Consider the following 57,671-nt stretch of genomic DNA (forward strand, 5'->3'; position numbering starts at 1 on the left):
AAGCGTCAAAATCAGCCCGATTTACAAAAATTTATGACAACTGCTATAATTTAAGCTCATAAAGAGAAATTATTAACCTAACCCACTGTTAAAATTAGAGTTTGTCGACAGGCGTCAAAATTTAGGTCCTAAAAATTTTCCAAGGGTGTAATTACATGGGGAAAACGTATGATGGTTTACACCGCATCAGTTTCCTCATTAATGAGCAAGGTGTTATCGAACACGTGTTCAATAAATTCAAAACCAAAGATCATCACGACGTCGTGCTGAACTACTTTAAGCAGCAAGCTTAGACTTTCCAAGCATCAGCATCACAAGTGTCGTACTTTGAAAAAACGACGCGATAAAAGGTAGCGAATGCTATTTCTTTGTATTTAATGCTCACTGAATACAGAAAATATAAATATAAGCCCCTCAATAACAAATTATTGAGGGGCTTATATTTTAAACGACCAATTAACTATTTAAACGACGAACTTGTTTAGAACCTCATTTTGTTCACTTACATGCCCTTTTTGTACATCGAGAGCTTCTTGTGAGCGAATAGATGTACTCGCCACATCAGTCGATAAATCTTTGATTTTCAGTGTATTCGCATTAATCTCTTCCGCAACTAAGCTTTGCTCTTCAGCGGCTGAAGCGATTTGAATATTCATATCTGTAATACGTTGGATCATCTCTCTTATCACCTGCAAAGAGACTTCCGCTTCATGAGCTTTCTCTACAGCGATGATCGCGGTACTTTTACTTTCACTCATCGCAGCAGAAACGGAGCTAGCTCCGGATTGTAGCTGCTCAATCATAGCTCTAATTTGCGTAGTCGATTCCTGAGTTCTTTGTGCTAGCGTTCGAACTTCGTCAGCCACAACCGCAAAACCTCGGCCAGATTCCCCAGCTCGAGCCGCCTCTATCGCTGCATTCAATGCCAGAAGATTCGTTTGATCGGCAATGCCATTAATGACTTCTAGAATCGTTTCAATATTGCCAGCCGATGTCTCTAGTCCTTTCACCTCATCAACGGCTTGGTCAATACGAGTAGAAAGTTGACCAATTGAATCAGCAGTATCGCCCACAACTTTAGAACCAGACAGAGAGGCTTGTTCTGCTTGTTCTACTGCGGATGATGCACTATGAGCATGGTTGGCAACTTCTGTCGCCGTCACCGACATTTCATGCATTGCGGTCGCAAGTTGCTCGAGTTCTTCAAGCTGAGTTTGTACCGCATCAGAGCAGGCTTGCGCACCAGCGACCGTCACCTCAGTACCCTCTAAGATTTTTGCACTCAGCACTTTTGACTGAATTAATTGGTCTTGCAACGTCTGTGTAAACTGATTAAAGCCTTTAGCCAGTTCGGCAAACTCAGGATCAGTATTGGTATCAAGACGTTTGGTTAAATCCCCATTTCCTGAAGCCACATCTTGAATTGCTGTATTTAATTCTGATAAAGGAAGCATCAATTTACGAAGTAATAGCAGTAGTACGATGATACTGAGTACAACACCAATCAAGGCATACATGATGGCATTACTGCGCATCTCATCAATGGCTGCATATACTATCGATTCATCGACAATGGCGCCAACATACCAATTTTCAGATGGAATTTTAGAAAAACGAACTAAGAAATCATGGCCATCTTGTGTAAAACGTTGGTTCTTACTACCCAGTTCAACATTTGGCAAATAGCTTGAGAAAGGCTGACCATTATATTTTGAGTCATGATGAGCGATAATAGTGCCGTCAGCGGAAACCAAGAACAAATAACCAGCATCGAACAAGTTAACCGAGTTCACCAAGTCCGCAAGCCCCGTCAGTTCCATATCAAATACTGAAGCACCAACAAACAAATTATTGACCTTCATCGGTACGGCAATAGAGACAATCATTGCTTTGGTCGCTGAATCTACATATGGCGTCGTTACCAATAGCTTTTGCTTTTGTTTCGATTCGATATACCAAGGACGAGTTCTCGGATCAAAATCATCACCTTGCTCCCAACCATCATTGTTCTCAATAAGCTTACCGTCACTTTCGTAACCTAATGCTGCACTGATAAAAGTGTTCTTAATTATTGGGGTTTCGATGATTTGTCCGATATAGTCGCGATCATAGTGGTCAAGCTGAAATATTTGAGTCGTAGACGCTGCTAATGATTTTTTGCTTTCCATTTCGGAAACAACTGTATACTGCACTCCCTCAACCATTTCGGTTAAGCTCGTTTCGATAAGCGCTTCCACTTCATGTTTGGTGGATGATAACTGCTGGATAGAAAGCAACGATACCGTCACCAACAATAATAGTGATGATGCCACTACAATCTTTTGACTAAACTTCATAAGTCCTCACACTGTACTGAGATAACTTCACAATGCTCATTGAACCTGAATATATTTGTGTAGAAACATAGCTACATAAAAAGAAGAACATAGTGAGGTGATAATTTGCCATATACGATACTTCATACCGATAATGGGTGCACTAGTTTTCATAAGTATGCTTGTTTCAAATTCGACCTATTACGCAATTCTTTCATTAACTTGATTCTTACAATTGACTCCCAATTCAACATAGTCTCAACAATATATGTGTATGGCTTCACGAAAAATAAGCAAAAAAAACCACTTGCTCAAAGCAAGTGGCTTAAATTCAACTCTCACCCATTATTCTTAGTGACAGCTAACTTTCGGTCATAGCACTACACAATAAACTTATTAAGAATATCATTCTGTTCTTGAACATGATCTTTTTGAATATTCAAGGTCTCTTGCGAGCTTAGTGCTGCATGAGCAACTTCACTAGATAAATCCTTTATTCTTAGTGTGTTACAGTTAATCTCTTCAGCAACTAAGCTTTGTTCTTCTGCTGCCGATGCAATTTGAATATTCATATCCGTAATGCATTGAATAGCTTCGCGAATCGCTTGCAATGATTGCTCTGCATCTTGTGCTCTATCAACCGCAATAGCCGCGGTATTCTTACTTTCACTCATCGCTGTAGAAACCGAGCTTGCGCCAGCTTGAAGTTGCTCGATCATCGTACGAATTTGTGTCGTCGATTCTTGAGTACGTTTCGCCAATGTGCGAACTTCATCGGCTACCACAGCAAAACCACGACCAGATTCTCCGGCGCGAGCTGCTTCAATCGCCGCATTCAAAGCGAGAAGGTTAGTTTGATCAGCAATACCATTGATCACTTCGAGAATCGTCTCAATGTTACCTGCTGATGTCTCTAGACCTTTTACTTCTTCAACTGCTTGGTCAATACGTAGAGAAAGATGACTTATAGAATCAGCCGTATCGCCTACCACTTTTGATCCATCTAATGAAGACTGTTCAGCCTCTTTAACGGCAGAAGAAGCACTGTGTGCATGGTTAGCGACTTCTGTTGCTGTCACCGACATTTCATGCATTGCTGTTGCCAATTGTTCAAGCTCTTCTAACTGAGTTTGTACTGCTTCAGAACAAGATTGGGCACCTGCAACGGTGACTTCTGTTCCTTCCAAGATATTAACACTCAATGCTTTTGACTGAATAAGCTGCGCTTGTAACGTCTCGGTAAACTGGTTGAACCCTTTTGCAAGTTCAGCAAACTCCGGATCCGTATTGGTATCTAGACGCTTAGTTAAATCACCGTTACCTGAAGCAACACCCTGAATAGCGACATTTAATTCAGCTAGTGGACGCATCAGTTTTTGAATCAGTAATAGTAATACGATGATGCTTAGTACAACACCGGCCAATGCATAAACAATTGCGTTGGTACGCATCTCGCCAATAGTCGCGTATGCTATAGACTCATCAACAATGGCACCAACGTACCAATTTTCAGATGGGATCTTAGAGAATCGTACGGAGAAATCATGGCCATCTTTAGTAAAGCGTTGATTACCAACTTCAAGGTCGATACCTGGTAGATAACTCGCGAAAGATTGACCATTCAATTTAGAATCATGATGAGCAATAATGGTTCCTTCAGACGATACGAGGAATAAATAACCTGCATCAAACAAGTTAACCGAGTTAACCAACTCAGCAAGACCTGAAAGATCCATATCAAACGTCGAAGCACCAATGAACTGACCTTGGTCAATCACAGGAACACCAATCGAAACAATGATCGAGCGTGTTGCAGGATCTAAATACGGTGACGTCACCAAAAGGCTTCTTGTTTGTTTCGCGTCGATATACCAAGGACGAGTGCGAGGATCAAAATCGGCACCCGGTTCCCAGCCATCGGTATTCTCAACAAATTTACCATCACTCTCATAACCAAGTGCAGCACCAACAAAAGTATTCTTTAAAATTGGGGTTTCTACAACTCGAGCGACATACTCACGATTGCCATGGTTTAATTGGAATATCTCAGCCGTTGATGCGGCGAGTGATTTCTTGCTTTCCATTTCAGAAACAACCGTGTTTCTTACTCCATCGATCATTTCCGTCAAACTAGTTTCGATCAGTGCTTCCACTTCATGTTTGGCTGACGACAATTGTTGAATAGAAAGTAATGACACCGTGACTAATAATAGAGTCGACGACGCCGCTACAATCTTTTGACTAAACTTCATAAATCCTCACACTAAATATTGTGACCTACCCACTAGATTTATCGACTATCAACACTGTGAATTTCGAAATAAAATCAATTAAATAAGGTAAATATTAATCCCATACAATATTACATACCAAAAAAAACCACACGCCTTTTAGACGTGAGGTTTTTTGCAAATTCGCATTATTTTTATTCAGGAATGATTTATCACATCATCATCTTGACTCGGTAGGGCATTCCAAACCGCTTTCACTAAGGTTGCTAGAGGGATAGCGAAAAACACACCCCAGAAGCCCCAAAGGCCACCAAACACAAGAACCGCAACAATAATAGCCACTGGATGTAAGTTCACCGCCTCAGAGAAAAGAACCGGTACTAAAACGTTACCATCAAGGGCTTGAATTATGCCATAAGCGATTAAAAGCCAATAAAATTGAGGTTCTAAACCCCATTGGAAAAGACCAACTATTGCAACGGGTACTGTTACGGCTGCCGCGCCAATATAAGGGATTAGCACCGAAAAGCCTACTGCAACAGCAAGTAATACCGAATAACGCAAGTCAAGTATGGCAAATGTCACATAACTCACACCACCAACGATGAGGATTTCCATCACCTTGCCACGAATATAATTTGAGATTTGCTCGTTCATTTCATCCCAAACCTTAGTCGCAAGCTTTCTATTGCGAGGTAATACCCCACTAGCAAGACGAATCATTTCCTTTTTGTCTTTTAGTAAAAAGAAAATCAACAATGGAACTAAGATCAAATACACCGCCAATGTCGCAAGGCTAACTAATGAAGCCAAGGAACCTTTAACAACTGTTTCACCCACACTAATAACTTGGTTTTTAATGTTAGTGACCACCGACTCTACAATCTGAAAATCAGCGAGTTCTGGGTGCTTTTTCGGTAGATCAGCAATAAAGTGCTGTAAACCGGTATACATACTTGGGATGTCATTAATTAAATTGCCTACTTGCGCCCAAATAGTCGGGACTAATCCGAGCAAAGCGACCAGCATGACACTAAAGAATGTCAAAATAACCAAGATGACCGAAAGCGTTCTAGGCACGCCTAATTTAGACAATTGAGCAACAGGCCACTCGAGTAAATAAGCCAATACAATCGCCACCAGCAGCGGCGCAATCAAATTGCCAAAAAAGTAAATTGTAATAAAGCCGACTAATAATATAGCCACCAAACTCACAGCATGGGGATCAGAGAAGCGTCTCTGATACCAGCGGGTCACCATTTCAAACATTCAATAACGGTCCTTTGGTCACTTGCAAACAGTAGTATCTACCTTTCTCCTGACGCCGAACATCAAATGCTTGCCGGTGAAGAAAACTTTCAATATCTGATAGTGAACTTAAATCTGAGATAAGAATTTGACTTTGTTGTTCTGGCAACAATGTCATTACGTGACGCTTAGCGAGTAATAACGCCATCGGACAACGCTCAGTGCGCAAGTCTAAAACGGTCACTTCCATCTTCAAGTACAGTTCCTATCAAAAGATAAGGTATTGTATAGTGTTTTTTACACATCGTCAGGGGAAATGAAAAAAAGCCGGAGAGTATCTCTTTTCAAAAATGTTATTCATTGCATAGCTCGAAATTACGATAATAAAAATGAGGGCACACTATTTACTGACCGCACAAAGCCTAGATACATTTTTATTATTTCTTTCATAAGGATGAACAAGAAGCTTACTGGGTGATATGATGATTAAGTGAAACCATCTTCGCGAAAACGTGTCAAATGGGTATAGAAAAATGGAGTTCTACATAAATAATGTTTAAACGTACGCGCTCACTTGTTTGCCTTAGTCTTGCCGCCACTTTTGCTTTTCCGGCGCCAATTTACGCGAACAACATTGAATTACCTGATATAGGCACTGCTGCAAGCGGTACACTCACCATTGCACAAGAGATGCAGTATGGGGATGCTTACATGCGTATGCTTCGCAATAACCAACCCATTGTCAGTGATCCGGTGCTAAATGAATATATCGATACGTTAGGCCATCGCTTAGTCGCTCATGCTAATGATGTAAAAACTCCGTTCACTTTCTTTATGATCCGTGACCGTAACATTAACGCTTTCGCCTTTTTTGGTGGTTATGTTGCTCTTCATTCTGGTCTATTTCTTCATGCCCAATCGGAAAGTGAATTGGCCTCTGTGGTAGCACACGAAATCGCTCACGTAACACAACGTCACTTAGCGCGAAGCATGGAAGACCAAGCTCGTCGTTCGCCAGCGACTATCGCGGCATTAGCAGGGTCATTATTACTTGCCATCGCGGCTCCAGAAGCGGGGTTAGCCGCTATTACCGCAACTACGGCTGGTAATGCACAGAGTCAAATAAACTATACTCGTAGCAATGAAAAAGAAGCTGACCGCTTTGGTATCACCACCTTGGCAAAATCAGGCTTTGATGTTCAAGCGATGCCACGCTTTTTTGGTCGTCTTGCCGATGAATATCGTTACGCAAGTAAGCCACCACCAATGCTATTGACTCACCCACTTCCTGAAGACCGAATTACCGATAGCCGTGCCCGAGCTCAAGGATATCCACCACATAGAGTTCAACCCTCTCTTGACTATCATTTAGCCCGTTCACGTATCGTTGCACGATATGCAGGCATCGATTCGAAAGCAGCAAAAGATTGGTTTGACCGCACCGAAAAGCGTGCTGCCCCATCTATTCATCCCGCTTTCGATTACGGGCGAGCACTGGTGTTACTTGATAACAATCAGCTTGAACAAGCCAACGCCATATTGCAGCCGTTACTGGCCAATGATCCCAACAACAAGTTTTATATCGATGCATTAACCGATCTGTATATAGCGCAGAATAAAGCCGATACCGCGTTAAGCATGCTGACAAAAGCGATGAAAACCAATCCAAACAATGCGGTATTAGAAATAAACTACGCGAACACGCTCATTAAGCTAGAAAAATATCAAGAAGCTATTCGAGCTTTGCAACGTTATACCCACGATCACCCAAATGATGTCAATGGATGGCACTTATTATCCGAAGCCAGTATTCGTATTGGAGATAGCGATGAAGATCTTGCTGCCCGAGCCGAAATTTTGGCGCTTAAAGCAAATTGGAACAAGGCGATACAGTATTATACTGAAGCTAGCCAATTAGCTGAGTTAGGCAGTTTAAAACAAGCCAGATACGATGCGAGAATTGATCAGTTAATGGTTCAACGTGACAGATTCCTCGCATTACAATAATTAAAAACGTTAAAACAATTAAAATGGAGAAAAACGTATGTCAGTCGTGATTTATCACAATGCTCGCTGCTCAAAAAGCCGTCAAACCTTAGCGCTACTAGAAGAAAAAAACATAACACCTGAGATCGTGCTTTACCTAGATACTCCCCCAAGTGTGGAAACGTTAAAAACACTTTTTACACAATTAGAACTGAGCAATGTTCGCGACATGATGCGCACTAAAGAAGCCATTTATAAAGAGCTTGAATTGGGTGAAGCAACTGATGAGCAACTGTTCAGCGCCATGGCTGAAAACCCAAAGCTTATTGAACGTCCTATCGTCGTTACCAATGGCAAGGCTCGTCTCGGTCGCCCACCAGAGCAAGTACTAGAGATTCTATGAGTTGCCAACTCATTGTTCTGTATTACAGTCGGCACGGAAATACCCGTGCCCTCGCAAGACAAATTGCTCGCGGTATTGAAACGGTACCCAATTGCGAGGCGTTATTACGCACCGTTGAAGAATTCAATGCAGAAGATACCGCGCAAGACCCTATTATAACGCTGAATGAACTCGCTCAATGCGATGGACTGGCATTAGGTAGCCCGGTTTGGTTTGGTAATATGGCTGCACCACTCAAGCACCTTTGGGATCAAACCACCGGTTTATGGATATCCGGTTCATTGATCGATAAGCCAGCTTGTGTGTTTAGCTCTTCATCTTCAATGCATGGTGGACAAGAAACCACATTACAAAGTATGCACCTACCACTACTGCACCACGGGATGATGATACTCGGAATTCCTTACTCTGAACCTGAATTACATACCACACGCAGTGGAGGGACTCCCTATGGTGCGACTTCTGTTAATTCGACATCACAGAGACTAACTCCTGAGGAGAGCAAGCTCGCGCAACGTTTAGGCCAACGCCTAGCGCGAACTGCATTGAAATTAAAGGACGATTAAGCATGCAGGAAATGCAACCTAGAACAAAACTCTTTCGCCTCATGGCCATATTCGGCAACTTGGGGTTACTCGCATGGATTGCGCTATGGCAGCTCTCTTTATCCCCTCATCCACATATCACCAACAGCACGACATTAGCGATTGCTTGGTGTATTCCATTATTACTTCCTCTTCCCGGCATTCTTGCAGGTAAACCCTATACCCATGCTTGGGCAAACTTTGTATTAATGCTCTATTTTTTACATGGGTTTACTATCTTATATATCGATGGCGGTGAACGTTGGTTAGCTGTGGTCGAACTCTTACTTGTCACACTGGCATTTATTGGCAATATTCTTTATGCCCGCAGCCGAGGAAAAGAGTTGGGACTCAAACTTACGCGATTATCCGAAGTCGAAAAACAAGAAAAAAAACGTTTCGAATCTAAAGAATAATGTTCGCTTAAATAAAAAAGGTCTGACAATGTCAGACCTTTTTTATTTCCATATGAGAACGTTAGTGAATTACAACGTCATGCTATCTTGAATACCATCCACAGGTTCCGCTTCCTGTTCAGTCACTTCCGTAAGCACAGGAACTGTAGCCGGCGCGCCATTCCACTCATAAAGTAAAATAGTTTCTCCAACGGGCACGACAGCGGGTTTAGCCTCAACGGAAGCCGCTTCAGAATTAGCACTATTCGCTACAGGCTGAGTTGCTTCAATTACTGGCTCAATTTTTTGAGGTTCAATCGCCGGAACTTCAATGACAGGATCTAAACGCGTCACATCTAACATTCGGCTTAACTGTTGCTCGAATTCACTAGAAGAAGTCAGTAGGTGAACCTTAAAGGTCACTTGTTGGCCTTGAATCGTCAAAATATCTAATGACGCAACAGAACTCAATTTCTTCAACTGTTCTTCCAACAAGAAGAAGTCAACCGCGTTACCAAGATCAACAAACCGAATCTTCACCGCTTCTGATGATTCATCTGCCAATACAACCGCATTATTTTTTGCATAATATTGGCTGATCTGATCAATCATCTGATTCGCAGAATCGACACCTTGAGCCGAGCCTGACATTGGTGCTTGGCGTGTTACGCCAATTGTATTAGGCTTTTGGTCGTAAAGAGTCCAGCGTAATGTATCTCCTTGCGCACGAACGACCATCACTGCATCGACAGGATAACGTTGACTTGCAGCGCCAACTGGTTGAGCAAAGCCCCCCCATAAATCAGAGACATTAATCCCAGTCGCATCATCAAAATCACCCACAGGCAATGTCAAAGGCAGCCCGCGGTCTTCTGCTTGTTGTTTAATGTGCTGCAAAGTGCTGGATGACGAATCTTCCCATGCAATAGAACGATCATTTTGAGTTTCTTCAACCAACCAAACCAAAATATTGGCACGCTCTGCAGGCCAAATAGGCAACTTTGCCTGACCTAATAAGGTCTGAATTTGTGGCTTACTAAAGACCAATTGCATGGTTTTTTGGTTATTAATCTGTCCATAGCTCATTTGGGAAAGGTATTGTGAATTTTGGCTTAGCGCTTTTTTCACGACATCATTATCCAAAGCGCTTCGATCACCAGATGCTCGAACAATGATTTCTTTCATTCCGTCGACGCGAGCTTGTGCATCGGCGTTCTTTACATTTTGCTCAAGAACGACTTCTGTACGATATAAGTCAACATTAGTCATCGCCATCGCTGGCAAGCTAACTAATGTGAACAACGCTAAATAACGCATACTTTTCCTAGTGTCTGTTTCATAGTTGCGACGGTGATGATAAGCAACTATTCCAACAGGAGCAACAACAGGCGTCAGAATTTGCTTTTTGATTGTCCAATCTATCAATAAATAAAATATTCATAAAATTTTGATTTTTTTGATCTAGTTCAGAATGTAATCGTTTGCCATGATGATAGAATCCCGCGATTTTATTTATGAAGACCGGTTTGCTCTTCTGTTTGCCACCCAAAGGAATAACAATATGAAAACTGCCATTCAAGGTGCACAAATGCTGTTCGTCGCATTTGGTTCACTGGTTTTGGTTCCACTTCTTACAGGACTTGATCCTAGCGTAGCTTTATTTGGTGCTGGTATTGGTACTCTTATTTTCCAGTTTATTACCCGCCGATCAGTTCCAATTTTCCTAGCTTCTTCTTTCGCATTTATTGCACCAATTATGTATGGCGTACAAACATGGGGCATTCCATCTACCATGGGCGGCTTAATGGCTGCGGGTGTTGTCTATGTTGGTCTAGGAGCTTTGATTAAGGTTCGTGGCGTAGAAATTATTCACAGAATCTTGCCTCCTGTTGTCGTTGGTCCTGTCATCATGGTTATTGGTTTAGGTCTTGCTGAAACAGCTGTTCATATGGCACAAGGTAAAACGGGTGACGGTGCTGTACAGCTAATTGATGCCGGCATTGCTATGTGGATTGCAGCAATATCTCTAACTACGACAGTGGTCATTAGCATTTTTGCTAAAGGCTTCCTGAAACTGGTTCCTATCTTTGGCGGTATTGTTGCTGGTTATGTAGCTAGCTTTTTCTTCGGCGTGTTGGACTTTACACCAATCCAACAAGCAGCATGGCTTGCGCTACCGAACTTCACTTATCCTGAATTCAATATCAATGCGATTTTATTCATGATCCCTGTTGCTATCGCTCCTGCGGTTGAGCACGTTGGCGATATGTTAGCTATCTCTAACGTTACAGGTAAAAACTACCTGAAGAAGCCAGGTCTACATCGCACTATCGCAGGTGACGGATTCGCAACAATCGCAGCATCTATGTTCGGCGCTCCGCCAAATACCACTTACTCAGAAGTAACGGGTGCTGTAATGCTAACTAAAGCATTTAACCCAGTCATCATGACATGGGCTGCTATTACCGGTATCGTTCTTGCGCTAGTTGGAAAACTAGGTGCGATTCTTCAAACAATTCCAGTGCCTGTAATGGGCGGTATCATGATTCTTCTGTTTGGTACTATCGCTGCCGTTGGTCTAAATACTTTAATCCATAATAAAGTTGACCTACATAAGTCTCGTAACCTTGTGATTGTTGCTATCACACTGGTATTCGGTATCGGTGGTATGTCTTTTGGTATCGGTGAGTTCAGCCTACAAGGCATCAGCTTATGCGGTATCGTTGCGATTTTCCTAAACCTAGTTCTTCCACACGACTTAGGTGAAAACCACGTGGTGGACAACGCTCAAATGGAAGAAGGCACAAAGTAATCTAGCCCCATTCTCATTAGCTCAATTACAACTGCTCATAGCTGTAGTTTAGAAAAGCTGTGGTTTAGAATTAACAACCAAAACGCCCGTCTAGCGGGCGTTTTTTATAGTTCAGATCATATTGTTCATTGAGTCTCACTGACACAGTGAAGCAAAACTTCCTCGCGTTAACGTAGCTAAATCTTGAGGAGCAAGTTCGATTTCTAATCCTCGCTTACCAGCACTGACGCAAATCGTTTCTTGAGATACAGCGGTTTCATGAATAAATGTTGGTAATAGTTTCTTTTGTCCTAAAGGACTAATACCTCCAACGACATAACCCGTAACTTTCTGGGCAATGTCCGAGTCTGCCATTTCAGCTTTTTTAGCTTTAGCTGCTTTCGCCGCCAATTTTAAATTCAATTTCAACTCAACCGGGATGACAGCTACTGCTAGTTTTTTCGGATCGTCATTCAAACAAAACAACAAAGTTTTGAACACTTTCTTAGGGTCTTGTCCTAGCAACTCTGCCGCTTCTAAGCCATAACTAGCAGCACGCGGATCATGTTCATATTGATGAATAGTATGAATAATTTTATTTTTCTTAGCGAGTTTGATCGCTGGAGTCATAAGCTCCTCCAGAATTTACAAAGACAAAAAAAGACGCTGTATCAATACAGCGCCTTTAGTTAATGCGAACTTTCTGTTCTAGTCAAACCCTTGTGTATAGGTTTACACAACCTTGACCTAATTACGTATACGTAATCCTTTAAGCCGCATTAGTTGCAACTACAGCGACTTATTTATAAACAATCTCACCCGATGGAGCGAACTTGTTTACATCAACAGGGCTGTTTGCTTCTAGGAAATCTTTTAGCACTTCAGCATCAACAAAGCCCGTATTTACATAGCCAGGGTGATCAGAAATTTTTGGATAGCCATCACCACCAGCTGCGTTGTAGCTTGGTACAGTGAAACGATACATTTGGTCTAAACGCAATTGTTTTCCACCAATATACACATTCGATACTTTACCGTTTTCAACCGTCATAGAAAGGCCAGCAAACTGAGCATACGCACCTGAATCAGCAGGCTTAGTTCCCACTACATTTAGGTAATCTAAAACTTCTTGGCCATTCATATCAGTATAAGTAAGAATGTTTGCAAAAGGTTGAACCGTCAATACGTCTTTGTATGTGACATCACCCGCTTCAATAGAGTCACGAACGCCACCAGAGTTCATCACAGCAAAGTCTGCTTTCGCACGTTGCATGTGTGAAGCTGCAATCAGACGACCTAAATTCGTTTGTTCAAAGCGAACGATATTGCGGTCACCCACTAACAAACCGTTAGTTTCCGCAATCTTAACGTTTAATTGGTCTTGCCCTTTCTCTTGGTAAGGACGAAGAAATTCTAGTAATTCAGCATCTTGAGCAATTTCATCAGCAACCAATACGCGTTTCTTCTCACCGTTAACTTTCACTTTTTTCTTCAAGTTAACCGGGATCAAATCGTAGCTGACCATCTCCAATTCGCCATTGCGGAACTCATAATCTGCACGGCCAACATACTTACCCCACTCGTGAGCTTGAACGATGTATGTGCCGTTTTGAATATCTGGTTTACACTCATCGCCTGGTTGGAAGTCCATATTAACTACGTTAGGGCTTTCCATACATACAGGTTCTTGAGAGTGACCGCCAACGATCATATCTAAATCGCCTTCATTCAGATAACGCGCTAACGTAACATCACCAGGTGCATTAATACCACGGTTACCATCTTCGTAATGGCCCATGTGCGTCACAGCAAAAATCAGATCCGGTTTTTCCGTTTCTTTAATTTCAGCAATAAGCTTCTTCGCTTCAACTTTTGGATCTCTAAACTCGACGCCACCAATGTATTCTGGGTTACCAATTTTCGCGGTATCTTCCGTGGTTAAACCGATAACAGCAATTTTGATCCCTTGCTTATTAAACATTTGGTACGCTTGGAATAAACGCTCACCAGTTTTTTTATCATAGATATTAGCAGAAAGCATTGGGAAGTTAGCCCACTCTTCCTGTTGGAATAATACTTCTAGCGGGTTATCAAATTCATGGTTACCCAGCGCCATCGCGTCGTAACCAATTTTGCTCATTCCCTTAAAGTCTGGTTCTGCATCTTGCAAATCTGACTCAGGAACACCGGTATTAATATCACCACCGGACAATAGCAAAACACTGCCGCCGTCCGCTTGGATGTCTGCGCGTAATTCATCGATTAATGTTTTACGAGCGGCCATGCCATACTCACCGTATTTGTTTTCCCAAAAACGGCCATGGTTATCATTGGTGTGAAGCACCGTCAGTTTATACGTTTTATCGGCTTCCCACTCTTGAGTTGAAGAAGTCGCGCAACCCGCTAACGTTGCCAAAATTGCTGCACTAAGTGCGGTTTTTACGATAAGGCCTTGCTTCATTGTCATACCTTTTGAGCTAATATCTGTGAGACCACTACTATTCGGCTCGCTCAGTCTTTAGATGGTTATACCAACCCCATATATGACTGACGAACTTAAACATACTCAACTCGGAAATATTCCGGTAAAACATAGTGTTGTACACTATTCACTCAGTTGAGGATTAAAACTTGATACAGTTTAAATTAAGGTAAAACATCAAACATCTCGATTTCATAATAATGTAGAGCAGATCACTTGAAATCGAACAGAAAAGTGCAACGAAAGAGAAAACTTACCGTTGTTTTTACAAAAGATCACAAGCAAACGATTACTTGTTTCAATGATCATAATTACGCAATCTTTTGCCCTATTTAAGCTTTTTCTCAAAACAAAACATCACCACCATATATCGCCAAGAAAAAACAAAAAGTGACAGACAAACAAAAAGGCTGCCTAGGCAGCCTTTGTTATCAAAAATCAGTGTGATTATTTGATGTCGATGTTTTGGAAGCTCTTCACCAAGTCATCAAGTGCTTTCATTTGAGCCAAGAAAGGTTCTAGCTTATCAAGTGGCAATGCTGATGGACCATCACAACGCGCTTGATCAGGGTTTGGATGCGCTTCAATGAATAGACCCGCAATACCCGTTGCCAAACCAGCTTTCGCTAATTCAACGGTCTGCTCACGACGGCCACCAGATGCCGCACCTGATGGATCACGCATTTGTAATGAGTGCGTCACGTCAAAGATAATTGGGCTACCGTTTGATGCTTTCTTCATGACGCCAAAACCAAGCATATCAACAACAAGGTTATCGTAACCCATACATGAACCACGCTCACACAAGATGATCTTGTCGTTACCGCATTCTGCAAATTTATCAACGATATTACCCACTTGATTTGGGCTCATAAATTGAGGTTTTTTCACGTTGATCACTGCGCCTGTTTTCGCCATTGCTTCTACTAGGTCAGTTTGACGAGCAAGGAAAGCAGGTAGCTGAATAACGTCAACAACATCGGCAACAGGCTGAGCTTGTGCTTCTGTATGAACGTCAGTAATGATTTTTACACCAAAAGTATCTTTCAACTCTTGGAAAATCTTCATACCCTCTTCCAAACCAGGACCACGGTAAGAGTGTACTGAGCTACGGTTTGCTTTATCAAACGATGCTTTAAATACGTATGGAATGCCTAATTTGTCCGTTACTTTTACATAGTGCTCACAGATCTGCATAGCAAGATCGCGTGACTCAAGAACGTTCATACCAGCAAACAGGGTAAACGGCTTATCGTTAGCTACTGGAATATCACCAACGTGAACGATTTTTTGTTCCATTTTAAACTCTCTATTTCAACGTTTGGCCCGTTGATGATCAACGAGGCAGAATACCAACTCTAGTTATATTAGAAGATCTAATCACGAATATTGGTATTAATGTAAGGTCACCTGACTCGCGTTCATTGCATTGACTTGCGTCTTAAGCAATTCAGACGCAGGGTCATCAGGGCATTGGTCAATAAAATATTGGAAGTCAGACTGCGCCATTTTATGGCAATCAAGCTGCTGATAAATAAAGCCTCGATCACGAATTTCATACGGATCATTCGGCTCAAAAGTTAACGCCAAATCTGAGCAAGTTAGTGCTAACGTGTAACACTCTTCTCGTAACAGTGCGCTCTTAATCAAAGCAAGCCAGCGGCCTATCACTGTTGGGTTATCCACTTCTTTTAAATGGGACTCTTTTAACTGAGTAAACGGACCACGGTGGCCAACAAGCCAAGCACTCAAAATGTGCTTAGAGACATATTCGCCATTAAAAGGGTTGATGTAGAGAGCATCTTCATCATGCCACTGCACTTTAACCAAAAATTGAGTCGGGAAAGTGATTGCGGTCAGTGGAAAGCCCAGCTTTCTACCAAAGTAGAGCAGTAAAGCGCCTAAGCTTACTGGGATGCCTTTTCGTCGCTCTAGCACTTTATCTATAAATGCATTGGCGGAATCAAAATAGGCGTCACGATCACCTTCAAAACCCCAATCATGATAGAAAAGACGTAGAAAAGACTCAAACCGCTGCTTCTCATCAGTTTCCTGAAACAATGCAAGCTCTGCCTCTTTCAACAATCGAGACATTTCTTGTTCAGCCCAATGAACTTGAGTTTCAGGGTCAATCGCTTGGTTTAAAACCAACGCCCCTTCAGCCAGTTCTATTGCATCAAAGTCTTCATCAAACAACTTAGGCATATCTATAACCTTCAGTGATCAACTAAAAAATAGTGGCGTTTTCGTCATAGCCACTTTTCCCGCCATAGCTAACCAGCCTAGAGCGCCAAAAAAGGCAAAAGTTCTCAGCAATTTATTACGAGCAAGCTTAAGCGTAAAGAAGCCTAGCGCAATATAAGCCAATACACAGGTTAATTTCTCAGTCAACCACGGTGCTGCTGGCGTAAAAGGGATAAACCCTGTCATTAAAATTAAGCCAACCCCAGATAACAATAAGAAAGTATCATTAACGTGTGGAAATACTTTTAAGAATTTCTTATTCAATAATGGCGAGTCGAGCATCATCAATACATAACGCACTGATAACAACAAAGCACTTAGCGCAATGGTAAGTAGATGAAAATGCTTTAAACCTTCGTACATAAAATGTCTCTCTTATTATTTACTGACAAAGCGGCCGAATGTGACTCGATCGTTATTGCCATAGTCCTTTAACGTTTCTACTTGGTCATAGCCTTGCGACAAGAAAATAGCGCGTACAGCATCGCCTTGTTGATAACCATGTTCAAACATCAACCATCCCTGATCGAGAAGAAATTGTTTTGCGTGTTCAGTAATGTGCTTAATATCCGCTAAGCCATTGTCTGGTGCGACTAATGCACTTAATGGTTCAAAACGTACATCACCTTGGGATAAGTGCGGGTCATTCTCATCAATATAAGGTGGGTTTGACACAATTAAGCCAAATTTTGCTTCGGCTTCAACAGGGCTAAACCAACTTCCTGATAAAAATCGTGCATTAGAAATGCCCAAACGTTGCGCATTTTCTGTTGCGAGAGCTTGAGCTTCAGGCATTAGGTCAATGCCAATCACCTGACGTTGGGGTAACTCAGACGCAAGAGCCAAAGCAATCGCTCCAGTTCCTGTTCCTAAGTCTAAAATAGGTCCGTCGATCAAAACCGATTTATCCAGCGCAATTTCAACCAGTCGTTCTGTATCTGGGCGAGGAATTAACGTCGTTGGAGAAACCTTAAGTGGCATCGACCAAAATTCACGTTCACCAATGATGTAAGCCACTGGCTCACCTTGGAGGCGTCGTATTAATCGTTGTTCAAATTGAGTAATTTGCTCGGAATCCAGAATTTTATCTGGCCACGTAAAGAGGAAAGAGCGAGGTTTGTTAAGTGCGTGACACAACAAGACTGCAGCATCAAGAGATGGGGATTCACTCCCCGCCTCCTGAAGCTTAAATGCCGCTTGCTTTAGTGTGTTTTCAACACTGAATTCAGCGGTCATCGTTTTAGTAGCCCTCAGCCAATGCGGCAAGCTGATCGGCTTGGTATTCTTGAACAACTGGATCAATTAGACTGCTAATATCACCTTCCATAACTTCACTCAAGCGGTAAATAGTCAAGTTAATACGGTGATCCGATACACGACCTTGAGGGTAGTTGTAAGTACGAATACGGTCACTACGGTCACCTGAACCCAATAGGTTACGACGAGTATCTGATACTTCAGCAGCGCGTTTTGCTTCTTCTGCTTGTGTAATACGAGCCGCTAGAACCGCCATTGCTTTTGCTTTGTTCTTATGTTGAGAACGTTCGTCTTGACACTCAACAACAGTACCTGTTGGTAAGTGAGTAATACGAATAGCAGAATCCGTGGTGTTAACGTGCTGACCACCCGCGCCCGATGAACGGAACGTATCAATTTTCAGATCACTAGCTTTAATTTCTGGAATTTCTGCTTCTGGTACTTCTGCCATAATTGCAACCGTACAAGCCGAAGTGTGTACACGACCCTGAGATTCCGTTGCAGGTACACGTTGAACACGGTGGCCGCCTGATTCAAATTTCAAAGAACCATAAACGCCATCGCCGCTCACTTTTGCGATCATTTCTTTATAACCGCCGTGTTCAGCCACATTTGAAGACATTACTTCAATGCGCCAACCTTTTTTCTCAGCAAATTTGCTGTACATACGGAACAAGTCGCCGGCAAAGATACCCGCTTCATCACCACCAGCACCGGCACGAATTTCTAAGAAACAGTTACGTTCATCGTTAGGATCTTTTGGCAACAGTAAGATTTGTAGTTCATCAGTCAGACGTTCAATCGCCGCTTTTGACTCTTTGATCTCATCCTGAGCCATTTCACGCATCTCTTCGTCATCTTCGTTCGCCATTTCTTCCGCAGCGACTAAATCTTCTTTCGCTTGTTGGTAGGCTTGGAAGCACTGAGTCACTTCTTCTAGCTGTGAGTACTCTTTAGACAGTGCACGGAATTTGTTTTGGTCACCGATTACACCTGGGTCTCCCAGCAAATGTTGAACTTCTTCATAGCGTTCAACGAGTGTTTCTAGCTTAGTTAGAATTGAGGCTTTCATAGTTTATTTAACTCAGGATTGAATATTAGGAGTCTTCTAGACCCAAACTTTGTCTAATGACAGCGAGTTTCGCTGGTTCACCTTGTTCTGCAGCCACTTGCAACGCGCGGGTTGGCACGTGAATGAGACGATTGGTTAACTTATTACTTAACTCAATCAATAATTTCTCAGGATCGGCTCCAGACGCTAAGGCTTGAATACTTTTACTTAATAGTTCTTCGCGGACATCATTCGCGCTTTGTCGATATTCACGAATGCTGTCAACACCTTGTAACGAACGCATCCACGACATAAATGCCGCACTTTCTTCACTTACAATTGCTTCAGCTTGAATCGCTTCGACTTTGCGCTGCTCGATGTTGTTTTCCACAATCGACTGTAAATCATCAACCGTATACAAATACGCATCATTGAGTTCCCCCACTTGAGATTCAATATCTCGAGGCACTGCGATATCAACCAACAAAATAGGCTGACGTCGACGCGCTTTCAGCGCACTCTCCACCATTCCTTTGCCAATAATCGGTAGAGGACTTGCCGTAGAGCTAATGACGATATCTGCTCGGGGTAAGTGTTCAGGAATTTCAGACAAACTGATTACCTGCGCATCAAATTGCTCTGCCAAAATTTGCGCCCGTTCTCTAGTTCGGTTCGCAACAATCATTTTGGTGCAGCCATTAGCCGATAAATGTTTCGCTACCAACTCAATGGTTTCACCAGCACCAACGAGTAGTACTGTTGAATCAGCGAGAGATTCAAAAATGTGTTTTGCTAATGTACATGCCGCATAAGCAACAGATACGGCATTACCACCGATATCTGTTTCAGTTCGAACTCGTTTTGCGACAGAAAATGTTTTCTGGAACAATTTCTCCATTGAAGTATCAACGGCTGAATGAGTACGAGAATCTGTATAGGCTTGTTTTACCTGCCCTAGAATTTGTGGTTCGCCCAATACCAGCGAGTCCAAACCACAAGAAACACGCATTAAATGCCGTATTGCTGCTTGTTCTTCATGGACATATAAACTGGGTTTTAGTTTTTCAGGACTGACCTGATGAAACTGTGACAACCAATCGATGACTTTACTTTTACCCGATGGTTTAACATCGCAGTAAATTTCTGTTCGGTTACAGGTAGAGATAATGACACTACCGTTGACGTTCGGATTTTCAGCCAACTGCTGCAATGCTTGAGGTAACTTATCCGGACCAAAAGCGACTTTCTCACGCAGTTCGACCGAAGCTGTATTGTGGTTTATACCTATAGCAAGCAAAGACATGTATCTTGGATTCTCTGAGTCAGGTAGCGAAGAAATAAGGACGGAATTTTACTTGATGCCCCAAAGTAATAAAAGGGTATACCAAAAATAAATACACAAGGTGTGAGACCCACAAAGAAAACAACCTTTAACGCATTAAAAAATATAGCATTCTTTAACCCGCTGACAGTTTATCAAAACGAAAACACTTGCTGATACGAATCCTTTTCTTCCTCGTTCACATCAATGTTATAGTGATCACAACAACCTCACCCTCACCGGAATATCACAATAATATGCTGAAATACTGCCGTTTACGCCCTCTGTGGATTGTGGGGCTACTGACCTTATTATCGGGTTGTGCCAACTTAAATAACAGCACGACGAACGTGGAATGGGAAGCGCATCAAACACGATTAGCCACCATCACTCAATATCAATCAGTGGGGAAGTTAGGCTACATTTCTCCACAAGAACGTCAATCGCTCAATTTTCAATGGCAATACTCACCGACCTCAAGCCAACTAAGAATGACGACTTTTCTTGGTCAAACGGTTTTCAATGTAGTCATTACACCTGAACGTGCCATAGCCAAGACTTACGATGATCAAGTCGTGATCGACAAAAGTGCTGACGATCTTATTTATCGCCTAACTGGCCTCAGCATTCCGATAGAACAACTGAACGACTGGCTACTTGGCCTACCCACCGACGCCGATAGCTATCAACTTAACCCAACCCACACTCTGGCGACGTTAAGCAAAAAAATTAACGGCAAAACATGGCAACTAAACTATCTTAGCTATCAAGATGTCATCGTAAATGGTGTCGCTTTGCCAGTACCGCGAAAGATGAAACTCATTCAAGACCAAATATCTATCAACCTTGTTATTACCAAGTGGACCCTCAACCCATGATCACCGAAACCACTCGTTGGCCTTCTCCGGCAAAACTCAACCTTTTCCTCTATATAACAGGAAGACGAGATAACGGATATCACGAACTTCAGACTCTATTTCAATTTCTTGATTATGGTGATGAGTTAACGATTACTGCCAATCTAAGTGGCAATATCACGTTAACTCCTGCCATCCCAGGTGTACCGTTAGAAGAGAATCTCATTTGGAAAGCAGCTCAAGCACTTAAACAATACAGTGGTTGTTCGCTTGGCGCAGATATTGAGTTAAACAAAATTCTACCTATGGGTGGCGGAATTGGGGGAGGCTCATCCAATGCGGCCACTGTTTTAGTTGCGCTCAACTATTTGTGGCAACTTAATTTAACTCCAGACGAACTCGCCAGCATCGGATTAGCACTTGGTGCCGATGTTCCCGTCTTTACTCGTGGCTTTTCCGCCTTTGCCGAAGGGGTTGGTGAGCAGTTGACTCCCTGCGCACCCGACGAAAAATGGTACCTTGTTGTTAGGCCGAATGTCAGTATTGCGACTGTCGATATTTTTACTCATCCTCAGCTAACGCGAAACACGCCAAAACGCGACTTGACGGCAATAATTAACGATAATTACGGAAACGATTGCGAAAAAATTGTCCGAATGCTCTACCCAGAGGTTGATAAGCAACTTTCTTGGCTGCTACAATACGCGCCGTCGAGACTGACTGGTACCGGATCGTGCGTTTTTGCTGAATTTTCGAGCAAAGAAGCCGCTAATAAGGTTTTCGAATCATTATCTGACACTGTCTCCGCTTTTGTAGCACAAGGCAAAAACGTTTCGCCTTTACATGAGACACTAGCTAAGTACCACTTAGCCCACAATTAACCACTTAAAACTGGACGCAACCCTGAGGTTTCCACCGTGCCTGATATGAAGCTATTTGCTGGTAACGCTACACCTGAACTAGCCCAACGTATTGCTGATCGTCTATACATCTCCCTTGGTGATGCAACTGTTTCTCGTTTTTCTGATGGCGAAGTCGCTGTTCAAATCAACGAAAACGTTCGTGGTAGTGATGTTTTCATCATTCAATCGACTTGCGCACCAACCAATGACAACCTAATGGAACTAGTGGTGATGATTGATGCAATGCGCCGCGCTTCAGCGGGCCGTATTACAGCAGTTATTCCATACTTTGGTTATGCTCGCCAAGACCGTCGTGTACGTTCTTCTCGTGTGCCTATTACAGCTAAAGTTGTTGCTGACTTCCTTTCTAACGTTGGCGTTGACCGCGTTCTAACTATTGACCTGCACGCAGAGCAAATCCAAGGCTTCTTCGATGTACCAGTTGACAATATCTTCGGTACTCCAGTTCTTCTTGAAGATATGCAAACTCGCGGTCTAGAAAACCCAGTTGTAGTTTCACCTGACCTTGGCGGTGTTGTTCGTGCTCGTGCAACAGCTAAAGCGCTTGGTGATATCGACATCGCTATCGTTGATAAGCGTCGTCCACGTGCAAACGTTTCTGAAGTAATGAACCTAATCGGTGATGTTGAAGGTCGCGACTGTGTGATCGTTGACGACATGATCGATACTGGCGGTACTCTTTGTAAAGCAGCAGAAGCTCTTAAAGAGCGTGGCGCGAAGCGTGTATTCGCTTATGCAACTCACGCTGTATTCTCTGGTAACGCTGCTGATAACATCCGTAACTCAGTGCTAGACCAAGTGATCGTAACTGACTCTGTAACGCTTTCTAAAGAAATGGAAGCAACTGGCAAAGTAACAACACTTAGCTTGTCTCGCATGCTTGCTGAAGCAATTCGTCGCATTAGCAACGAAGAATCAATTTCAGCGATGTTCAACTAATCAGACAGTTAATGTCGGTTTAACGAACATTGATAAAACCACCTCTCGAGGTGGTTTTTTATTGCCATCGCATCCAATTAAAAAAGTGTGCTATTATACTGCGCTTTTGAGATTCCAAAGAGATCCCAACCTTGACTCAACAGATCAAACTTCTTGTCGGACTGGCTAACCCTGGCCCTGAATACGCAAAAACTCGCCACAATGCTGGTGCTTGGGTGGTAGAGGAGTTAGCTCGCGTTCACAACATCACATTGAAGAATGAACCAAAATTCTTCGGTTTGACGGGACGCATAACTATGAATGGCCAAGATCTTAGACTTTTGATCCCGGCAACATTCATGAATCTATCCGGTAAATCAGTTGCGGCACTCGCTAAGTTTTATCAGATAAACCCTGAAGAGATCATGGTCGCTCATGACGAACTCGACCTCCCTCCCGGCGTTGCTAAATTTAAAAAAGGCGGCGGGCATGGTGGTCACAATGGTTTACGAGACACCATCAGTAAACTAGGCAACAATAAAGATTTCTATCGTCTTCGGATTGGCATTGGTCACCCGGGGCACAAAGATAAAGTGGCGGGCTTTGTTCTTGGTAAAGCGCCAGCAAAAGAGCAAGAGCTCCTTGACGCAGCAGCGGACGAATCAGTTCGATGCTTAGACATCTTGATTAAAGATGGCTTGCCAAAAGCACAAAACCGCCTCCACACGTTCAAAGCTGAATAAGGTTACAATCATGGGTTTTAAATGTGGCATCGTTGGTCTTCCAAACGTTGGTAAATCAACTCTGTTCAATGCACTAACAAAAGCGGGTATCGAAGCAGCAAACTTCCCGTTCTGTACAATCGAGCCAAACACAGGTGTGGTACCAGTACCAGATCTACGTCTTGATGCGTTGTCTAAAATTGTGAACCCACAGCGCGTACTGCCGACGACAATGGAATTCGTAGACATCGCAGGTCTTGTTGCGGGTGCATCAAAAGGTGAAGGTCTAGGTAACAAATTCCTAGCTAACATCCGTGAAACTGATGCGATTGGCCACGTAGTTCGTTGTTTTGAAAATGAAAACATCATCCACGTAGCTGGTAAAGTATCACCGATCGAAGATATCGAAGTGATCAACCTAGAGCTAGCTCTAGCGGATCTAGATTCTTGTGAACGCGCGATTCAGCGTAACGCAAAGAAAGCAAAAGGCGGCGACAAAGACGCTAAATTTGAAATTACTGTACTAGAAAAGCTACTACCAGTATTAACTGAAGGTGGCATGGCTCGTACAGTTGAGCTTTCAAAAGAAGAGTTGTTAGCGGTAGATTACCTAAACTTCTTAACGCTAAAACCAACTATGTACATCGCTAACGTGAATGAAGATGGTTTTGAAAACAACCCTTACCTAGACGCAGTTTGCGAATACGCAGCAAAAGAGAACAACGTTGTTGTTGCTGTTTGTGCGGCGATTGAGTCAGAAATGGCTGAACTAGAAGATGACGAGCGTGAAGAGTTCTTAGCTGACATGGGTATTGAAGAACCAGGTCTAAACCGCGTTATTCGTGCAGGTTACGAACTGCTAGAACTTCACACTTACTTTACTGCAGGCGTTAAAGAAGTACGTGCATGGACAATTCCTGTTGGCGCTACGGCACCAAAAGCAGCAGGTAAGATCCACACTGACTTTGAAAAAGGTTTCATCCGTGCTGAAGTTGTTGGCTACGATGACTTTATTCAATATAGCGGTGAAAGCGGCGCGAAAGACGCGGGTAAATGGCGTCTTGAAGGTAAAGAGTACATCGTAAAAGATGGCGATGTGGTTCACTTCCGCTTTAACGTATAATTATTTGCTCAACAAATAATCAAAGCATAATTAACTAAGCCAGCCTAATCGCTGGCTTTTTTATATCTTGTTGGTCTCAAACAAATTTAGTTTCTAAGCGCTAGTCATTTTATTAGCAGATTTTGACCATTTACAAGCCTCTTTGCTTAAAAAGGAACCGAACGATTTGTTTTTCCATTTTTCTTCAAAAAAACTATTGACGGTTCTCGCTCAGATACGCATAATGCGCCCCGTTCCCAACGAGACAGCAACGAATCGGAAAGGAACGGAAAACATGGTATTGGCTACTTAGCTCAGCTGGTTAGAGCACATCACTCATAATGATGGGGTCACAGGTTCAAATCCCGTAGTAGCCACCATTCCTAATTGTTTTCTGCTTTTAAGTTTAAAGCAATCAGGAATAGATGCGGTCGTGGCGGAATTGGTAGACGCACCAGATTTAGGTTCTGGCGCCGTAAGGTGTGAGAGTTCAAGTCTCTCCGACCGCACCATTGTTTAGATAATTTATTGCCAATAAGTTATCGTTGTAGGTCTATCGCCAAGCGGTAAGGCACCGGCTTTTGATGCCGGCATCCCCTGGTTCGAATCCAGGTAGACCTGCCATAAATTAAAGTGATTATCCTTTTGAATAAAAGGGGTTGTCACTGAGAGTGAGAATGTATATATTATTCCGCTCGCAAGGCTACTTAGCTCAGCTGGTTAGAGCACATCACTCATAATGATGGGGTCACAGGTTCAAATCCCGTAGTAGCCACCATACAACGTTATTAAGACTCACCAATCGTCTTCTTAACTATAAAGATTTGCTGCGGTCGTGGCGGAATTGGTAGACGCACCAGATTTAGGTTCTGGCGCCGTAAGGTGTGAGAGTTCAAGTCTCTCCGACCGCACCATCATTCTAATAACTTATAATTAAGTTATTGCTGTAGGTCTATCGCCAAGCGGTAAGGCACCGGCTTTTGATGCCGGCATTCCCTGGTTCGAATCCAGGTAGACCTGCCACTATTTAAACATGTTGAGTAATCAGCRTGACAACGTTACTAAGATAACCAATGTCTTTTTAACTATAAAAGTTTGCTGCGGTCGTGGCGGAATTGGTAGACGCACCAGATTTAGGTTCTGGCGCCGTAAGGTGTGAGAGTTCAAGTCTCTCCGACCGCACCATCATTAATAGAACCCAGCTTTTGCTGGGTTTTGTTTTATCTGCCCTATCTCATTTTCTATTCGTACATGTTATTTTAATAACGATGTCGGCCCATTTTCTTTTTATAATCTCAAACCGACTTTTTGCACTCGTATAGGGCTCTAATACGGATAATCCAGCACATAGGCTGGATTATCCGACCAAACACCTTAAACGTTATCCCAATAAGCCTAACGCCGCTGTAGGAGCTTGTTTCGCTTGAGCGAGTACTGAACTTGAAGCTTGCGATAATATTTGAGCTTTGGTCAATGCAGTCGTTTCTTTAGCAAAGTCTGTATCTTTGATTCGACTATTAGACGCATTGACATTTTCATTAATATTATCAAGATTATTAATCGCGTGATTAAAACGATTCTGGAATGCCCCTAATTCCGCGCGATGACTATCCACATATTTCAATGCTGCATCCACGATCGCGACCGATTCTTGTGCGCCGCCCACAGTCGTCACATTCATACTGTCTACTGTGACCGACTTAGCCGCCCCCATGTTTAGATCGCTGCCCAATGAGCCGCCAAAAGTAACCGCACCTTCAACCGTATTATTGTCAGTAAAGATCTGCAATTGTCCTTGGTCATTAACCGAAGCGGTAACTTTATCGGTCTGTCCATTGATATAAGTCGCCAGTTCCTCAATATCATCCCCAGCTTTAGCTACAATATTGACGGTTTCCGCCGCTCCAGTCAGTTTATCGGTAACGGTAATATCAAGTGCATTCGTATCGGCTTGAACGGTCCAGTCCGGTTGCTTTGCGTTTGTCGCGAGATAGCTACTCCCGCCCATCAATCGGTTATCACTGCGCATATCATTCAATGTCAGCATCACCGCTTCGCCATTATCAGCACCAATCTGCATCGATTTAGTCGAAAAGGTTCCATTTAATAATTTGTTACCACCAAAAGAGGTGGTTTCTGCGATTCGATTCAATTCATCATTAAGTGATGTAATCTCTTCTTGAATGGCGATTCTTTCTGATTTTGAATTTGAACCATTAGCTGACTGCAAAGACAAGTCCCGCATACGCTGCAAAATATTGGTTGTTTCATTCATCGCACCTTCAGCCGTTTGTGCGATGGAAATACCATCATTGGCGTTACGCACAGCAACGTTCAAACCTCGACTCTGAACTGACAAACGATTAGAAATTTGTAACCCAGCAGCATCGTCTTTTGCGCTATTGATTTTTGATCCTGACGCTAAGCGCTCCATAGAGGTTTGCTGTGATTGCGTCGCACTATTTAGATAACGCTGAGCCGTCATTGCCGATACATTGGTATTTACATTCACTGCCATAATCGTATCTCCTATTGATTTCCATAAAGCGGAAGTTTTAAAAGGTTTCCGACGTCTCGGCAAACCAATAAGTTCTCTCAAAGTATCCCTTTAGCGGCTTAAAACTGGTCAACTTTAGAACAAACGAGACAAAAAGTGACCAATTTGGCATTTTGTACCAATAAGAACGCTAATCGAGAGAGTACTCAAGCAATGAAATGAATAGGTATAAATGGGTATCGGATCGGCTAATGAACAGCCTATTCAATAGAAAGGAATAGCATGAGATCGGAGAAGTAAACAAAAGAGCTTAACGATAACACTCTAAAAAATTGAAAGGGACAAGAAAAGGAAAAGCCCCATCCTTTGAGAGAACTGGGGCTATTGAGGTAGCCAACAAGGAGATCGAGAGAAATGATCACAGCTTGGCTGCCATACACACATGTTATCTCACTAGAGTAATGTGAGAGAACTCAACGTTCGATATCATGTGTGCTTGCCGTAAACGCTCAACAGACCCCACGTCTGGGTTATTTATGTCTGAAAAGCAATTTACTACTACTGCAATAATGACATTGCGGAGTTAGGCAATTGTTTTGCTTGAGCTAGAATGGAAGTACCAGCTTGTTGCAGAATTTGTGCTTTAGTCATCGCTGTCGTTTCTTTCGCGAAATCAGTATCACGAATACGACTATTCGACGCTTCAACGTTTTCTTGGATATTTGCCAAGTTATTGATGCTGTGGCTTAAACGGTTTTGTTTTGCACCTAAATCCGCGCGTTGTGAATCAACGTATTTTAAAGCTGAGTCCACAATACCAACCGCATTTTGCGCGCCACCAACCGATGTCACATCAATGCTTTCAACGGTAGTTTGCATGCCCGGACCAGATTTCAATCCAAGTTCACCCGACAGTGCACCACCAAAAGTAATATTGCCTTGCAAATTTGGCTCTGCGGCAAACATTTGCAATTTACCATCTTCATCGACAGACGCTTTCAATAAATCTGTTTGACCATTAATGTAAGTCGCCAGTTCTTCAATATCATCGCCAACTTTCGCATTGATGTTTAGAGCAACCGCTTCACCACTTTTGGTTGTAAAGTTCAGTGTTAAATCACTTTTATCCGCAGCAACACCCCAATCTTTATCTTTTCCCTCTGCGCTAGTGAACGTTTGTCCACCCATGCGGAAGTCATCGCCACGTACGCTGGTAAGCCCCATAATAATGGCCTCACCTGAGCTAGCACCAATTTGGAAAGAAGCTTCACCAAATGAACCATTAAGTAGCTTACGGCCACCGAATGAAGTCGTTTCTGCAATTCGGTTTAGCTCATCTTGAAGTGCTGATACTTCTTCATTGATCGCTTGACGCTCTGAGTCTGAGTTAGTGCCGTTTGCAGATTGCAGTGCTAAGTCTCGAACACGCTGAAGAATGCTTGTTGATTCATTCATCGCACCTTCCGCCGTTTGAGCAATCGAAATACCATCATTAGCATTACGCATTGCCACATCAAGACCACGACTTTGCGCAGTTAAACGGTTTGAAATTTGCAGACCTGCCGCATCATCTTTCGCGCTATTAATTTTTTGCCCAGAAGATAAACGCTCCATAGAAGTGTTTAAATCCCCTGTCGCTTTCGTTAAATAACGCTGTGCTGTCATAGCAGAGACGTTAGTATTTACTGTAATGGTCATAGTTTGCTCTCCTAGTGAGTTCGCAAGTGCTTGCGAAGCGGCCAGCTTAATCTCATTTGGAAGCACTGACCGTAAATGACTCGCTAAACCGGCATACACCAGTTTAAATTGTTTAATTCAACTCTACGCTAGACAATTCAATTTATGTGCCAACTTTGATACACAACAAATAAAATAATTTAGCTTTATTTATCAATAATTTAAATCAATACTCGTGTTAGGCATATTAATGCAGTACTCAGTATTGATTATGGCAATCAAACGTTTGCCGCTTATTTGCCACTCAGTTGCCATAGCGAGTTACTCGTAATGTTCATAACTTAAGTAGCGGTATTGCGCACTTACGGCATAGCACGTAAGGCATTAAATATAATTAAATAAGGTCAGATCTTTGGTTTTACCAAATGCCTGTTGTGATGCCTGCAATGCCCGTGAATTTTCATTAAATTCAATAACGGCTTGGGCATAATCTAGATCTTCAAAATTACTTTTTGACTTGGCAAGCGTCAGCTTAAAATCTTCGTGTTGTTGTTCTTGAATATCCAATGAACTCAAACGAGCACCGACATCAGTACGCACCTTGTTTAAATGAATAAACGCAGCTTGGAATTCTTCAGTCATCTGATGCAGCTCTGCTGTATTTGATGTGTCTGACACAGAGCCATCTGCGTATTCCATCGCATTTTTAAAGGTATCGAAAATACTGAATGTTTTGCGCGGTTCAAGAGTGATGGAATCCCCTTTCGAAATTTGCCCTTTTACAAAAATCGACACATCACCATACTTTATGCCTTCTGATGGATCGAATGCATCCGCTTTAACCACACTGCCATTTTGCTCAAGTTGGTAGCCATATTTACCATCCGGCATATCAACAAACGTCACAGTATAATTTGCCGTATCTGAGCTATTTAAATTGGTCGCTCGTTCGAGCAACAACTCAGATCCGTTTTGCAATTTATATTCAGGTTCAAAATCGCCGAACGGATTGCTAATTTCCATAAAGACTCGGTTTCCCGGATCATTAATCGGCACATCCAAATTGTTAGCAATTTTCATCAAGCGCTGGTAGTTATCGCCCGAATAAGAAACATCACCATTTTTATCTCTGAAAAATGGTTGGTTCTTCGGCTTAGTACCTGCGAATGTGTAGTTACCAGCCTCATCTTGAACATTTGCCAAGGTCAGTAAGTTATTTGCCAACTCTTGAATCTCACGACGTTTTGCCAAGCGATCTTCTGGTGATAAAGAGCCATTAATCATTTCCATCACAGAACGTTTGGCTTCATCGGCATAACCTTCCGTATTCGCAATCAAAACTTCATGGTGCTCCAAACGGTTTCGCGTTAATACGATTGAATCTATATATTTATCAAGCTGCTGATCTTGCTGATTAATATTTTGAACATAGTGAGTCGCCAATGGATCATCACTGGCTTTAAGCAATTTCTTGCCTGACGCTAACTGCGCTTGGTTGTGATGCACCTGCGTTTCTTGACGACGTAGATCATTTTGTACTGATTGATAATTGTGAAAGCTCGAGATTCGATTCAACATTTATTCACCCTACCTCAACGCCAAGATGGTATTAAACGTGTCGTTTGCCGCTTGCATGATGCGAGACGATGCCATGTAGGCTTGCTGAAATTTCATCATGTTTGCCGCTTCTTCATCTAAATTGACGCCGGCAATTGAAGCCACTCGCTCTTGCGCTGATTCTTTTTCTAAACGCGATATGTCGGTCAGTCGAGAAGCAGTAGCGGTATTCAAACCGACTTCAGTGTTTAAATCGTAATAGATATCCAATACCGTCGACTCGCCATTATTCACTAGCTTATCTATTTGCAGGTTCTGCATCTTAATTAGGTTGCCGTTATCACCTTCAGAGGGGACAAGGTTTGCCGTAAACTTATCGTTTGGCAATGCGCCCTCTGAGAGTTCAAATGTGGTACCGAGAACCGTAACTGGCTCTGATGGTGGGTAAGCTTGCGGTGATAGCAACACTTTCCCCTCAGTATCGGTTACCGCAAACTGCAATCCATCAGGGGAAACCACGACTTCAAATTCTCTTAGTTCACCCGCATCAACAATTTTAAATTCCGCTTTGCCCTGAGCAAACGTGGTAGATGCGTCATAACTTTGAGCGGCAATATGACTTGGGTCATTCGTTTCAAGCTTCATTTGCGCTCCACCCAGACGAGTTGGACGAATTAGCACTCGCTCTCCGTCCGCTAAGTTATTGCGAACTTCAACACGCAAACCATCAAACTCTAGAGCGTCGTCTTTTAAATCAATTTTGCTTTGTTGCCCATTTGGGCTAGTGACTAAGTAATCACTTCCGGTATAAAGGATGGAATACTCAGCACCTTTTAATTGTTTAGTATCATCAATGAATACCGCAAGGTCTGCTGTTGAATTTGATGACGTCACCACGCGGGATTTAGCAACCCAATCAGCATTGATATCGGTATACATCAAACCACCAACGTCACCATTGAGGTCTAAGCCTTGAGCTTGCAATTTATTCACGTGATCGGAAAACACGGTTGCTAACTTACCGAGTTGGTCCATAACATATGGCATCAGCTCATCACGCATATCGAGCATCGCGCCAATTTTGCCATCCATGTCTTTGCTTGTGATCGCTTTTACCGCGTTCCCTTCCACCATAGCTAAGCGATGCTGTTTTACATCTGGAAAGCCATCGACCATTTTTAATTGGCTTGCTTCGGTTCCCGAAACTAAGGTATGCCCATTACCGATATGAACGTTAAAACCTTCTCGGTTTTTACGTGGCGTTACGGTGACCTTAGTGTATTCAGAAAGTTCAGCGACCAATTTTTCATGCTGATCCATTAGGTCGTTATGAGGGCCAGGACTACGCATCATTAAACGGTTTAAATCACGAATTTCTACCGCTAATTGGTTCATTCGCTCGACACCCATCGACAACTTTTGATTCGTAACATCGTATTGGCGACGCATGGTTTCATGAAAACCATTGATGTTCTGCGCTATCAAATTCGCGTTCTCAAGAACGACTTTACGAGCACCAACATCATTCGGAGTATCGGCAAGTGCCGTTACTGCATCAAACCATTTATTAAAGTCTTGGGGGATTTTTTTTGAGGCCGCTGAAGACAGCATGCTTGAGACCATCTCAAGGTTTTCTTCAGTATCGACTTTGTTAGCAAAGTTTGTTGTGGATAGATTAAGCTCATTGGTGGCAAATTGATCCCATGAGCGGCGAACATTATCCACATGCACACCCATGCCATAGCTTTGTCCGGCAAAACTCGTCGGGGCATTAGTTCCCTGAATCACAGACTGCCTACTGTAGCTGTCTGTATTCACATTGGAAATGTTATGACCCGTGGTATTTAGCTGTCGCTGAGCCGTTAGTACACTTTGTGCACCAAGATTCAGTAGATCCGACGCCATATTGCCCCCCAAAAACCTAATAAGAATCAGCCTAAGCTGAATAACTAAAGGTTAGAAAGCAACATTCATGCCAAACTAAATTTCATTTATGACGTGGTAAAAGTAAGAGATTATATTGGCTTTGAATTGCTGAAAAATTATCGGCATATAGGGATAAAAAGATGACAACTAGAATGGTGATGAAAATCGATGCGGTGATTGAACACTATGGAATATAGGCTCGAAAACACTGATAGTCTTCGAACCTACTGATATTACATTTGATCTATTTTTGCTTTTACTTTTAATACTTTGTCGGCGTAGTTAGGATCTGTTGCGTAACCGGCTTGATGGATGCCATGAATAAACTGCTCAGAGTTTCCGCCATGACGTAATGCCGTGCTATAACGAGGATTCTCATTAAGAAAACGAACATAGTCATTAAAGCTAGCTTCAAAATTAGAATATGACCGAAACGCCGCATTTTCTTGAACCGGAATACCTTGATGATATTCCAATGTCTTCGTCGCAACGCGATTCCCGTCCCAACTCTTATCCGCTTTAATATTAAATAAATTATTACTATTACCGCGTGAGTTCGAGACCATCTTCTTGCCCCAGCCAGTTTCTAGCGCCGCTTGAGCAATCAATAATGACGAATCGACCCCTAACGCACGAGCTGCACGTTCAGCATAAGGCTTCATTGAAGAGACAAACGATTCTGGTGAATCAAACGAGGTTGACTTAGCCGTTAAAGTAGATGTGCTATTTGCGACGTCGGCTACTGGTTTCAATTCTGGCGTCAACTCTGGCGTTTGGGACTGAGTCGCTCGCGCCTTATCAACCTTTTCCATTAGTACGGCAAAATCATCTTGATTCGGAGTCGCTTTAGGTTCATCGGCATTTGCTGAGCTCAATTGAGCAACAATCATATCAGCTAAGCCCAACGAACCCGATGAACTCAGCTCACTCGCCATCTGTTCATCCATCATTTGACGATAAAACTGTTGGTTTTGGCTGTCCATCAAACCAGATTCAAACGTTGCATTTGCCTCTCGCATTGATTTAAATAACATCGACGTAAAGATCGCTTCAAATTGCTTTGCTGCCGCTGTTAAAGCACTCTTTTCGTCTTCTTCACCACCTTTAACAGCTTGCTGTCTTAGCTTATCTAAGCCGGAGATATCGTGAATAAAGCCAATATCATTGCCATTATTAATCATACTCTTATTCCCTTAGATAATGATCAGTTGGCCTTCAATGGCCCCTGCTTGCTTCAATGCTTGCAAGATAGCCATCAAATCTGATGGAGCAGCACCAACTTCATTTACTGCGCGAACAAGATCATCCAGAGTCAGCCCTGGTTCGAATTTAAACATCTTACCTTGTGCTTCACTCACTTCTATATCCGAGTCAGGTACCACAACTGTCTTACCACCACCAAACGCGTTTGGCTGGCTCACATTGAGGTTTTCTTTAATCGCCACCGTCATACCGCCATGTGTGACCGCTGCGGGTTTAAGCCTAACGTGCTTACCCACCACAATGGTTCCTGTGCGAGAGTTAACAATGATTTTTGCTGAACCATCAGCAGGATTAAATTCTAGGTTTTCAATCGCTGACAAAAAAGCGACTCGCTGGCTGATATCACGCGGCGCACGAACCTTAACGGAGGTCGCATCAATCGCTGATGCCATTTGAGGGCCAAGGAAGTTATTTACTGCATCAACCATACGTTGCGCGGTAGTGAAATCAGACTCAAGTAGGTTAAAGGTAATATAGTCACCACGACCAAATGGTGTTGGTATTTCGCGCTCGACCATTGCGCCATTTGATATCATACCGGCTGTCGGGTTATTCCCGACAATTTTTGAGCCATCAGCACCGCTTGCACTAAAGCCGCTCACGACTAGATTGCCTTGAGCAACGGCATAAATTTGCCCATCGAGACCTTTTAGCATGGTTTGCATTAGTGTTCCGCCACGCAAACTTTTCGCAGATCCAATCGAAGAGACAGTGACGTCGATAGTTTGTCCTTGCTTGGAAAATGCAGGCAGCTCCGCAGTCACAATAACCGCAGCAACGTTTTTCGTTTTGGGTTTGGTGCCTTGCGGCAACTGAATGCCGAAATTTTGCAGCATTGCGTTAAAGCTTTGATCGGTAAAAGGCGTTGATTCCCCAGTGCCCGGCAAGCCTGTTACTAATCCGTAGCCAACTAATTGGTTACTACGTACCCCAGCAACTTCCGCAACGTCTTTAATTCGTGCAGCGTTAACTTGGGTTGAAACCAGTAGCATGCTGGTTAATAGGAAAATCAATTTATTCATCCGGGGACCTTACTTTACTCAATGTCAAATCTTCGACTTTGATTTGATTAAAGAGAGACATTAAAGAATCGTGCCAAGAATCCAGGTTCTTGCATATCTTGTTGAGTACCGGCACCTGAATATTGAATTCTAGCGTTAGAAACTCGATTTGAAGCAATCGTATTGTCGTAGCTAATATCATCTGGGCGAATAGTGCCACTTAAGCGAATGTACTCATCACCCGTATTCAGTGTTAACCACTTTTCACCACGAATGATCAAATTACCATTGGCTAGCACCTCGATCACTTCAACCGTAATCGAACCCGTAAGGCTATTGCTTTGCTTCGCTGAGGCATCACCTGCAAACGTATTGGTATTATTTAAATCGTATGAGAAATTGTATTTACCCATTTCTAATACTTGACCACCGACAGATAGCGGTTCCATTTTGGCGTCGTTTTTCTTCGACATATCCGCATTGGCACTTTTTGCCGCTTTAGTACTCTCTTCCAAGGTCACGGTAATAATGTCACCGACTCCACGAGGCTTAGAGTCGTTGTATAAACTCATTGCTTGAGAAGCATTAAATAGTGAACCCGTTTCTGCGATATAGTGAGACGGTTCCTGCTTAGGATGTATTGGTGCCCAAGCTGGGTCCCCTGCAACTGGATCAACGCGTTCACGCAAGGTATCAATTAATCCAGTACTTTGTTGCTGAGATTTATCGCCCTCAACGGCATCAACCGTTGTTGTGCCTTGAACGACATCCGGCGTTTCAATTGGCGGCTCGAGCATTGAGCACCCAGATAAGGCAGCGATAGCAAGTACAGTCAATATTCGGATCATGATCATTTCCTCTTAATGATTAACTGCTTAAAGCTGCTGGTTCACAAAGCTCATCATCTTATCAACCGCTGAAATCACTTTAGAGTTCATTTCGTAAACGCGCTGAGCTTCAATCATATTCACAAGCTCTTCGGTTACGTTCACGTTAGACGTTTCCAACATCGATTGACGAACATCACCAAACCCATCAAAGCCCGGGACACCCTCTTGAGGATCACCGCTTGCACCTGTCGGCAAGTAAAGGTTTTGACCAATAGGTTCAAGACCGCCTGGGTTAACAAAATCAACGGTAGTGATTTGCCCAACCACAACGTTATTTTGCTCACCACGCATACGGACAGAGACTTCACCATCCGTACCCACGGTAATGCTGATAGCATCTTGTGGGATCACAATTTCTGGTTCTAATGAATAGCCAGCACCTGAGGTCACAATTGCACCCTCATCATTTACGGTAAACTGACCATTACGGCTATAGCCAATGTTGCCGTCTGGCATCAAAATCTGAAAGAAGCCATCGCCTTCAATCATCATATCTAAACTGTTTGATGTCGTTTGCGCATTACCATGAGTATGCACTTTTTGTGTCGCGACCACTTTCGAACCGGCACCCAACATCAACCCACTTGGTAGTTCAGTGTTCTGTGACGACTGACCGCCTGCTTGGTTGATATTTTGATAGAACAAATCTTCAAATACCGCACGACTTTTCTTGTAACCTATAGTCGAGGCGTTCGCTAAGTTGTTCGAAATCGTTGAAATATTGGTTTGTTGTGCGTCTAAACCTGTCTTACTAACCCATAGTGCCGGATGCATAATATTCTCCTAAGAATTGAATGAACTAATACTGTCTATTAGCTTGAGCGAAGTAGTGAGTCAGAAGCTTTATCCAACTCTTCCGCTGTACTCATCATTTTGACTTGCATCTCGAACTGACGTTGAAGATCAATCAAACTGGTCATTTCACCAATGGCATTAACGTTACTGCCCTCGATAGCACCAGTGAGTAGCTTTACACCGGCATCAGCTTCATAAGCTGTATTTGGGGTTTTAGAACGGAATAAACCGTTTACATCTTTGAATAGTGATTGATTGTCTGGACGTGACAACTTAATTCGGTCAACCACTTCAATGGCATCCGCAGGAGCACCTTGCGGAACAACCGAAATGGTACCATCGCCACCAATTTCAATTTTACTGACAGGAACTGGTAGCGTAATTGGCGCGCCCGTTTCACCAAGTACTAAATGACCTGAGCCACTGGTCAAGAGACCATTTGCATCAACTTTAAGGTTACCGTTACGAGTCAGACCCTCTTTACCCGTTGAGTCCAGAACCGACATCCAACCGTCACCTTGAATCGTAACGTCAAGATCTCGACCCGTTGTAATCACGCTACCTTGTTGAAAATTATGTCCCGGACGTTCAGTCATACTGAAGACACGAGTTGGCAGGCCATCACCATAGGCTTGCATTGAACGAGCTTGCGCTAAATCAGCACGAAAGCCAGTAGTACTCACGTTTGCGAGGTTATTCGCTCTTAACTGTAGCGCTTGCATATTCTGCTTAGCGCCACTCATGGCGAGAAACAAGGCACGGTCCATAATTTGCTCCAAGAATCACTATTCAAACGAAGTTAAGCAATTTTCGAGCCAATTTAAAGGCGTGAGTTAAAGTAATTAAAAACAGAAGCTTAGATAAAATAGATAGATGTAAGGTGGTAGTAGAAGAAAAAGATAACTGGAAATGGCAATGATGACAAACCAGCGATTGCCGCCAGTTTGCCACCTATTTCCGCTATGGTCGATTAAGCAGTGCTTATCGGATTTGCAGAATATTTTGTTGTAGCTGGTTATGTACTTCTAATGAACGCGAGTTCGCTTGGAAGTTACGCTGAGCAGAAATCAAATCCACCAGCTCTTGAGTCATATCGATATTTGATTGCTCTAGTGTACCGTTGTTAATGGTACCAAATGACCCCTTGTTCGACTCACCCCAGATTTTATCACCTGAGTATTGGGTCGAATCCCATTGAGTGCCGCCTTTCTTATCAAGACCTTGTTCGTTTGGTACACGAACCAAAGCAACACGACCTAGTGTAATGTTCTCACCGTTAGAGTAAGTACCCAATACACTGCCGTTTTCATCAAAGTCAATTTTAGTCAAGAAACCAGTAGTAGCGCCGTCTTCATCAAATTTAGTCAATTCAAATGGGGCTGCAAATTGTGTTGCTGAATCAAGACCAAATGATAGTGTCTGATTGATATCAGCACCGTTCATTTCAACAGGTGGAACACCCGCACCTAACGCTGCTGATACAATGTTGTTGCCTGAGTTTAGACTTGCAAGCGTACCATCATTATTAAACTTCATGGTGTGACCCACATGTCCAGTTGGCGTTGTTGCATCACCACCGGTAATGTTCACCGGCTTTTCACCCTCTTTATCCGTTACTGTATAGTAGGTCTGCCAAGTGTTAGGCTGAGTTTGATCTTTTAGGTAATAAGTACTGAGTTTGTACGACTGACCCATCGAGTCATAGATTGTCGATGAAGTTGTACGGTTATACGTTTTAGGATCGGTATGATCAAACAGCGTCGGATCTTTTAGATCGCCATTAGCCGGTAGGTTCACACCGACTTCAATGTTTGCTGTTTGTTTTGGCTTACCAAACTCCGCAGGAATGTTTAAAGGCTGAGGCTCATAGGAAAGTACTTCACCCGAGTTTTGGTCAACTTGATAACCCAGTAAGTACTCCTCATTTGAAGTTACCATGTAGTTATCTTTGTTTAAGTGGAATGCACCGTTACGGGTTAATTCATTTTGCTGAGGTACTAAACGTTCTTTCGCAACAGCAAAGAAACCCGTTCCGCCAATACGTAAATCCATTGGGTTATTGGTGTAAACACTCGAACCCTCGTGGAATTGTTGAGCGACCTTATTCGCTTGCACACCTTGGCCAGCCGTGGTTTTAGAGTTAGTAAACAATGAGCTTGAGTACACATCACCAAATTCTGCGCGTGACTCTTTAAAACCAAACGTATTCGCGTTCGCGATATTGTTACTGGTGGTGTTTAAGTCCAGCTGTGCCGCTGAAAGACCACTTAAAGATACATATGACATTCCAAATCTCCTATCTAGCCTACGTTGTTACGCTTTGCCTACTTCAAGTACTTCAGCAAGTCGAACTGGCGACGTAAAGCCAGCCAGATTGAGCAGTACGTTACCATCACCTTTACCAAGAAGAACGCTGTTCACGTTTGCGTAAGTCGATACGTCAAACTCTTTGTTCTCCCCATCCATCAAACCCGAGGCTTTCACCTTGTATTTTCCAGCCGGCAATGGATTACCGTTTTCATCTTTCCCGTCCCATTCAACACGACTATCACCTGCTGGTTTTGCACCCGCCTCCAGTGTTCGTACTAATTGGCCCGCTTCATTTTCAATACGTACAAAAACGTTTTCTACTGATTGTGGTAGCTTAACCATGGCAGCCATTCCTGCGTCCGCTTGCTTCACGCCAGCAGCACCAGGGACGAGCACATCACGACCGACAAGCGATGAAGCTTGTAAGGCTTGATTAGATGTCATGGAAGCATTCAAGGTATCGAACTGATTATTCATCTTGCCGATACCATCTACCGTAGCGAATGACGCCATTTGAGCGATCATTTGATCGTTGCCAACCGGTTTAAATGGATCCTGTTGAGCTAATTGCTTTGTCAGCAAAGATAAGAAGTCTTCTTGCTTAAGATCTTGCTTACCTGTTGTTTCATCGGGCTTTTTATTACCTTGCAAAGCTTTCAGCTGGTCGACATAAGACAAGCCGCTTTGACCAACGTTGTTAATACCACCGGCCATACGTTACCTCCTTACCCTTATTGACCCATCTGCAAAGTACGTAGCAACATTTGTTTGCTTGCATCTGCAACTTGAACATTAGTTTGATACGAACGAGAAGCAGAAATCATGTTTGCCATTTCTTCCATCACGTTCACGTTCGGCTTATAAATGTAGCCTTCGTTGTTTGCTAGAGGGTGATCTGGGTTGTACTCCGCACTCAGCGGTTTATCACTTTCAACAATGCCTAATACTTTCACTGGTACCGTATCATCGCGGTTGTAAAGCGCTTGGTTCAACTCGGCGCCGAATACCGCGTGACGAGCTTTATAGGTATCTTTTGCTGAACTAGCTACGCTGTCAGCATTCGCTAAGTTACTTGAGGTTGTATTTAGACGAACAGATTCAGCACTCATTGCAGAACCAGTTACATTGAATACATTAAATAGGCTCATCTAATTATTCCCCTTTAATCGCTTTGGTTAAGTTCTTAAATTTACTTCCTAAGAAGTCGAGTGATGCTTGGTGTCGAATTTGGTTTTGCATAAACTGGTTACGCTCCAAATTAACATCAACCGTATTACCATCACCCGTGTCAGGTTGTGTCGGAAGACGGTACTGCACTTCCCCTGTCATTCGTGTAGAGGCAGGAATATGCCGACCATCGGTACGATTAAGACCAATACTTGCCTCCGAACTTGCCGCTTGCAAAGCTCGTTGGAAGTCCATTCCTTTTGATTTGAAACCTGGGGTGTTCGCTTGCGCGATATTGGTAGAAATCACCTCAGCATTGCGCTCTCGGAGGCCAACCGTATGCTGGTGGATACCTAACGCTTTATCAAAAGAAATAGCCATGTTTACCCCTACAAAAGAACTGACCGTTATTACCGTAATACGTTGCAATTAGTGTACCAACTTTTTGAACTTCACTTCGCCAACATAGATTAGACGCAATGTGTGTACAAAATCGTGAGTATTTCACTTAATGACATATTAAGTGGAAGCTTCGTTGTGAATGGCTAACTAATGAATGACTTCTCGAGGTATTACTTATTGAAATAAAGCAATTAATAGGCCAGACATTTAACTAATGCGAACCTAAAACAAGCGAAATGGGAAATTTCACTAAAAAGCAAAAAACCCAGCCAAAGCTGGGTTTTTTATTGGGAGCAGACCAAGATTAAATCGGTCTACTTAAGCTTGTAGATGATCCCTGGGTTACAACGAACCATCTCAAATCGATCGGTTAAACCGGTAAGAGACTCAGAAGCTCCTAATAGTAGATAACCACCGGGATTCAAACTCGCTGCCATTTGATTGAGTACTTTCGCTTTCATTTCTGGCGAGAAGTAAATCAATACATTACGACAAAAAATGATGTCAAACTTACCCAGCAACGCGTAGCTATCCATCAAATTCTGAGGGCGAAAACTGACAAGACGCTTTGCCGTATCTTTGATTTTCATTCGCCCATCGCCAGCATCTTCAAAGAAGGCTCGGCGACGCTCAGGAGACAAACCGCGTCCTAGCGCTAAATTATCATAAACGCCGGTACGACACATATCCAACATGCTTGCTGAAATGTCAGTACCAACAATCGAAACACTTGGCAAAAAACCAGGTCTACGTTGTTGAGTTTCAAGAACCGTCATCGCCATTGAGTACGCTTCTTGACCCGATGAACTTGCTGCTGACCAAATCTTAATTGGTCGCTTATTCGCGGCCATTTCTGGCAATAGCTTTTCTGCCAAAACCGTAAATGGGTAACTATCACGAAACCATAACGTTTCGTTTGTTGTCATTGCATCAATCACAGCAACACGTAATTCTCGGTTACGTCCTGTCACCACATCTCGTAGTAAATCCGATAACGAGTTCAATTTAAACTTGCTGACCAAGGGACTTAAGCGGCTTCGGACTAAGTATTGCTTACTATCACCCAATACGATTCCGCATTGAGATTCCAAAAACCGACTAAAATCGCGATATTCTTGATCGCTGATGGTTATCGCTGTCATTAATTTCTCTTTAATTTGTAAGCGCTGTTTTTACTGCGTTTCCAAGCTCATCTGGATTAAATTTGGCAATAAAAGCGTTGGCTCCAACACGTTCAACCATCGCTTGGTTAAATACGCCACTAAGTGATGAGTGAAGAATAACATATAAATCTTTCATCTCTGGGTTGCGACGAACTTCCGCCGTCAATGTGTAGCCATCCATTTCAGGCATTTCAATATCAGAGATCACCAGTGAAATCTGATCATAGATAGAGCCTTGAGCCGCCATTTCTAGCAGTTTTTCATATGCTTCTTTACCGTCTTTCACCGATATAACTTCAAAACCAATCGATGTAATGGCTCGTTCAACTTGTTTACGAGCAACCGTTGAGTCGTCCGCGATAAGGATACGTCGAACGATCTTTTTTTGCGTTTCAGCTTGTGCTATTTCTTGGCCAATTGAGCGATCCATCGTTTCATCGACAGGTGCAATTTCAGCTAAGATTTTTTCTACATCAAGAATCTCGACCAATTCATTATCGATGTTTGTCACTGCTGTCAGGTAATTAGCTTTACCTGAACCTTGAGGTGGTGGAAGAATCCCCTCCCAGTGCATGTTAATAATGCGCTCAACCGACGATACTAAAAACGCTTGAATCGTACGGTTAAACTCAGCAATAACAACAAAACTCTTATCTACATCAGTCGTAGGACGTCCGCCGATCGCCAAACTCAAATCAATCACTGAAACGGTATGGCCTCGAATATGCGCGACACCTTTAACCAAACGATGTAAGTTAGGCATTAGCGTCAGTTTAGGACACTGAAGAACTTCCTTGACCTTAAATACGTTTATACCATAGCGCTGACGCCCCATTAGCCTAAACGTTAATAGCTCTAATCGGTTTTGACCGACGAGTTGCGTACGCTGATTCACAGAATCAAGAATACCCGTCATAAGTTCATCTCCATCTCAAACTTTCTTGTAAAAAAAGTGATAATCTAACGTTAGCGACGGCAAAAAGACAAACGGAATGATACACCTTAAATCACCCTATTACCCATTTTACAAAGCAAATCACAACGCTTTTAAAATTACTATGTATCAGTTTATCGGAATTTTACTGATATTCTTTAGTTTTTCCGCAACATCTGCCACTCAATCACAAATTGAGTCGATTCAGCAAGCAGCGCAAAACTATATACTCGATACGATAGAATGGCCAGCAGGGGGCACTTTAGAGGCGAAATCAGCCAATATTGACTCTCGTGTTTTTGCAACAGATTGCCCGACGGCGCTATTAACGTCCTCATCTTCGACTAACTCTGCAAGCAGCAATATTACCGTCATGGTGGAATGTGTCGACGATGATTGGCGAATGTATGTTCCTGTTCGTTTAACGAAAACAGGCCCACAGGTCACATTGATTAACCCAATGAATAAGGGGCAAATCATTGCTCAGAGCGATATTACCGTTACTATGGTAGACTTGCAGCGTATACGGCGGCAAGGCTTTTCCTCTGTTAATGCTGTGACAGGCGCAAAAGCAAAGAAAAACCTCCGAGTCGGTAACGTAATTCGACAAAATGATATATGTGTTGTGTGCAGAAATGAAACCGTCACCATAAAAGCAATAAAATCAGGTATGACAATTACCACTAAAGGTACGGCTTTATCAGACGGCTCACACGGCGAGCAGATTAGGGTGAAAAACATCAAATCCAATCGTATAATTGAGGCGAACGTCTCCGGAATTGCGGAAGTCAGCGTGGTTTTCTAGGATCGATTGACCACCACGGAAAGATCAGAAAAACCTCTAAAGTTTTGTATTGAGCTGTCGATAATGTCAATGCAGGTAAGATCAATTACTAGAAGGCTTAATTCATGGCAGGTATAGACAATATACGTTCTGGGCAAACTTTAACGACTTCGACTCGTAGCGCAGCACGTAATGAAACTAACGCTTCCAGCAACAGTACGGGAAGTTCGCGAACAAGTAACGTCGCACAAGATGCCGTATCTCTGAGTTCCCAGGGACGCGCGGTAGGTGAAATGCACAATCAAATGGTAAGCCAACCAAGCTTCGACCAAGCGAAAGTCGCCGCTATTAAAGAAGCTATTGCCAATGGCTCATACGTGGTTGACCCAGAAAAATTGGCAAGTAACATGATTAAATTTGAAAGCGAACTTGGCGGATTCTAGCCATAGCGAGGAATATCGATGGCAGCACTGAAAGGCTTAGTAGAGTTTCAACTCACCAATGCCAATGAACTCTCAACTTTATTAGATAGAGAGCAGCTTGCGATCACTCAACGTAATGCAAAAAATATTGAAACATTAGCCGCTGAAAAAGTCATTCTGATTGAACGACTACAACAAACAGATCAGCGCATTGCTCGGCACCCAGAGATCGCAAGCCTGAAGTCTGATCCTGAATTAAGCCAACTCGTTGAGCAAATAAAAATAGCCATTGAACACTGCCAAAAAACCAACCTTACCAACGGTGAAGCATTACAACGTGCTCAGTTGAGTTTTAATAAACTCAATAATTTAATGAAACAAAGCCAAGGTAAGTTTGGTATGACATACAATGCTGAAGGACAAACCCGAAACTTCAGCACCTTAGGTACAAATATCAAGGCCTAAACGTCTCTATGTCATACGCTAAGCATATATAAACTTAGCATCTGAAATGAATCAATAAAAAAGCGGCAATTTCTATTGCCGCTTTTTTATGAACTAAAGAAAAGAGAAAAATCTAAAATAATGTCTGCTGACGCTTTTCTGGTACTTGCTGAACTTCACCGTAATCTCGAAGTTTATTCATTTTCTGAATATCTAATCGCAGTTCAGTTACGTAGCTATCGCCCACTTTATAACTACGAATCACTTCAGCACCACGGATAACCCCATCAACAGCACCTGATGTCTGTTCTGTACCAAGACGTTGATCAATGAGTTCTGCGCGACCACTCACTCTCATACCATATACCTGTTCGGCAAGTTCACGGTAAGCATCAATCTTTGATGCTCGCATCGCTCTAACTTGTTTCTCTTCTTCATTTCGGCCTTTTTGCTCACCAATACTGGCATAGCCTACGGCCGTCAAAAAATCATCAGGACGCATGTTACTCAGTGGTTGGCATCCAACCATGGCAAACACAATGGCAAATAAAAACAGTTTCTTCATCTATTTTTCCTATGGACGCAGAATAACGGTGTATGGCTGTCGAATACTTGGGTCTGAACGAATCAACACCCCATCTTGAGTTCGAATACTATTCAACGTATCTAAATCTCGCCCAATCCGATCTGCAGGTAAAAAGCCTTGTGCGGTCGCCACAACAATGCGTGACTGCATACCAACAACACGTGCATTTACCAGCACCCCGCCCTCTTGACGCAGCATGGTTCCAGTCAAAACAAATTGAATATCTTGTTCATGAGCAAGATCTTTCCAATCACGGCTTAAAGCAAAATCACCTTGCTGGGTAACTTGAATATTACCGGTAGTTTTGAAATCCACCACCTTAAAACCACGACGTTGAAATTGATGAATAAATCCTTCAGAAACGGAGTTACCTAACCAGTTCGTCGCATCCAAATGTTGCAGGTCAACAAATGACGTCACAGCGATCGGTGTACGCGCCGAGACACTTGTATTGGAAATAACTAGTTCTTCCGTCATGCTTTCAATAAAATAGTCCAGCGTATGACGAGGACTATCCATCAGCATAAAAGGTGAGCCCTGATAAGGCTCCTTACCATTATAAACTGGCGAGTATGCACAGGCTGTTAAGAACACAGCAGGTACTAGTGCTAACCATTTTTTCATTCTCTTTTCTCCAGTAGTTTGGGCGAAAATTGTTCAAACTCGCTGTCTTTAGCAAAAAGTGGAACATTCCTTGCTTTTCTAAACTGCCACGGTTTAGAAAACTTACCCAAATCAGTTATCGATTATTAAGCAAAAAGTGTACCCAATTGGTAAAATACTCATGAAAAAGACGATTCTCATTTTAATTTCCACCGTTTATTTAAGTTTGCTCGGTGCAAATGCCCAAGCAGGTTGGTATGAAGTGACTGGCACTGCCACCGTCGTCTCTTCTGAGGAAGCGGCGCGTATCTATGCGCTTGAGGACGCTATCTATAAGGCGGTCACTTTCTCCGGTGCCGATATCGGCAGTATCGCGAATCTAAGGCCACTACTGGACAGTACTCGCTCGGAATATCAATTCACCAACCACGAAGTACGCTACGTTCTGGTCACCGAACAAAAAATTCGCAACAACATTATGTTCGTTCGTGCTCGAATTGATATTTACCCATCGGCAATAGGTTGCCATGTCAGCCAATACAAAAAGACATTTCTTGTCGGTAATATCGACATCGCATCGCCACAACAAGCAGTAATGGGGCAAATCTATAACGTAGGTGATGACTTTGCTCAGGTAATCAATCGTCAACTTGATCAGGAATCGGCAAGCTTTGTCTCTGTCGGTACTACCGATTTTGAAATCAGCAAACAATATCCTGAACGCCTTAAAATGATTGCTGAAGATACTGGCGCACAATATATAATTGGCGGCGTCATCAATGACTTAACGGCAACCATTGACCAAAAAGTTCTTGGTGAAGATATTATTAACCGCCAATTTGCTTTAGAAATGACTATTTTTGACGGCAAAACCGGAAACGAGGTATATAATCGCACCTATCGTGAAGTTGCTCGTTGGCCATTTGCTAAAACGAGCCAAGTCGATACGCGTAGCGCGCGCTTTTGGGCATCAACCTATGGCGAAATGATGCTGCGTGTTAGTCGCAATATTATGCTTGATTTAGAGTCAGAGGTTTCTTGTAAAATCACCTTGCCCGAAGTTGTGGCAAAGTGGGAAAATACCGTCACGATTAACTTAGGCCGCCTACATGGGGTAAAACCAGGTGACCAACTTCAACTCTGGCACACCGGTTCATTCATGGATCAACGTGGATTACCACGCAACAAAGTCACAGAAACCGATATAACTCTCACCGTATCTCGTTTATACGAAAATGAAGCGGAGCTGAGTATCGATCAACCAGAACTGGCTGGTAGCATTCAAATCGGCGATGTGATGCATAAAATCATAAGATAACGTTCGGTGCGATTTATTCGCGCTAGAACAACAATAGACAACGCTCCCGTGGCACAGCTGGATAGCGCAATCCCCTCCTAAGGGATAGGTCACAGGTTCAAATCCTGTCGGGAGCGCCACTTTATCAAAGCCCTATTCATTTATTTGAATGGGGCTTTTTTAATGGCAGAATGATGATATATCCCGGTGTTCTTACCAAACAATCGGATCAAGTCATATGAGGGAGCACATATGGACCAAAGGCATGTTCCAATCAAAACAGACCAAGAGATAGAGAAGATGCGTCAGTCAGGGCAGTTACTCGCTCAGCTCTTTACTGTACTTGAACAATATGTAAAGCCTGGACTTAGCACAATGGAAATCAATCAATGGGTTGAACGTTACATCATCAATCAATTGAATGCGCGACCAGCAAGCATAGGACAATATGGCTACCCCTACGCCATTAACTGTTCCATCAATAACGAAGCCTGTCACGGAATTCCTCTTTCCGATCGAATCCTTAAATCAAGCGACATCATTAACCTTGATATCACCTTAGAAAAGGAGGGATGGATTGCCGACTCTAGTAAAATGTTCATCATGCCAGATAGCCCTCACCATGCCAGGAAACTAGTGTCTGATACCTACCAAGCAATGTGGGTTGGGATAAAACAAGTCAAGCCCGGTGCTTATTTAGGGGATGTCGGCTATGCAATCCAAAGTTATATTGAGTCGTTAGGCTATAACATCGTTAGAGAATATTGTGGCCATGGTATAGGTCAACGAATGCATGAACCGCCCCAAGTTCTCCATTTCGGCTTGCCGCAACAAGGCTTGCTCTTACAACCAGGGATGACTTTCACCATCGAACCTATCGTTAATCAAGGCTCAAGAAAAGTGCACACCTTGTCCGATGGTTGGACTGTTGTGACTGACGATAACCGACTTTCAGCTCAGTTTGAGCACACGGTTTTAGTAACCGATTCCGGCGTCGAAGTGCTGACTTTGCGCCCTGATGAGCTGCATTTAGTTTCTTAACACTTTAAGTTAACCATTTAAATAAAATAGAATTTCAGCATTAAAATCAGATATAGCTATAATTATCGAATGTCTCACCTTTAAAAATGAGCAAACATTGCTTATCATTTAAATTAATAACAAATATATCAGTTAAAATTATGCCGAAGAGCAATTTAATAACTAATACCGGACACCGGTTTATTTCTAAAGCTAAGACTGCCTATAAAATTCACATCCATACTCCTGATGATGAAGTGCTACATCGTTCTGTTGGATTCATAAAGTTAGGAGAAGAACAAGGTCTCAAAAAAGCAATTCAACTTCGCAATGAAATCGGTCTGGAAATGTGGGGGAAATTTTGGCCTCGCTTACTGAAAGACCCTTACTTAATGACGCGTCTACCCCATTCTTTAGAACCTAAAATCATTTTCAAGCCGCGTCCAACAAAAGAAAACCCAACCGCAAAAGATGAATGCTTCATTGCAGCTTGGCGTAATTATGATGCCAACGGTAAGTTGATTTATCGAAGTGTTGTTTGCTCCATCAATAAACATGGACGACTTGCGGCTTATACCAAAACAAAAAAAGCACTGCTTGAAGCCAATAAAGAGAACTTAGAAATTCTCGATTTTATGGGCCGCCTGACTAGCATTGGATTAAAATAACTCTCGATACTCAAGATCCTCATGAGCCTTTAGCTTCAATGAGTACTGAGTTTTAGCGAGTATTGAATTTTAATGATAAAAAAACCGACTTACGTCGGTTTTTTTATCATATTAATTTCTATAGCCTGTCGACTTGAAGATATAGATAATCTAAAACCTCAAGTCGAGTAGGTATAAACAATTATTACTGTTCTACTTGGTATTCAAATTCTGGAACAGATACTTCAACACGACGGTTCTGCGCACGGCCTTCCGCTGTTTCATTAGAAGCAATTGGGTTGTTTTCACCCTCGCCAGATACCGAGATACGAGATGGGTCAATCCCCTCGTTCACAAGAGCATCAGCAACTGAATTAGCGCGTTTTTCTGATAGTTGTTGGTTGTATTCAGCACGACCCGTCGAGTCAGTGTAACCAACAATTTGAACATTCGCTTGAGGGTAATCATTCAGGAATGCAACTAAGTCAGTAAGGCCTGCAACACTGCCTTGTTTTAATTCAGAGCTGTTTGTTTTAAAGCTTTCCGTGTCAACCAATGTTGCTGCGTACGTCTTAGTCATCACAACAGGTGCTACAACCACTTCTTCAACAACCATGACTTCTTCAACCACGACTGGTTCTGGTTCACTCGCACCAAACTTGTAAGTCACACCTAGAGTCGCACTATTACCTTCTGCTCTCACAAGATCGTTGTTAATGTCTGTCAATGTTTGGTATTCAAGGCGAACTGTTACGTTTTCCATTGAATCAAATTCAAGACCAGCAGCTCCTAAGAATGATGCATCATCCTTGTCGCCGTAATTTACGTATGCACCACCAACTTTACCGTAGATAGAGATCGCGTCAGTAAGGTGTAGGTTCAGTTTTGGAGCTAACGTATAAGCGTCCACTTTTTGATCGTTAAGACCATCACCTGTGAACTTACCAAGATAATCATAGCCCGCTTCCAATGCTAGGAAATCCCAAAATTGATAACCCACGAATGCACCAATCGCTGAAGCATCATCGTCACATTGAGAACCGACTGTGGTTTTGCAAGAATCATCTAACCATGATTTACCTGCTTTAGCACCGATGTACACATCCGCCATTGCGGAGGTCGATGCCATTAATAGAGATGTGGAAATTACCGCTGCTAGTTTTTTCATTCTTATTCCCTCTGAAATCTTGATATTTTCTTGAGCAAGTGTAGTTTATATTTTTGTTCTCACTGAAATTTCATCATATTTTTCATAATAAATTTGAATGTGAACACTAATATATCACTGTCATTTAATTCTTTGTTTTATCGCTGCTTTACTGATGAGCTTCCAGCTCGAAGACTATAACATTTTTCAATTTCAATTGAAGTAAGATGGGATTTCATGAAACGTAATAATAGTTTGCACAATAATATATTGAAACCTCTCAAACCTTAATAATACAACGCTTGACGGTATATTTCTGTCTAATATCACTCTGCCTTTATGAAATTGAATTTACTATAATTCTCATAAATAAAACAAAATAAATTTAGTTCATGAATAGAGAAAAATCTAATTTAGATAGGATATATATAAAAAAACCGCAGCTAATAAGCTGCGGTTTGTGCTAACAATCACGCTTTATTAAGCGTTTGCTTCGCGCTCAGCAATAAATGCCAATGCCATCTTGATACGAGCAACACAACGCTCTTGACCAATCAATTGCATTACTGCATCAACTGATGGCGATTGACCACCGCCAGTTACAGCTACGCGTAGTGGCATACCAATCTTGCCCATACCAATCTCAAGTTCAGCACATACGTCTGCAATCATTTGGTGTAGGTTTTCAGTCGTCCACTCTTGAATCGCTTCTACTTTCGCTAGAGCAGCTTCTAGAGGCTCTTTCGCTACACCACGTAGGTGTTTCTTCGCTGCACCAGCTTCGAATTCAGCGAAATCTTCGTAGAAGTAACGAATCTGCTCTGCAAGCTCAACCAATGTATTGCAACGCTCACCAACTAAAGTGATCACTTCAGTAATTGCAGGACCGTTGTCTTTGTTGATACCTTGTTGATCAAGATGCCATTGTAGGTGTTTAGCAACATACTCTGGCTCTGAAGTCTTGATGTAATGGTTGTTCAACCAAAGTAGCTTATCAGTATTAAATGCTGACGCAGATTTTGAAATTGCGTTTAGAGTAAAGAATTCAATCATCTCTTCTCTAGAGAAAATTTCTTGGTCACCATGAGACCAACCTAAACGAACTAGGTAGTTGTTTAGTGCAGTTGGTAAGTAACCCATATCACGGTATTGCATCACTGATACTGCACCATGACGCTTAGACAGTTTTGCACCATCATCACCTAGAATCATTGCACAGTGAGCAAATGTTGGTACTGGCGCACCTAGAGCTTCGTAGATGTTGATTTGACGAGGGGTATTGTTGATGTGATCTTCACCACGGATTACGTGAGTGATTTCCATATCCCAGTCATCAACCACAACACAGAAGTTGTAAGTTGGAGAACCATCTGTACGACGGATGATCAAATCATCCATTTGGCTGTTGCTAATTTCGATACGACCACGAATTTGGTCATCAAATACAACGCTACCTTCTGTCGGGTTACGGAAACGGATAACGCATGGATCGCCATCTTTAGCCGCTTCGTTAACTGCTTTAATCTTTGGATGGTTAGCATCGTAACGAGCCATCTCTTTGTTTGCTTCTTGTTCTGCGCGAACTTCATCAAGCAACTCTTTCGACGCGTAACATTTGTATGCTTTATCTTCAGCAAGCAGACGATCAACCATTTCGTTGTAACGATCAAAACGTTGTGTTTGGAAATAAGGACCTTCGTTCCATTCCAAACCTAGCCATTCCATTCCTTCCATGATCGCGTCAACTGCTTCTTGAGAGTTACGCTCAAGATCCGTATCTTCGATACGTAGAACGAATTCACCGCCTTGGCTTTTTGCATATAGCCAAGAGTAAAGTGCTGTACGTGCACCACCAACGTGAAGGTAGCCTGTTGGGCTAGGAGCAAAACGAGTTTTAACCGTCATGTAAAATACCTTGATTGTCTAAATGACCGACACTAAGAGAGTACACTCTTAATGCTAAAAATTGCGCGTTATTCTAGCATCTATATCGGGATTCTGCCTACCTCAAGATAGGAATCATTGCTCAACCAATAAGATTAACTAACGACAAGGGAACTGAATGGGGCTGTAACGTGGGCTAAATAAGATGAAATATTCTTAACAACCCCATTGACCTTACCCTTGAGTCAAGGTTTATTCTTGACGGTAGTTTATTTTGAGGGCAAACGTATGACGCATTTTGAGATACCACTAAGTGGACTAAATTGCATGGGCTGCGCGAAAAAAGTCGAGCACATTTTAACGCAAGATCACCACGTTACAATTCAAGCTCTATCGCCGACTCACGTCAGTTTAGAAAGTACAAGCTCATTTGCCGAACTTGCTCACTCGATTGCTAAATTAGGCTATCAGGCAGGAATAAGCCAAACTTTTACTCTGTCTGGATTAAATTGCGGCCGCTGCGTTAGCAAACTCAGTGCTGTTCTTGAGGCAAACTCTCACATCAGTACTTTCGAGGCCACAACAACTCAACTCACTGTGACCTCTTCATTAAGCGAACAAGCCATCATTGAACTTATCGAAACGGCTGGATATCACGCTGCTTTACGCGCAAATGAAGATCCATCAATTGAAGCGCTATCAGAGCCAGCAATAACGCCAGACGACGAGTTAATAGCATCAGAGATTTCGTCGCACCAAAATATTCCAAATCAGGATAGTGATACTCAACAGACACACCTTTTAATCTTGGGTATGACTTGTGCGAGCTGTGTCTCTTCCGTCGAAAGTGCGCTTTTATCTGTACCAAGCATAACTAAAGCACAAATTAACCTCGCTGAACAATCTGCGATTATCTGGCACCATGATGACATAGCAAATATCCAAGATAGTGTTATGGCTGCTGTTAAATCTGCAGGCTATCAAGTGGAATTGGTCGATGATCCACAGCGCCAGCAAGAAAAACAACTCGCTCAACAGCAACACAGTAAACGGCTCCATTTTCGTAATGCCTGTATAGGACTCTCTGTCGGAGTACCTTTAATGATTTGGGGACTCGTAGGCGGCAACATGATGATACGAAACCCACTAGACCAATGGGTTTGGGGTGGTATTGGTGTGCTGTGTTTTGTTTTACTGGCAACTGCTGGTCGTTCATTTTTCGTTAATGCTTGGCAGGCGTTAATGCATAAGCGCGCAACGATGGACACACTTGTCGCTTTAGGTACTGGCGCTGCATGGCTATTTTCAATGTTGATCGTGTTCTTTCCAAATTGGTTCCCGGCAGCTTCACGCCATGTCTATTTTGAAGCAAGTGCTATGATCATTGGTTTAATTTCTCTAGGGCATTACATAGAAGCCAAAGCGAAAGCAAAAACGACACTATCCTTACAAGCGTTAATCAACTTACAACCTAGCAACGCGACTTTGGTAACGGAGGGTGGTGACGAAAGCATTGCCGTTGCAGCAATCCAAAAAGGGATGCTGTTACGCATCAAGCCCGGTGAAAAAATCCCAGTTGATGGTGAAATATCACAAGGTGAGTCTTACGTAGATGAATCAATGCTAACCGGCGAGCCCATGCCTGCGACAAAAAAAGTAGGTGATCACGTCGCGGCTGGGACACTCAATCAAGACGGCAGCCTTATTATTCGTGCCACCAGCGTCGGCAGTGAAACCATGTTAGCGCGAATCATTCAAATGGTACGTCAAGCTCAAAGCAGTAAACCTGCTATAGCGAAACTTGCGGATCAAATTTCAGCGGTATTTGTTCCTATAGTTGTGCTAATTGCACTGTTTTCTGCACTGGTTTGGTTTTGGGTTGGTCCAGATCCAAAAGTGAGTTACATGCTTGTAGTAGCAACAACCGTACTCATCATTGCATGTCCATGTGCTCTTGGCCTTGCAACACCATTGTCAGTGACTGTCGGTATCGGTAAAGCGGCAGAACTAGGTATCCTAATTAAAGATGCCGATGTACTACAATCTGCAAGTAAAATCGACACGGTTGTGTTTGATAAAACCGGTACCTTGACCCAAGGAAAACCATCGGTACAGAAAGTTTTTTCTATCAATAATGAAGATGCATCATTGTTGCAAAAAGCGGCCAGTATAGAACGTTTATCTGAGCACCCATTAGCGAAAGCGATTGTAGCTAAAGCAACAGAACAAGAGCTCACACTAATGCCTGTTACAGAGTTTGAAAATCGACGCGGTGTGGGAGTGCAAGGTATTATTGAAGAACGCGAATTTGCGGTGATTTCTTTAGCACACGCAAAAAGCACAAGCTTTGAACTTTCAGCGTTCGCCAGCTCAATAAAAGAGTGCGCAAAGCAAGCATGGACTCCGGTTGTCGTTATCGAGCAACAGCAAGTGATCGGCCTTATCGCGATAGCAGATCCAATCAAGCATGATGCAGCTAAAGCCGTTGAAGCGCTCAAGCAGCAAGGTATAACACCGATAATGTTAACCGGTGACAATGATGCGGTAGCGCAAGCAATTGCGACGCAACTGGGCATTGAACGTGTTATTTCACAAGTGTTACCCGATGAAAAAGCGGGACACATCGAACAACTTAAAACACAAGGCTACAAAGTTGCGATGGTCGGAGACGGCGTTAACGATGCCCCAGCTCTTGCTCTCGCAGATATAGGTATTGCCATGGGCAGTGGTAGTGATGTTGCCATTGAAAGCGCTCAGATGACACTATTGAATTCATCACCGATAGCAGTAGTCAATGCGATAGAACTGTCACGTGCTACGGTTAAAAATATGAAGCAAAACCTGTTCGGCGCATTTATTTATAACTCACTGGGAATCCCTATTGCTGCTGGTGTTTTATATCCACTGTTTGGCTTCCTGCTTAGCCCTGTGGTTGCCGGAACGGCCATGGCGTTGTCATCAATTACGGTTGTCAGTAATGCTAATAGGCTACGACTATTTAAAACAACGATGCGTTGAACATGAACGCATCAATAGGGTTCATTGATTTCACACTGAGGCTAGCTACACATCCTAGCCTCTGCTGTGAATCAATACCCAACAATTCGCTGCAAAAATCAGCTTAAAAGGTCAACAGACCCTAGGAATAACTATGAAATTAAAAACGCTATCACTCATGCTTATTATGGGCGCATCAGCAAGTGCTCATGCAACAGATGTACTTAACTACAAATCACCATATTGTGGTTGTTGCACGGAATGGACCAAACACATGATTGATGCAGGCTTTAATGTCAAAGAAGAACTGCATGAAAATATGAACCCAATTAAACAAAAGCTTGGCGTCACTCCTCAACTAGCCTCTTGCCATACTGCTGTTATCAATGGGTATGTATTTGAAGGACATATACCGGCTGATGACATCAAAGCCTTTCTCGATAACCCACCAAAAAATGCAAAAGGGTTAACCGTTCCAGGTATGCCGATGGGATCGCCTGGCATGGAATACGGTGATCAAAAAGATAGTTATGCCGTTTATGCTTTCAATGAGCGCGGACAAACATTTACATACCGTCGCTATGAGGGGAACCAGTAACGTCATTGTTATTTGACGTCATTGTTATTTGGTTTGATGTAATTAGATCGTGAATCATAACCATTTATTCTGACTGAGTTACATAAAAGAAAGCCCAGCATTGCTGGGCTTTCTTGATTAATGCTGTGCAAAATGATGTTACAAAAACTCACGTCGAACCAATGATTGCATCATTTCTATGTGTGCTGGGTCATCATTAAGACAAGGGATATAAGTAAACTTCTGCCCGCCTTTTTCTTCAAATAACTCCTGGCATTGCTCGGAAATTTCTTCTAGTGTCTCTAGGCAATCAACAGAAAATGCAGGCGCCATAATATCAATATTTTTGACACCCTTATTAGGCAAGGCTTCCAACGTTTTGTCAGTATAAGGCTTCAGCCATTCTTCTCGCCCAAATCTAGACTGATACGCCATACCAATTTGTGAATCATCCAGCCCTAATTCTTGCTGTAAAAGCCGAGTCGTTTGTTCACAATGCTGAGGGTAAATATCACCATTATCAGCAAGACGCTTAGGAATACCGTGATAAGAACAGAGTAGATAGTCACCACGACCATTCTTTTCCCATGAGCGACGAACGGAACCAGCTAGCGCTTTAATATAGAGAGGATGATCATGATAATCACGAATAAGGCGGATACCCGGAATAGAGTTGAGTGCTTTGAAGGCTTTACTTAAACCATCAAACACTGCCGCTGTCGTTGTACCTGAATATTGAGGATAAAGTGGCAGAACAATAATATCTTCTACGCCCTGAGCCATTAATTTTTCGACACCCGATAACAAGCTAGGGTTACCATAAGTCATACTCAATTCGACTGGCACATTTAGGGCATCTTGCAGTTTACTGGCTTGGCGCTGTGAGTAGACCATCAGTGGTGATCCCTCATCCATCCAGACAGTTTGATACAGTTTGGCGACTTTAGGTGCTCGAATTGGCAAAATAACGCCATGCAGAAGAGGACACCATAACCAACGGCTCATATCTACTACACGATGATCATGCAAGAATTGGCTTAAAAAGCGTTTAATAGCGGGGGACGTTGGCTCATCAGGCGTGCCGAGGTTAACCAGCAATACACCTTGTTTTTTATCGTTGTGCATAACTTCCTATCAATGATTATCGAATGGATTGACTACGGCTCGTTCTCTTATTTAGATCACATAAACTCAAGTACACAATGACTTTATGTGCTGAAACTTTATGTGCTGACTTTACTAATAAGCCATCAATAATAAAAAAGCGACCCAAAGGTCGCTTTCACTATATCAAATATCAAATCATGCAGTTAGCGAATTATGCCAATGCTTTTTCGATATCAGCACTTACATCAGATACTTGTTTAGTACCGTCAAATTTAAGGTACTTAGTGTTACCTGCTTCAGCTTCTTTACCGTAGTAAGAAATTAGTGGCGCGGTTTGCTCATGGTAAACGCCTAGACGTGCGCGAACAGTTTCTTCTTTGTCGTCATCACGAACAACTAGGTCTTCACCTGTCACGTCATCTTTACCTTCCACTTTTGGTGGATTGTAAACAACATGGTATGTACGACCTGAAGTTAGGTGAGCACGACGACCCGCCATACGCTCAACAATCACATTGTCAGCAACATCGAACTCAATAACATAGTCAACATCAACGCCCATTTCTTTCAAGCCATCAGCTTGAGGAATTGTGCGAGGGAAACCATCAAGTAGGAAACCTTTCTCACAATCATCTTGAGCGATACGTTCTTTGATAAGACCTAAAATGATTTCATCAGAAACTAGCTGCCCAGCGTCGATTACCGCTTTCGCTTGTTTACCAAGCTCTGTACCTGCTTTAATTGCAGCACGTAGCATGTCACCAGTAGAAATTTGCGGAACACCGTATTTTTCCATGATGAAGTTTGCTTGAGTGCCTTTACCAGCACCAGGAGCACCTAGAAGAATGATGCGCATGTTATATCCTCTCTAAATTTAGAAATTTATACCGAAGCTCACAATCCATTGGTCTAAACCTCTCAGTTTAATCCATGTATTTGAGACGGTAAGTTTCGGTATAAGCCAAAAATTAATGGTTTGTACTGCTATTGAAACGTCATAAGAAGTGTAATGAACACACCTTATAAGCTGTTTTAAGTTCCCGATTCTAGCATAATTTAAATGCACGACGACCGAATTAAGACTAAAGAATGTAACTCCTCTTGTGCTGAGCTACTAACAATCATCTTATTGCTGCAAAAACGTGCAAATACTCACCTGTTCAGGTAAAAAGCCCGCTAAATCGCGGGCCTTTTCGATATTATCGCTTGTTACACCTTAGTCAAAAGGCTATTTACTGCCCCTAGGAATTGAGTAGGGTCTTCCATTGAACCACGCTCTGCAAGCATCGCTTGACCTAAAAGCACTTCAATCCAACGGCCAAAGGCTTGTTCGTCAGCCTCATCAGCCATACGTTTAACTAACTCGTGGTTAGGGTTAATTTCAAAAATGTACTTCACTTCAGGAACGGCCTGACCTGCTGCTTCCAACAGTTTTGCCATTTGAGTGCCCATTTCAAAATCATCTGTCACGACAACCGCTGGCGTTGTTGCCAATTTAAAAGTAGCGCGAACTTCTTTAACTCGATCACCTAGGTATGCTTGAGTACGCTCAACAACCGATTTAAATTCTTCTTCGGTTTCTTTTTGCTTCTCTTTTTCCGCTTCATCTTCAAACTGACTCAGATCTAAGCCAGCTTTAGTGATTGACTGGAACTGCTTACCATCGAATTCTGTCAGGTAATTCATTAACCATTCGTCAATGCGATCAAACATCAATACAACTTCAATGCCTTTCGCTTTGAAC

General features: G+C 42.7%; 53 protein-coding genes, 8 tRNA genes and 1 pseudogene (1 of these 62 running past the window's edge). 27 read left to right on the forward strand and 35 right to left on the reverse strand.

The window, feature by feature from the left end; translation table 11 throughout:
- Window positions 1–152 precede the first annotated feature (152 nt).
- Window positions 153–293 (forward strand): annotated as a pseudogene (locus DZ860_RS09495) (thioredoxin-dependent thiol peroxidase); the annotation flags it as partial.
- 171 nt (window positions 294–464) lie between these two features.
- On the opposite strand, the gene DZ860_RS09500 reads toward DZ860_RS09495, so the two are convergent.
- The 4 genes from DZ860_RS09500 to DZ860_RS09515 form a co-directional block, all read right to left on the reverse strand.
- Window positions 465–2,336: a methyl-accepting chemotaxis protein gene (locus DZ860_RS09500; protein ID WP_120030704.1), complete on the reverse strand. Its 1,872-nt coding sequence runs from the start codon at window positions 2,334–2,336 to the stop codon at window positions 465–467.
- 359 nt (window positions 2,337–2,695) lie between these two features.
- Window positions 2,696–4,567 (reverse strand): methyl-accepting chemotaxis protein, encoded by a 1,872-nt coding sequence (locus tag DZ860_RS09505; protein ID WP_120030705.1) that lies wholly within the window; start codon window positions 4,565–4,567, stop codon window positions 2,696–2,698.
- Between the two features lie 177 nt (window positions 4,568–4,744).
- Window positions 4,745–5,815, reverse strand: coding sequence for an AI-2E family transporter (locus DZ860_RS09510; RefSeq protein ID WP_120030706.1), 1,071 nt, complete (start codon window positions 5,813–5,815; stop codon window positions 4,745–4,747).
- The gene (locus DZ860_RS09515) at window positions 5,808–6,044 is read right to left on the reverse strand and encodes a sulfurtransferase TusA family protein (RefSeq protein WP_120030707.1); all 237 of its coding nucleotides are present in this window, start codon (window positions 6,042–6,044) and stop codon (window positions 5,808–5,810) included. The genes DZ860_RS09510 and DZ860_RS09515 overlap by 8 nt, the downstream gene beginning before the upstream one ends.
- A 302-nt stretch (window positions 6,045–6,346) precedes the next feature.
- Here DZ860_RS09515 and bepA point away from each other — a divergent pair, with 302 nt between their 5' ends.
- Genes bepA through DZ860_RS09535 form a run of 4 tightly spaced genes read left to right on the forward strand, consistent with a single transcriptional unit; the run spans window position 6,347 to window position 9,183 of the window.
- Entirely contained in the window at window positions 6,347–7,801 is a 1,455-nt protein-coding gene (bepA, locus tag DZ860_RS09520; RefSeq protein WP_120030708.1) for a beta-barrel assembly-enhancing protease, read from the forward strand.
- A gap of 37 nt (window positions 7,802–7,838) precedes the next feature.
- Window positions 7,839–8,183, forward strand: a complete 345-nt coding sequence (arsC, locus tag DZ860_RS09525) for an arsenate reductase (glutaredoxin) (RefSeq protein WP_120030709.1) — start codon at window positions 7,839–7,841, stop codon at window positions 8,181–8,183.
- Window positions 8,180–8,749: an NAD(P)H:quinone oxidoreductase gene (gene wrbA / locus DZ860_RS09530; protein ID WP_120030710.1), complete on the forward strand. Its 570-nt coding sequence runs from the start codon at window positions 8,180–8,182 to the stop codon at window positions 8,747–8,749. Before arsC ends, wrbA begins: the two co-directional genes overlap by 4 nt.
- Before the next feature lie 2 nt (window positions 8,750–8,751).
- The gene (locus DZ860_RS09535; RefSeq protein ID WP_120030711.1) at window positions 8,752–9,183 is read left to right on the forward strand and encodes a DUF2069 domain-containing protein; all 432 of its coding nucleotides are present in this window, start codon (window positions 8,752–8,754) and stop codon (window positions 9,181–9,183) included.
- Window positions 9,184–9,252: 69 nt separating this feature from the next.
- Here DZ860_RS09535 and DZ860_RS09540 read toward each other — a convergent pair whose 3' ends face one another.
- Window positions 9,253–10,479: a DUF2066 domain-containing protein gene (locus DZ860_RS09540; protein ID WP_120030712.1), complete on the reverse strand. Its 1,227-nt coding sequence runs from the start codon at window positions 10,477–10,479 to the stop codon at window positions 9,253–9,255.
- 244 nt (window positions 10,480–10,723) lie between these two features.
- Between DZ860_RS09540 and DZ860_RS09545 the strand changes: the two genes are divergently transcribed.
- A complete protein-coding gene (locus tag DZ860_RS09545) occupies window positions 10,724–11,974 on the forward strand; it encodes a uracil-xanthine permease family protein (protein ID WP_120030713.1) in 1,251 nt (416 codons plus the stop codon).
- Between the two features lie 135 nt (window positions 11,975–12,109).
- On the opposite strand, the gene ybaK is transcribed toward DZ860_RS09545, so the two are convergent.
- The 8 genes from ybaK to hemA all read right to left on the reverse strand — a co-directional run bounded on the left by ybaK (window position 12,110) and on the right by hemA (window position 20,290).
- Window positions 12,110–12,583, reverse strand: coding sequence for a Cys-tRNA(Pro) deacylase (gene ybaK / locus DZ860_RS09550; RefSeq protein ID WP_120030714.1), 474 nt, complete (start codon window positions 12,581–12,583; stop codon window positions 12,110–12,112).
- A gap of 169 nt (window positions 12,584–12,752) precedes the next feature.
- Entirely contained in the window at window positions 12,753–14,414 is a 1,662-nt protein-coding gene (gene ushA / locus DZ860_RS09555) for a bifunctional UDP-sugar hydrolase/5'-nucleotidase UshA (protein WP_120030715.1), read from the reverse strand.
- 468 nt (window positions 14,415–14,882) lie between these two features.
- Entirely contained in the window at window positions 14,883–15,734 is an 852-nt protein-coding gene (gene kdsA, locus DZ860_RS09560; RefSeq protein ID WP_120030716.1) for a 3-deoxy-8-phosphooctulonate synthase, read from the reverse strand.
- A 96-nt stretch (window positions 15,735–15,830) separates the two neighbouring features.
- Entirely contained in the window at window positions 15,831–16,640 is an 810-nt protein-coding gene (locus DZ860_RS09565; RefSeq protein WP_120030717.1) for a SirB1 family protein, read from the reverse strand.
- Window positions 16,641–16,658: 18 nt separating this feature from the next.
- Window positions 16,659–17,042 carry a SirB2 family protein gene (locus DZ860_RS09570; protein ID WP_120030718.1) on the reverse strand — a complete coding sequence of 128 codons (384 nt, stop codon included), beginning with the start codon at window positions 17,040–17,042 and terminating at the stop codon, window positions 16,659–16,661.
- 15 nt (window positions 17,043–17,057) lie between these two features.
- The gene (gene prmC / locus DZ860_RS09575; RefSeq protein WP_120030719.1) at window positions 17,058–17,915 is read right to left on the reverse strand and encodes a peptide chain release factor N(5)-glutamine methyltransferase; all 858 of its coding nucleotides are present in this window, start codon (window positions 17,913–17,915) and stop codon (window positions 17,058–17,060) included.
- 4 nt (window positions 17,916–17,919) lie between these two features.
- Window positions 17,920–19,008, reverse strand: coding sequence for a peptide chain release factor 1 (prfA, locus tag DZ860_RS09580; protein WP_120030720.1), 1,089 nt, complete (start codon window positions 19,006–19,008; stop codon window positions 17,920–17,922).
- A 25-nt stretch (window positions 19,009–19,033) separates the two neighbouring features.
- On the reverse strand, window positions 19,034–20,290 hold the full coding sequence (gene hemA, locus DZ860_RS09585) for a glutamyl-tRNA reductase (protein WP_120030721.1): 1,257 nt from the start codon (window positions 20,288–20,290) through the stop codon (window positions 19,034–19,036).
- 275 nt (window positions 20,291–20,565) lie between these two features.
- Between hemA and lolB the strand changes: the two genes are divergently transcribed.
- The 12 genes from lolB to DZ860_RS09650 all read left to right on the forward strand — a co-directional run bounded on the left by lolB (window position 20,566) and on the right by DZ860_RS09650 (window position 26,015).
- A complete protein-coding gene (gene lolB / locus DZ860_RS09590) occupies window positions 20,566–21,186 on the forward strand; it encodes a lipoprotein insertase outer membrane protein LolB (RefSeq protein ID WP_120030722.1) in 621 nt (206 codons plus the stop codon).
- Window positions 21,183–22,046 (forward strand): 4-(cytidine 5'-diphospho)-2-C-methyl-D-erythritol kinase, encoded by an 864-nt coding sequence (gene ispE / locus DZ860_RS09595; RefSeq protein WP_165862883.1) that lies wholly within the window; start codon window positions 21,183–21,185, stop codon window positions 22,044–22,046. The genes lolB and ispE overlap by 4 nt, the downstream gene beginning before the upstream one ends.
- Window positions 22,047–22,082: 36 nt before the next feature.
- Window positions 22,083–23,027, forward strand: coding sequence for a ribose-phosphate pyrophosphokinase (locus DZ860_RS09600; protein ID WP_120030724.1), 945 nt, complete (start codon window positions 22,083–22,085; stop codon window positions 23,025–23,027).
- Window positions 23,028–23,158: 131 nt separating this feature from the next.
- Window positions 23,159–23,749, forward strand: a complete 591-nt coding sequence (gene pth / locus DZ860_RS09605) for an aminoacyl-tRNA hydrolase (protein ID WP_120030725.1) — start codon at window positions 23,159–23,161, stop codon at window positions 23,747–23,749.
- A 10-nt stretch (window positions 23,750–23,759) separates the two neighbouring features.
- Window positions 23,760–24,851, forward strand: coding sequence for a redox-regulated ATPase YchF (gene ychF, locus DZ860_RS09610; RefSeq protein WP_120030726.1), 1,092 nt, complete (start codon window positions 23,760–23,762; stop codon window positions 24,849–24,851).
- 282 nt (window positions 24,852–25,133) lie between these two features.
- A tRNA-Met gene (locus DZ860_RS09620) sits at window positions 25,134–25,210 on the forward strand.
- 47 nt (window positions 25,211–25,257) lie between these two features.
- Window positions 25,258–25,342 (forward strand) — tRNA-Leu (locus DZ860_RS09625).
- Between the two features lie 37 nt (window positions 25,343–25,379).
- Window positions 25,380–25,454 (forward strand) — tRNA-Gln (locus DZ860_RS09630).
- 77 nt (window positions 25,455–25,531) lie between these two features.
- Window positions 25,532–25,608 (forward strand) — tRNA-Met (locus tag DZ860_RS09635).
- A 51-nt stretch (window positions 25,609–25,659) separates the two neighbouring features.
- Window positions 25,660–25,744, forward strand: a tRNA-Leu gene (locus tag DZ860_RS09640).
- 34 nt (window positions 25,745–25,778) lie between these two features.
- Window positions 25,779–25,853, forward strand: a tRNA-Gln gene (locus DZ860_RS09645).
- 77 nt (window positions 25,854–25,930) lie between these two features.
- A tRNA-Leu gene (locus DZ860_RS09650) sits at window positions 25,931–26,015 on the forward strand.
- 196 nt (window positions 26,016–26,211) lie between these two features.
- On the opposite strand, the gene DZ860_RS09655 is transcribed toward DZ860_RS09650, so the two are convergent.
- The 15 genes from DZ860_RS09655 to DZ860_RS09725 form a co-directional block, all read right to left on the reverse strand.
- Window positions 26,212–27,348, reverse strand: a complete 1,137-nt coding sequence (locus DZ860_RS09655) for a flagellin (RefSeq protein ID WP_120030728.1) — start codon at window positions 27,346–27,348, stop codon at window positions 26,212–26,214.
- A 537-nt stretch (window positions 27,349–27,885) separates the two neighbouring features.
- The gene (locus DZ860_RS09660; RefSeq protein WP_120030729.1) at window positions 27,886–29,025 is read right to left on the reverse strand and encodes a flagellin; all 1,140 of its coding nucleotides are present in this window, start codon (window positions 29,023–29,025) and stop codon (window positions 27,886–27,888) included.
- 363 nt (window positions 29,026–29,388) lie between these two features.
- Window positions 29,389–30,582 carry a flagellar hook-associated protein FlgL gene (gene flgL / locus DZ860_RS09665; protein ID WP_120030730.1) on the reverse strand — a complete coding sequence of 398 codons (1,194 nt, stop codon included), beginning with the start codon at window positions 30,580–30,582 and terminating at the stop codon, window positions 29,389–29,391.
- 9 nt (window positions 30,583–30,591) lie between these two features.
- A complete protein-coding gene (gene flgK / locus DZ860_RS09670) occupies window positions 30,592–32,466 on the reverse strand; it encodes a flagellar hook-associated protein FlgK (protein WP_120030731.1) in 1,875 nt (624 codons plus the stop codon).
- Between the two features lie 254 nt (window positions 32,467–32,720).
- Window positions 32,721–33,668, reverse strand: coding sequence for a flagellar assembly peptidoglycan hydrolase FlgJ (gene flgJ, locus DZ860_RS09675; RefSeq protein ID WP_120030732.1), 948 nt, complete (start codon window positions 33,666–33,668; stop codon window positions 32,721–32,723).
- A gap of 12 nt (window positions 33,669–33,680) precedes the next feature.
- Window positions 33,681–34,772: a flagellar basal body P-ring protein FlgI gene (locus DZ860_RS09680; protein WP_120030733.1), complete on the reverse strand. Its 1,092-nt coding sequence runs from the start codon at window positions 34,770–34,772 to the stop codon at window positions 33,681–33,683.
- Window positions 34,773–34,819: 47 nt separating this feature from the next.
- Window positions 34,820–35,599 (reverse strand): flagellar basal body L-ring protein FlgH, encoded by a 780-nt coding sequence (gene flgH, locus DZ860_RS09685; RefSeq protein ID WP_120030734.1) that lies wholly within the window; start codon window positions 35,597–35,599, stop codon window positions 34,820–34,822.
- A 27-nt stretch (window positions 35,600–35,626) separates the two neighbouring features.
- Window positions 35,627–36,415, reverse strand: coding sequence for a flagellar basal-body rod protein FlgG (flgG, locus tag DZ860_RS09690; RefSeq protein ID WP_120030735.1), 789 nt, complete (start codon window positions 36,413–36,415; stop codon window positions 35,627–35,629).
- A 38-nt stretch (window positions 36,416–36,453) separates the two neighbouring features.
- Entirely contained in the window at window positions 36,454–37,203 is a 750-nt protein-coding gene (locus DZ860_RS09695; RefSeq protein ID WP_120030736.1) for a flagellar basal body rod protein FlgF, read from the reverse strand.
- A 214-nt stretch (window positions 37,204–37,417) separates the two neighbouring features.
- Window positions 37,418–38,722, reverse strand: coding sequence for a flagellar hook protein FlgE (gene flgE, locus DZ860_RS09700; protein WP_120030737.1), 1,305 nt, complete (start codon window positions 38,720–38,722; stop codon window positions 37,418–37,420).
- A gap of 27 nt (window positions 38,723–38,749) precedes the next feature.
- Window positions 38,750–39,460, reverse strand: a complete 711-nt coding sequence (gene flgD, locus DZ860_RS09705) for a flagellar hook assembly protein FlgD (protein ID WP_120030738.1) — start codon at window positions 39,458–39,460, stop codon at window positions 38,750–38,752.
- Between the two features lie 17 nt (window positions 39,461–39,477).
- Entirely contained in the window at window positions 39,478–39,894 is a 417-nt protein-coding gene (flgC, locus tag DZ860_RS09710; RefSeq protein WP_120030739.1) for a flagellar basal body rod protein FlgC, read from the reverse strand.
- A 4-nt stretch (window positions 39,895–39,898) separates the two neighbouring features.
- Window positions 39,899–40,294, reverse strand: a complete 396-nt coding sequence (flgB, locus tag DZ860_RS09715; protein ID WP_120030740.1) for a flagellar basal body rod protein FlgB — start codon at window positions 40,292–40,294, stop codon at window positions 39,899–39,901.
- 335 nt (window positions 40,295–40,629) lie between these two features.
- Window positions 40,630–41,457 (reverse strand): CheR family methyltransferase, encoded by an 828-nt coding sequence (locus tag DZ860_RS09720; RefSeq protein WP_120030741.1) that lies wholly within the window; start codon window positions 41,455–41,457, stop codon window positions 40,630–40,632.
- 10 nt (window positions 41,458–41,467) lie between these two features.
- Entirely contained in the window at window positions 41,468–42,394 is a 927-nt protein-coding gene (locus tag DZ860_RS09725) for a chemotaxis protein CheV (RefSeq protein ID WP_120030742.1), read from the reverse strand.
- Window positions 42,395–42,470: 76 nt separating this feature from the next.
- Between DZ860_RS09725 and flgA the strand changes: the two genes are divergently transcribed.
- From flgA to DZ860_RS09740, 3 genes are all read left to right on the forward strand, one after another.
- Window positions 42,471–43,217: a flagellar basal body P-ring formation chaperone FlgA gene (flgA, locus tag DZ860_RS09730; protein ID WP_120030743.1), complete on the forward strand. Its 747-nt coding sequence runs from the start codon at window positions 42,471–42,473 to the stop codon at window positions 43,215–43,217.
- 104 nt (window positions 43,218–43,321) lie between these two features.
- Entirely contained in the window at window positions 43,322–43,639 is a 318-nt protein-coding gene (gene flgM, locus DZ860_RS09735; protein WP_120030744.1) for a flagellar biosynthesis anti-sigma factor FlgM, read from the forward strand.
- A gap of 18 nt (window positions 43,640–43,657) precedes the next feature.
- Complete coding sequence (locus DZ860_RS09740) at window positions 43,658–44,083, forward strand: flagella synthesis protein FlgN (protein ID WP_120030745.1); 426 nt, start codon at window positions 43,658–43,660, stop codon at window positions 44,081–44,083.
- Between the two features lie 112 nt (window positions 44,084–44,195).
- On the opposite strand, the gene flgP is transcribed toward DZ860_RS09740, so the two are convergent.
- Window positions 44,196–44,627: a flagellar assembly lipoprotein FlgP gene (gene flgP / locus DZ860_RS09745; protein ID WP_120030746.1), complete on the reverse strand. Its 432-nt coding sequence runs from the start codon at window positions 44,625–44,627 to the stop codon at window positions 44,196–44,198.
- A 9-nt stretch (window positions 44,628–44,636) separates the two neighbouring features.
- On the reverse strand, window positions 44,637–45,272 hold the full coding sequence (locus tag DZ860_RS09750) for a FlgO family outer membrane protein (protein ID WP_120030747.1): 636 nt from the start codon (window positions 45,270–45,272) through the stop codon (window positions 44,637–44,639).
- Between the two features lie 160 nt (window positions 45,273–45,432).
- On the opposite strand from DZ860_RS09750, the gene DZ860_RS09755 reads away from it, so the two are divergent.
- From DZ860_RS09755 to DZ860_RS09770, 4 genes are all read left to right on the forward strand, one after another.
- Entirely contained in the window at window positions 45,433–46,569 is a 1,137-nt protein-coding gene (locus DZ860_RS09755; protein WP_120030748.1) for a flagellar assembly protein FlgT, read from the forward strand.
- A gap of 42 nt (window positions 46,570–46,611) precedes the next feature.
- Window positions 46,612–46,688: transfer RNA gene (locus tag DZ860_RS09760), tRNA-Arg, on the forward strand.
- Window positions 46,689–46,800: 112 nt separating this feature from the next.
- Window positions 46,801–47,589, forward strand: coding sequence for a type I methionyl aminopeptidase (map, locus tag DZ860_RS09765; RefSeq protein WP_120030749.1), 789 nt, complete (start codon window positions 46,801–46,803; stop codon window positions 47,587–47,589).
- Window positions 47,590–47,729: 140 nt separating this feature from the next.
- Window positions 47,730–48,236, forward strand: a complete 507-nt coding sequence (locus DZ860_RS09770; protein ID WP_120030750.1) for a Fe3+-citrate ABC transporter substrate-binding protein — start codon at window positions 47,730–47,732, stop codon at window positions 48,234–48,236.
- 184 nt (window positions 48,237–48,420) lie between these two features.
- Here DZ860_RS09770 and DZ860_RS09775 read toward each other — a convergent pair whose 3' ends face one another.
- Both DZ860_RS09775 and gltX read right to left on the reverse strand, forming a co-directional pair.
- Window positions 48,421–49,383 (reverse strand): OmpA family protein, encoded by a 963-nt coding sequence (locus tag DZ860_RS09775; protein WP_120030751.1) that lies wholly within the window; start codon window positions 49,381–49,383, stop codon window positions 48,421–48,423.
- 459 nt (window positions 49,384–49,842) lie between these two features.
- A complete protein-coding gene (gltX, locus tag DZ860_RS09780) occupies window positions 49,843–51,267 on the reverse strand; it encodes a glutamate--tRNA ligase (RefSeq protein WP_120030752.1) in 1,425 nt (474 codons plus the stop codon).
- 267 nt (window positions 51,268–51,534) lie between these two features.
- On the opposite strand from gltX, the gene DZ860_RS09785 reads away from it, so the two are divergent.
- Both DZ860_RS09785 and DZ860_RS09790 read left to right on the forward strand, forming a co-directional pair.
- Window positions 51,535–54,264, forward strand: a complete 2,730-nt coding sequence (locus DZ860_RS09785; RefSeq protein WP_120030753.1) for a heavy metal translocating P-type ATPase — start codon at window positions 51,535–51,537, stop codon at window positions 54,262–54,264.
- Between the two features lie 133 nt (window positions 54,265–54,397).
- The gene (locus tag DZ860_RS09790) at window positions 54,398–54,841 is read left to right on the forward strand and encodes a DUF411 domain-containing protein (protein WP_120030754.1); all 444 of its coding nucleotides are present in this window, start codon (window positions 54,398–54,400) and stop codon (window positions 54,839–54,841) included.
- Between the two features lie 138 nt (window positions 54,842–54,979).
- On the opposite strand, the gene hemH is transcribed toward DZ860_RS09790, so the two are convergent.
- From hemH to htpG, 3 genes are all read right to left on the reverse strand, one after another.
- Complete coding sequence (hemH, locus tag DZ860_RS09795; protein WP_120030755.1) at window positions 54,980–55,945, reverse strand: ferrochelatase; 966 nt, start codon at window positions 55,943–55,945, stop codon at window positions 54,980–54,982.
- A 193-nt stretch (window positions 55,946–56,138) separates the two neighbouring features.
- Entirely contained in the window at window positions 56,139–56,783 is a 645-nt protein-coding gene (gene adk / locus DZ860_RS09800) for an adenylate kinase (RefSeq protein WP_120030756.1), read from the reverse strand.
- 353 nt (window positions 56,784–57,136) lie between these two features.
- Window positions 57,137–57,671: the 3' portion of a molecular chaperone HtpG gene (gene htpG, locus DZ860_RS09805; protein ID WP_120030757.1), read on the reverse strand. 1,370 nt of this gene lie beyond the right edge of the window; only the last 535 of its 1,905 coding nucleotides appear in the window; its start codon lies beyond the right edge, outside the window — the gene reads right to left on this strand; its stop codon occupies window positions 57,137–57,139.

It is taken from the genome of Vibrio sinensis (assembly GCF_003605645.1).
Lineage (GTDB): Bacteria > Pseudomonadota > Gammaproteobacteria > Enterobacterales > Vibrionaceae > Vibrio > Vibrio sinensis.

Excerpts from the sequence above, each read along its gene's own strand:
- DZ860_RS09755 (WP_120030748.1), top strand. The coding sequence starts at position 45,433 with ATGAAAAAGACGATTCTCATTTTAATTTCCACCGTTTATTTAAGTTTG.
- flgH (WP_120030734.1), bottom strand. The coding sequence starts at position 35,599 with ATGATCCGAATATTGACTGTACTTGCTATCGCTGCCTTATCTGGGTGC.
- ybaK (WP_120030714.1), bottom strand. The coding sequence starts at position 12,583 with ATGACTCCAGCGATCAAACTCGCTAAGAAAAATAAAATTATTCATACT.
- DZ860_RS09540 (WP_120030712.1), bottom strand. The coding sequence starts at position 10,479 with ATGCGTTATTTAGCGTTGTTCACATTAGTTAGCTTGCCAGCGATGGCG.
- DZ860_RS09500 (WP_120030704.1), bottom strand. The coding sequence starts at position 2,336 with ATGAAGTTTAGTCAAAAGATTGTAGTGGCATCATCACTATTATTGTTG.
- flgP (WP_120030746.1), bottom strand. The coding sequence starts at position 44,627 with ATGAAGAAACTGTTTTTATTTGCCATTGTGTTTGCCATGGTTGGATGC.
- DZ860_RS09740 (WP_120030745.1), top strand. The coding sequence starts at position 43,658 with ATGGCAGCACTGAAAGGCTTAGTAGAGTTTCAACTCACCAATGCCAAT.
- DZ860_RS09570 (WP_120030718.1), bottom strand. The coding sequence starts at position 17,042 with ATGTACGAAGGTTTAAAGCATTTTCATCTACTTACCATTGCGCTAAGT.
- kdsA (WP_120030716.1), bottom strand. The coding sequence starts at position 15,734 with ATGGAACAAAAAATCGTTCACGTTGGTGATATTCCAGTAGCTAACGAT.
- DZ860_RS09660 (WP_120030729.1), bottom strand. The coding sequence starts at position 29,025 with ATGACCATTACAGTAAATACTAACGTCTCTGCTATGACAGCACAGCGT.
- DZ860_RS09750 (WP_120030747.1), bottom strand. The coding sequence starts at position 45,272 with ATGAAAAAATGGTTAGCACTAGTACCTGCTGTGTTCTTAACAGCCTGT.
- DZ860_RS09720 (WP_120030741.1), bottom strand. The coding sequence starts at position 41,457 with ATGACAGCGATAACCATCAGCGATCAAGAATATCGCGATTTTAGTCGG.
- flgJ (WP_120030732.1), bottom strand. The coding sequence starts at position 33,668 with ATGATTAATAATGGCAATGATATTGGCTTTATTCACGATATCTCCGGC.
- prmC (WP_120030719.1), bottom strand. The coding sequence starts at position 17,915 with ATGACCGCTGAATTCAGTGTTGAAAACACACTAAAGCAAGCGGCATTT.
- flgG (WP_120030735.1), bottom strand. The coding sequence starts at position 36,415 with ATGCATCCGGCACTATGGGTTAGTAAGACAGGTTTAGACGCACAACAA.
- DZ860_RS09770 (WP_120030750.1), top strand. The coding sequence starts at position 47,730 with ATGCCGAAGAGCAATTTAATAACTAATACCGGACACCGGTTTATTTCT.
- DZ860_RS09680 (WP_120030733.1), bottom strand. The coding sequence starts at position 34,772 with ATGAATAAATTGATTTTCCTATTAACCAGCATGCTACTGGTTTCAACC.
- wrbA (WP_120030710.1), top strand. The coding sequence starts at position 8,180 with ATGAGTTGCCAACTCATTGTTCTGTATTACAGTCGGCACGGAAATACC.
- flgA (WP_120030743.1), top strand. The coding sequence starts at position 42,471 with ATGATACACCTTAAATCACCCTATTACCCATTTTACAAAGCAAATCAC.
- DZ860_RS09725 (WP_120030742.1), bottom strand. The coding sequence starts at position 42,394 with ATGACGGGTATTCTTGATTCTGTGAATCAGCGTACGCAACTCGTCGGT.
- gltX (WP_120030752.1), bottom strand. The coding sequence starts at position 51,267 with ATGACGGTTAAAACTCGTTTTGCTCCTAGCCCAACAGGCTACCTTCAC.
- DZ860_RS09515 (WP_120030707.1), bottom strand. The coding sequence starts at position 6,044 with ATGGAAGTGACCGTTTTAGACTTGCGCACTGAGCGTTGTCCGATGGCG.
- DZ860_RS09695 (WP_120030736.1), bottom strand. The coding sequence starts at position 37,203 with ATGGACCGTGCCTTGTTTCTCGCCATGAGTGGCGCTAAGCAGAATATG.
- prfA (WP_120030720.1), bottom strand. The coding sequence starts at position 19,008 with ATGAAAGCCTCAATTCTAACTAAGCTAGAAACACTCGTTGAACGCTAT.
- DZ860_RS09565 (WP_120030717.1), bottom strand. The coding sequence starts at position 16,640 with ATGCCTAAGTTGTTTGATGAAGACTTTGATGCAATAGAACTGGCTGAA.
- DZ860_RS09655 (WP_120030728.1), bottom strand. The coding sequence starts at position 27,348 with ATGGCAGTGAATGTAAATACCAATGTATCGGCAATGACGGCTCAGCGT.
- arsC (WP_120030709.1), top strand. The coding sequence starts at position 7,839 with ATGTCAGTCGTGATTTATCACAATGCTCGCTGCTCAAAAAGCCGTCAA.
- adk (WP_120030756.1), bottom strand. The coding sequence starts at position 56,783 with ATGCGCATCATTCTTCTAGGTGCTCCTGGTGCTGGTAAAGGCACTCAA.
- DZ860_RS09775 (WP_120030751.1), bottom strand. The coding sequence starts at position 49,383 with ATGAAAAAACTAGCAGCGGTAATTTCCACATCTCTATTAATGGCATCG.
- flgM (WP_120030744.1), top strand. The coding sequence starts at position 43,322 with ATGGCAGGTATAGACAATATACGTTCTGGGCAAACTTTAACGACTTCG.
- map (WP_120030749.1), top strand. The coding sequence starts at position 46,801 with ATGGACCAAAGGCATGTTCCAATCAAAACAGACCAAGAGATAGAGAAG.
- hemH (WP_120030755.1), bottom strand. The coding sequence starts at position 55,945 with ATGCACAACGATAAAAAACAAGGTGTATTGCTGGTTAACCTCGGCACG.
- flgK (WP_120030731.1), bottom strand. The coding sequence starts at position 32,466 with ATGGCGTCGGATCTACTGAATCTTGGTGCACAAAGTGTACTAACGGCT.
- flgB (WP_120030740.1), bottom strand. The coding sequence starts at position 40,294 with ATGGCTATTTCTTTTGATAAAGCGTTAGGTATCCACCAGCATACGGTT.
- DZ860_RS09545 (WP_120030713.1), top strand. The coding sequence starts at position 10,724 with ATGAAAACTGCCATTCAAGGTGCACAAATGCTGTTCGTCGCATTTGGT.
- flgC (WP_120030739.1), bottom strand. The coding sequence starts at position 39,894 with ATGAGCCTATTTAATGTATTCAATGTAACTGGTTCTGCAATGAGTGCT.
- ispE (WP_165862883.1), top strand. The coding sequence starts at position 21,183 with ATGATCACCGAAACCACTCGTTGGCCTTCTCCGGCAAAACTCAACCTT.
- hemA (WP_120030721.1), bottom strand. The coding sequence starts at position 20,290 with ATGTCTTTGCTTGCTATAGGTATAAACCACAATACAGCTTCGGTCGAA.
- lolB (WP_120030722.1), top strand. The coding sequence starts at position 20,566 with ATGCTGAAATACTGCCGTTTACGCCCTCTGTGGATTGTGGGGCTACTG.
- bepA (WP_120030708.1), top strand. The coding sequence starts at position 6,347 with ATGTTTAAACGTACGCGCTCACTTGTTTGCCTTAGTCTTGCCGCCACT.
- DZ860_RS09790 (WP_120030754.1), top strand. The coding sequence starts at position 54,398 with ATGAAATTAAAAACGCTATCACTCATGCTTATTATGGGCGCATCAGCA.
- flgD (WP_120030738.1), bottom strand. The coding sequence starts at position 39,460 with ATGGCCGGTGGTATTAACAACGTTGGTCAAAGCGGCTTGTCTTATGTC.
- ushA (WP_120030715.1), bottom strand. The coding sequence starts at position 14,414 with ATGAAGCAAGGCCTTATCGTAAAAACCGCACTTAGTGCAGCAATTTTG.
- DZ860_RS09535 (WP_120030711.1), top strand. The coding sequence starts at position 8,752 with ATGCAGGAAATGCAACCTAGAACAAAACTCTTTCGCCTCATGGCCATA.
- flgE (WP_120030737.1), bottom strand. The coding sequence starts at position 38,722 with ATGTCATATGTATCTTTAAGTGGTCTTTCAGCGGCACAGCTGGACTTA.
- DZ860_RS09510 (WP_120030706.1), bottom strand. The coding sequence starts at position 5,815 with ATGTTTGAAATGGTGACCCGCTGGTATCAGAGACGCTTCTCTGATCCC.
- DZ860_RS09505 (WP_120030705.1), bottom strand. The coding sequence starts at position 4,567 with ATGAAGTTTAGTCAAAAGATTGTAGCGGCGTCGTCGACTCTATTATTA.
- ychF (WP_120030726.1), top strand. The coding sequence starts at position 23,760 with ATGGGTTTTAAATGTGGCATCGTTGGTCTTCCAAACGTTGGTAAATCA.
- DZ860_RS09785 (WP_120030753.1), top strand. The coding sequence starts at position 51,535 with ATGACGCATTTTGAGATACCACTAAGTGGACTAAATTGCATGGGCTGC.
- flgL (WP_120030730.1), bottom strand. The coding sequence starts at position 30,582 with ATGTTGAATCGAATCTCGAGCTTTCACAATTATCAATCAGTACAAAAT.